General features: G+C 60.5%; 58 protein-coding genes and 1 pseudogene (2 of these 59 only partly in view). 45 read left to right on the forward strand and 14 right to left on the reverse strand.

The features are described from left to right. From OIL77_07405 to hydA, 5 genes are all read left to right on the forward strand, one after another. Positions 1-726, forward strand: the 3' portion of a protein-coding gene (locus tag OIL77_07405; GenBank protein ID HJI45225.1) for a YgeY family selenium metabolism-linked hydrolase. 660 nt of this gene lie to the left of the window's left edge; 726 of the gene's 1,386 nt are visible here — the last part of the coding sequence; its start codon lies beyond the left edge, outside the window; its stop codon occupies positions 724-726. A gap of 201 nt (positions 727-927) precedes the next feature. Continuing rightward, entirely contained in the window at positions 928-2,130 is a 1,203-nt protein-coding gene (gene ygeW / locus OIL77_07410; protein HJI45226.1) for a knotted carbamoyltransferase YgeW, read from the forward strand. A gap of 14 nt (positions 2,131-2,144) precedes the next feature. Next, positions 2,145-3,095: a carbamate kinase gene (gene arcC / locus OIL77_07415; protein ID HJI45227.1), complete on the forward strand. Its 951-nt coding sequence runs from the start codon at positions 2,145-2,147 to the stop codon at positions 3,093-3,095. Between the two features lie 180 nt (positions 3,096-3,275). Further along, the gene (locus OIL77_07420; GenBank protein ID HJI45228.1) at positions 3,276-3,890 is read left to right on the forward strand and encodes a nucleotidyltransferase family protein; all 615 of its coding nucleotides are present in this window, start codon (positions 3,276-3,278) and stop codon (positions 3,888-3,890) included. 8 nt (positions 3,891-3,898) lie between these two features. Then, entirely contained in the window at positions 3,899-5,266 is a 1,368-nt protein-coding gene (gene hydA / locus OIL77_07425) for a dihydropyrimidinase (GenBank protein HJI45229.1), read from the forward strand. A 113-nt stretch (positions 5,267-5,379) separates the two neighbouring features. Here the strand turns inward: hydA and yqeC are convergent, their stop codons facing one another. Next, positions 5,380-6,117, reverse strand: a complete 738-nt coding sequence (yqeC, locus tag OIL77_07430) for a selenium cofactor biosynthesis protein YqeC (GenBank protein HJI45230.1) — start codon at positions 6,115-6,117, stop codon at positions 5,380-5,382. Positions 6,118-6,219: 102 nt separating this feature from the next. Between yqeC and yqeB the strand changes: the two genes are divergently transcribed. The 23 genes from yqeB to OIL77_07545 all read left to right on the forward strand — a co-directional run bounded on the left by yqeB (position 6,220) and on the right by OIL77_07545 (position 20,831). Beyond that, the gene (gene yqeB, locus OIL77_07435) at positions 6,220-7,014 is read left to right on the forward strand and encodes a selenium-dependent molybdenum cofactor biosynthesis protein YqeB (protein HJI45231.1); all 795 of its coding nucleotides are present in this window, start codon (positions 6,220-6,222) and stop codon (positions 7,012-7,014) included. A gap of 9 nt (positions 7,015-7,023) precedes the next feature. Beyond that, complete coding sequence (locus tag OIL77_07440; GenBank protein ID HJI45232.1) at positions 7,024-8,067, forward strand: XdhC family protein; 1,044 nt, start codon at positions 7,024-7,026, stop codon at positions 8,065-8,067. Between the two features lie 311 nt (positions 8,068-8,378). Next, entirely contained in the window at positions 8,379-8,936 is a 558-nt protein-coding gene (gene rplE / locus OIL77_07445; GenBank protein ID HJI45233.1) for a 50S ribosomal protein L5, read from the forward strand. 79 nt (positions 8,937-9,015) lie between these two features. Further along, positions 9,016-9,201: a type Z 30S ribosomal protein S14 gene (locus OIL77_07450; GenBank protein ID HJI45234.1), complete on the forward strand. Its 186-nt coding sequence runs from the start codon at positions 9,016-9,018 to the stop codon at positions 9,199-9,201. 119 nt (positions 9,202-9,320) lie between these two features. After that, positions 9,321-9,719 (forward strand): 30S ribosomal protein S8, encoded by a 399-nt coding sequence (gene rpsH / locus OIL77_07455; protein ID HJI45235.1) that lies wholly within the window; start codon positions 9,321-9,323, stop codon positions 9,717-9,719. 33 nt (positions 9,720-9,752) lie between these two features. Continuing rightward, positions 9,753-10,289, forward strand: coding sequence for a 50S ribosomal protein L6 (gene rplF, locus OIL77_07460; GenBank protein ID HJI45236.1), 537 nt, complete (start codon positions 9,753-9,755; stop codon positions 10,287-10,289). A 75-nt stretch (positions 10,290-10,364) separates the two neighbouring features. Next, a complete protein-coding gene (gene rplR, locus OIL77_07465; protein ID HJI45237.1) occupies positions 10,365-10,733 on the forward strand; it encodes a 50S ribosomal protein L18 in 369 nt (122 codons plus the stop codon). A 14-nt stretch (positions 10,734-10,747) separates the two neighbouring features. Then, on the forward strand, positions 10,748-11,272 hold the full coding sequence (gene rpsE, locus OIL77_07470; protein HJI45238.1) for a 30S ribosomal protein S5: 525 nt from the start codon (positions 10,748-10,750) through the stop codon (positions 11,270-11,272). A gap of 2 nt (positions 11,273-11,274) precedes the next feature. Further along, positions 11,275-11,457, forward strand: coding sequence for a 50S ribosomal protein L30 (gene rpmD, locus OIL77_07475; GenBank protein ID HJI45239.1), 183 nt, complete (start codon positions 11,275-11,277; stop codon positions 11,455-11,457). 3 nt (positions 11,458-11,460) lie between these two features. Beyond that, positions 11,461-11,910: a 50S ribosomal protein L15 gene (rplO, locus tag OIL77_07480; GenBank protein ID HJI45240.1), complete on the forward strand. Its 450-nt coding sequence runs from the start codon at positions 11,461-11,463 to the stop codon at positions 11,908-11,910. Next, complete coding sequence (secY, locus tag OIL77_07485; GenBank protein HJI45241.1) at positions 11,904-13,190, forward strand: preprotein translocase subunit SecY; 1,287 nt, start codon at positions 11,904-11,906, stop codon at positions 13,188-13,190. The genes rplO and secY overlap by 7 nt, the downstream gene beginning before the upstream one ends. 18 nt (positions 13,191-13,208) lie before the next feature. Beyond that, positions 13,209-13,835: an adenylate kinase gene (locus tag OIL77_07490; GenBank protein HJI45242.1), complete on the forward strand. Its 627-nt coding sequence runs from the start codon at positions 13,209-13,211 to the stop codon at positions 13,833-13,835. Further along, complete coding sequence (map, locus tag OIL77_07495; protein ID HJI45243.1) at positions 13,832-14,620, forward strand: type I methionyl aminopeptidase; 789 nt, start codon at positions 13,832-13,834, stop codon at positions 14,618-14,620. Before OIL77_07490 ends, map begins: the two co-directional genes overlap by 4 nt. Positions 14,621-14,763: 143 nt before the next feature. After that, complete coding sequence (gene infA / locus OIL77_07500; GenBank protein ID HJI45244.1) at positions 14,764-14,982, forward strand: translation initiation factor IF-1; 219 nt, start codon at positions 14,764-14,766, stop codon at positions 14,980-14,982. A gap of 150 nt (positions 14,983-15,132) precedes the next feature. Then, on the forward strand, positions 15,133-15,246 hold the full coding sequence (gene rpmJ, locus OIL77_07505; protein HJI45245.1) for a 50S ribosomal protein L36: 114 nt from the start codon (positions 15,133-15,135) through the stop codon (positions 15,244-15,246). 14 nt (positions 15,247-15,260) lie between these two features. Beyond that, positions 15,261-15,635 carry a 30S ribosomal protein S13 gene (rpsM, locus tag OIL77_07510; GenBank protein HJI45246.1) on the forward strand — a complete coding sequence of 125 codons (375 nt, stop codon included), beginning with the start codon at positions 15,261-15,263 and terminating at the stop codon, positions 15,633-15,635. 14 nt (positions 15,636-15,649) lie between these two features. Continuing rightward, complete coding sequence (gene rpsK / locus OIL77_07515; GenBank protein ID HJI45247.1) at positions 15,650-16,054, forward strand: 30S ribosomal protein S11; 405 nt, start codon at positions 15,650-15,652, stop codon at positions 16,052-16,054. A gap of 19 nt (positions 16,055-16,073) precedes the next feature. Beyond that, the gene (rpsD, locus tag OIL77_07520) at positions 16,074-16,670 is read left to right on the forward strand and encodes a 30S ribosomal protein S4 (GenBank protein HJI45248.1); all 597 of its coding nucleotides are present in this window, start codon (positions 16,074-16,076) and stop codon (positions 16,668-16,670) included. Positions 16,671-16,702: 32 nt separating this feature from the next. After that, complete coding sequence (locus OIL77_07525; protein ID HJI45249.1) at positions 16,703-17,644, forward strand: DNA-directed RNA polymerase subunit alpha; 942 nt, start codon at positions 16,703-16,705, stop codon at positions 17,642-17,644. Positions 17,645-17,674: 30 nt separating this feature from the next. Next, positions 17,675-18,142, forward strand: coding sequence for a 50S ribosomal protein L17 (rplQ, locus tag OIL77_07530; GenBank protein ID HJI45250.1), 468 nt, complete (start codon positions 17,675-17,677; stop codon positions 18,140-18,142). Between the two features lie 92 nt (positions 18,143-18,234). Then, positions 18,235-19,059 carry a tRNA pseudouridine(38-40) synthase TruA gene (truA, locus tag OIL77_07535; protein HJI45251.1) on the forward strand — a complete coding sequence of 275 codons (825 nt, stop codon included), beginning with the start codon at positions 18,235-18,237 and terminating at the stop codon, positions 19,057-19,059. A 203-nt stretch (positions 19,060-19,262) separates the two neighbouring features. Continuing rightward, positions 19,263-20,261, forward strand: coding sequence for a glycosyltransferase (locus OIL77_07540; GenBank protein ID HJI45252.1), 999 nt, complete (start codon positions 19,263-19,265; stop codon positions 20,259-20,261). Positions 20,262-20,393: 132 nt separating this feature from the next. After that, complete coding sequence (locus OIL77_07545) at positions 20,394-20,831, forward strand: ArgR family transcriptional regulator (GenBank protein HJI45253.1); 438 nt, start codon at positions 20,394-20,396, stop codon at positions 20,829-20,831. A gap of 215 nt (positions 20,832-21,046) precedes the next feature. Here OIL77_07545 and OIL77_07550 read toward each other — a convergent pair whose 3' ends face one another. Further along, positions 21,047-23,242, reverse strand: coding sequence for a PBP1A family penicillin-binding protein (locus OIL77_07550; GenBank protein ID HJI45254.1), 2,196 nt, complete (start codon positions 23,240-23,242; stop codon positions 21,047-21,049). Between the two features lie 162 nt (positions 23,243-23,404). On the opposite strand from OIL77_07550, the gene OIL77_07555 reads away from it, so the two are divergent. The 4 genes from OIL77_07555 (at position 23,405) to OIL77_07570 (ending at position 29,842) form a co-directional block, all read left to right on the forward strand. Then, entirely contained in the window at positions 23,405-25,363 is a 1,959-nt protein-coding gene (locus OIL77_07555) for a U32 family peptidase (GenBank protein ID HJI45255.1), read from the forward strand. A gap of 96 nt (positions 25,364-25,459) precedes the next feature. Then, positions 25,460-26,671, forward strand: coding sequence for a tyrosine--tRNA ligase (gene tyrS, locus OIL77_07560; GenBank protein ID HJI45256.1), 1,212 nt, complete (start codon positions 25,460-25,462; stop codon positions 26,669-26,671). Between the two features lie 357 nt (positions 26,672-27,028). Further along, complete coding sequence (locus OIL77_07565) at positions 27,029-28,849, forward strand: amidohydrolase family protein (protein HJI45257.1); 1,821 nt, start codon at positions 27,029-27,031, stop codon at positions 28,847-28,849. 198 nt (positions 28,850-29,047) lie between these two features. After that, positions 29,048-29,842 (forward strand): Cof-type HAD-IIB family hydrolase, encoded by a 795-nt coding sequence (locus tag OIL77_07570; protein ID HJI45258.1) that lies wholly within the window; start codon positions 29,048-29,050, stop codon positions 29,840-29,842. A 344-nt stretch (positions 29,843-30,186) separates the two neighbouring features. On the opposite strand, the gene OIL77_07575 is transcribed toward OIL77_07570, so the two are convergent. The 7 genes and pseudogenes from OIL77_07575 to OIL77_07605 all read right to left on the reverse strand — a co-directional run bounded on the left by OIL77_07575 (position 30,187) and on the right by OIL77_07605 (position 35,605). Continuing rightward, entirely contained in the window at positions 30,187-30,570 is a 384-nt protein-coding gene (locus OIL77_07575; protein ID HJI45259.1) for a transposase, read from the reverse strand. A gap of 337 nt (positions 30,571-30,907) precedes the next feature. Next, a pseudogene (locus tag OIL77_07580) lies at positions 30,908-31,228 on the reverse strand (IS110 family transposase). Between the two features lie 289 nt (positions 31,229-31,517). Then, on the reverse strand, positions 31,518-32,360 hold the full coding sequence (locus OIL77_07585) for a Cof-type HAD-IIB family hydrolase (protein HJI45260.1): 843 nt from the start codon (positions 32,358-32,360) through the stop codon (positions 31,518-31,520). Positions 32,361-32,447: 87 nt separating this feature from the next. Continuing rightward, on the reverse strand, positions 32,448-33,866 hold the full coding sequence (locus OIL77_07590; GenBank protein HJI45261.1) for a citrate synthase: 1,419 nt from the start codon (positions 33,864-33,866) through the stop codon (positions 32,448-32,450). Positions 33,867-33,943: 77 nt separating this feature from the next. Further along, complete coding sequence (locus OIL77_07595; GenBank protein ID HJI45262.1) at positions 33,944-34,231, reverse strand: ACT domain-containing protein; 288 nt, start codon at positions 34,229-34,231, stop codon at positions 33,944-33,946. A gap of 396 nt (positions 34,232-34,627) precedes the next feature. Then, positions 34,628-35,335, reverse strand: a complete 708-nt coding sequence (locus OIL77_07600; protein HJI45263.1) for a site-specific integrase — start codon at positions 35,333-35,335, stop codon at positions 34,628-34,630. A gap of 18 nt (positions 35,336-35,353) precedes the next feature. Continuing rightward, positions 35,354-35,605 (reverse strand): helix-turn-helix transcriptional regulator, encoded by a 252-nt coding sequence (locus tag OIL77_07605; protein HJI45264.1) that lies wholly within the window; start codon positions 35,603-35,605, stop codon positions 35,354-35,356. 665 nt (positions 35,606-36,270) lie between these two features. Between OIL77_07605 and OIL77_07610 the strand changes: the two genes are divergently transcribed. From OIL77_07610 to OIL77_07655, 10 genes are all read left to right on the forward strand, one after another. Further along, positions 36,271-38,487, forward strand: coding sequence for a hypothetical protein (locus tag OIL77_07610; GenBank protein HJI45265.1), 2,217 nt, complete (start codon positions 36,271-36,273; stop codon positions 38,485-38,487). Between the two features lie 5 nt (positions 38,488-38,492). Further along, positions 38,493-39,233, forward strand: a complete 741-nt coding sequence (locus tag OIL77_07615) for an ABC transporter ATP-binding protein (protein HJI45266.1) — start codon at positions 38,493-38,495, stop codon at positions 39,231-39,233. A gap of 279 nt (positions 39,234-39,512) precedes the next feature. Beyond that, a complete protein-coding gene (locus OIL77_07620; GenBank protein HJI45267.1) occupies positions 39,513-41,201 on the forward strand; it encodes an ABC transporter ATP-binding protein in 1,689 nt (562 codons plus the stop codon). A gap of 1 nt (position 41,202) precedes the next feature. Then, a complete protein-coding gene (locus OIL77_07625) occupies positions 41,203-41,547 on the forward strand; it encodes a hypothetical protein (GenBank protein HJI45268.1) in 345 nt (114 codons plus the stop codon). 367 nt (positions 41,548-41,914) lie between these two features. Continuing rightward, positions 41,915-42,340 (forward strand): 50S ribosomal protein L31, encoded by a 426-nt coding sequence (gene rpmE / locus OIL77_07630; GenBank protein HJI45269.1) that lies wholly within the window; start codon positions 41,915-41,917, stop codon positions 42,338-42,340. 311 nt (positions 42,341-42,651) lie between these two features. Continuing rightward, complete coding sequence (gene secA / locus OIL77_07635) at positions 42,652-45,459, forward strand: preprotein translocase subunit SecA (GenBank protein HJI45270.1); 2,808 nt, start codon at positions 42,652-42,654, stop codon at positions 45,457-45,459. Then, positions 45,459-46,607 carry a peptide chain release factor 2 gene (gene prfB, locus OIL77_07640; GenBank protein ID HJI45271.1) on the forward strand — a complete coding sequence of 383 codons (1,149 nt, stop codon included), beginning with the start codon at positions 45,459-45,461 and terminating at the stop codon, positions 46,605-46,607. Before secA ends, prfB begins: the two co-directional genes overlap by 1 nt. Positions 46,608-46,774: 167 nt before the next feature. Continuing rightward, entirely contained in the window at positions 46,775-47,665 is an 891-nt protein-coding gene (locus OIL77_07645) for a YitT family protein (protein ID HJI45272.1), read from the forward strand. A 207-nt stretch (positions 47,666-47,872) separates the two neighbouring features. Beyond that, entirely contained in the window at positions 47,873-48,703 is an 831-nt protein-coding gene (locus OIL77_07650) for a transketolase (protein ID HJI45273.1), read from the forward strand. A gap of 1 nt (position 48,704) precedes the next feature. Then, positions 48,705-49,646: a transketolase family protein gene (locus tag OIL77_07655; GenBank protein HJI45274.1), complete on the forward strand. Its 942-nt coding sequence runs from the start codon at positions 48,705-48,707 to the stop codon at positions 49,644-49,646. 252 nt (positions 49,647-49,898) lie between these two features. Here OIL77_07655 and OIL77_07660 read toward each other — a convergent pair whose 3' ends face one another. The 4 genes from OIL77_07660 to OIL77_07675 are packed head-to-tail and all read right to left on the reverse strand — an operon-like array spanning position 49,899 to position 53,494. Then, the gene (locus tag OIL77_07660) at positions 49,899-51,191 is read right to left on the reverse strand and encodes a hypothetical protein (GenBank protein HJI45275.1); all 1,293 of its coding nucleotides are present in this window, start codon (positions 51,189-51,191) and stop codon (positions 49,899-49,901) included. Then, positions 51,184-52,131, reverse strand: a complete 948-nt coding sequence (locus tag OIL77_07665; GenBank protein HJI45276.1) for an ABC transporter ATP-binding protein — start codon at positions 52,129-52,131, stop codon at positions 51,184-51,186. The genes OIL77_07660 and OIL77_07665 overlap by 8 nt, the downstream gene beginning before the upstream one ends. A 48-nt stretch (positions 52,132-52,179) precedes the next feature. Further along, positions 52,180-52,965 carry a hypothetical protein gene (locus tag OIL77_07670; protein HJI45277.1) on the reverse strand — a complete coding sequence of 262 codons (786 nt, stop codon included), beginning with the start codon at positions 52,963-52,965 and terminating at the stop codon, positions 52,180-52,182. Further along, positions 52,958-53,494: a sigma-70 family RNA polymerase sigma factor gene (locus OIL77_07675; protein HJI45278.1), complete on the reverse strand. Its 537-nt coding sequence runs from the start codon at positions 53,492-53,494 to the stop codon at positions 52,958-52,960. Before OIL77_07675 ends, OIL77_07670 begins: the two co-directional genes overlap by 8 nt. A 389-nt stretch (positions 53,495-53,883) precedes the next feature. On the opposite strand from OIL77_07675, the gene OIL77_07680 reads away from it, so the two are divergent. The 3 genes from OIL77_07680 to OIL77_07690 are packed head-to-tail and all read left to right on the forward strand — an operon-like array spanning position 53,884 to position 56,415. After that, entirely contained in the window at positions 53,884-54,198 is a 315-nt protein-coding gene (locus OIL77_07680) for a type II toxin-antitoxin system RelE/ParE family toxin (protein ID HJI45279.1), read from the forward strand. A gap of 22 nt (positions 54,199-54,220) precedes the next feature. Continuing rightward, a complete protein-coding gene (locus OIL77_07685; GenBank protein ID HJI45280.1) occupies positions 54,221-55,285 on the forward strand; it encodes a helix-turn-helix domain-containing protein in 1,065 nt (354 codons plus the stop codon). Between the two features lie 11 nt (positions 55,286-55,296). Next, positions 55,297-56,415 carry a hypothetical protein gene (locus OIL77_07690; protein ID HJI45281.1) on the forward strand — a complete coding sequence of 373 codons (1,119 nt, stop codon included), beginning with the start codon at positions 55,297-55,299 and terminating at the stop codon, positions 56,413-56,415. Here OIL77_07690 and OIL77_07695 read toward each other — a convergent pair. Next, a protein-coding gene (locus OIL77_07695; protein HJI45282.1) for a sce7726 family protein crosses the window boundary here: on the reverse strand, positions 56,409-56,943 show its 3' portion. It continues 287 nt past the right edge of the window; 535 of the gene's 822 nt are visible here — the last part of the coding sequence; its start codon lies off the right edge, out of view — the gene reads right to left on this strand; its stop codon occupies positions 56,409-56,411. The two genes, OIL77_07690 and OIL77_07695, sit on opposite strands and share 7 nt — an antisense overlap.

The raw sequence follows: 56,943 nt of genomic DNA on the forward strand, positions 1-56,943 counted from the left end.
GACGTCCGCGCCCTCAACAACAACGGCTGCGACGAGTCGACCGACATCAAGGGCCTCGTCAAGATGCTCGACCCCAAGTACAACCCCGAGCACTTCGAGGACGCCCGCTTCCTGGGCCGCGGCACCTGCACCGTCAGTCAGATCTTCTACACCAGCCCCAGCCGCTGCGCTGTCGCTGACTCCTGTGCTATCTCCATCGACCGTCGCATGACCGCCGGTGAGACCTGGGAGTCCTGCCTGGACGAGATCCGCAACCTGCCGGCCGCCAAGAAGTACGGCGACGACGTGAAGGTCTCCATGTACATGTACGACCGTCCGTCCTGGACCGGCGAGGTCTACGAGACCGAGGCTTACTTCCCCACGTGGATCAACAAGGAGACCGCTCCGCACGTCAAGGCCCTCGTCGACGCCCACAAGGCCATGTTCGGTGACGGGCGCATCGGCTGCGAGCCCAGCATGGACAAGCGCACCGGTCGTCCGCTGTGCGACAAGTGGACCTTCTCCACGAACTGCGTTTCCATCCAGGGCCGCTATGGCATCCCCTGCGTCGGCTTTGGCCCGGGTGCCGAGTCTCAGGCTCACGCTCCCAACGAGGTCACCTACAAGGACGACCTGGTCACCGCTGCCGCCATGTATGTGGCTGCCCTGAACCTCTACGATCCGAGCCAGGCCGATGGCGATGCCACCGTGTTCCGCGCCGGTCTGACCAACAACAAGATCGACTAGTCCCATTCCTCGATCTTGTTGAGCCGGGGGCCGCTCGTGTCCCCGGCATCCCCTGTTGACTTGGGGCCCGCGGTCGTGATCTCCCATGCTTCCTCAACGGTAGCGGGTCCTCGTCATAGTGCTCGGCATGTTCTAGTCACATGCGCATGCCGGAGCACATCTACTCATTGCGATCGTTTCACCTTTAGAAAGGACATTTACATGGACGCCAAGTTTACCGAGCTCGTCGAGCAGCTGAACGGCCTCGATTTTAAGGGTATGTATGGCAGCGACTTCCTGCACACCTGGGACAAGACCACCGATGAGCTCAAGGCGCTCTACATCGTCGCCGACGCCCTGCGCGAGCTGCGCGAGAACAACGTTTCGTCCAAGATCTTCGATTCGGGCCTGGCCGTCTCCCTGTTCCGCGACAACTCCACCCGTACGCGTTTTTCCTTCTCTAAGGCCGCCAACCTGCTCGGCCTTGAGCTGCAGGACCTGGACGAGAAGAAGTCCCAGATCGCTCACGGCGAGACCGTCCGTGAGACCGCTACCATGATTTCCTTCATGGCCGACGTCATCGGCATCCGCGACGACATGTATATCGGCAAGGGCGACGCCTACATGGCCGAGGTTTCCGAGTCCGTGCAGCAGGCCTACGAGGACGGCGTTCTGGATCACCGTCCCACGCTCATCTCCCTGCAGTCCGACTCCGATCACCCCACGCAGTCCTCTGCCGACATGCTCTACCTCATCAACGAGTTTGGCGGCCTCGAGAACCTCAAGGGCAAGAAGGTCGCCGTCACCTGGGCCTATTCGCCCTCTTACGGCAAGCCGCTGTCTTGCCCGCAGTCGCTGATCAGCCTGCTGCCCCGCTTTGGCATGGACGTCACCCTGGCTCACCCCGAGGGCTACGACCTCATGCCCGAGGTCGTCGAGCGCGCCAAGGGCTATGCCGCCGAGTCCGGCACCACCTTTAAGCAGGTCAACACCATGGCCGAGGCCTTCGAGGGCGCCGACATCGTGATCCCCAAGAGCTGGGCTCCGTTTGCCGCCATGGAGAAGCGCACCAACCTGTACGCCGAGGGCGACGACGCCGGCATCGCAGCGCTCGAGAAGGAGCTGCTTGCCCAGAACGCTACGCATCAGGATTGGTGCTCCACGACCGAGCTCATGGAGAAGACCGCCAACGGCCAGGACACCATCTTTATGCATCCGCTGCCCGCCGACATCTCCGGTGTCTCCTGCGAGCACGGCGAGGTCAACGCCGACGTCTTCGATATGCACCGTGTGGGCATGTACAAGGAGGCCAGCTACAAGCCGTACGCCATCGCTGCCATGATGTTCCTGCAGAAGGTTGCCGATCCCGCTGCCGCCCTCAAGGCCCTCGACGAGCGCAACACCGCCCGTTGGTTCCAGGCCTAAAGCTGGGCTGAGAAATGGCTAAGCGTATCGTTGTCGCCCTGGGCGGAAACGCCCTCGGCGCCAACCTTCCCGAGCAGATGGAGGCCGTCAAGACGACTTCCAAGGCTATCGTCGACCTGATCGAGGAGGGCAACGAGGTCGTCGTCGTGCATGGCAACGGCCCCCAGGTGGGCATGATCGCCAACGCGATGGCCGAGCTCACGCGCTCTAACCCTCAGAAGTACATTCCCTGCCCGCTGTCCGTTTGCGGCGCCATGAGCCAAGGCTACATTGGCTATGACCTGCAAAACGCCCTGCGCGAGGAAATGCTCGACCGCAATATCGACAAGGGTGTCGCCACCGTGCTCACCCAGGTCGAGGTTGCGGCGGACGACCCGGCCTTTGCCGACCCGGTCAAGCCGATCGGTCCGTGGATGAGCGAGGCCGAGGCCAAGGAGCTGGAGGCCGACCGCGGCTACCAGTTCATCCACGACGAGAAGCAGGGCTTCCGTCGCGTGGTTGCCTCGCCCAAGCCCGTGAACATCGTCGAGCTCGACACCATCAAGTCGCTCGTCGAGTCTAACCACGTGGTGATTTCCTGCGGCGGTGGCGGTATTCCCGTCACCAAGTCCCAAGGCAACCACCTTAAGGGCGCTGCCGCCGTCATCGATAAGGACTTTGCGGCCGAGAAGCTCGCCGAGCAGCTCGATGCCGATGCCCTGATTATCCTGACGGCCGTGGAGAAAGTTGCCATTGGCTTTGGCACCGACCACGAGCAGTGGCTCGACACGCTGAGCACGGCTGACGTAAAGCGTCTGTCCGAGGCCAACGAGTTCGGTCGCGGCTCCATGCTGCCCAAGGTCCAGGCCGCCTCGACGTTTGCCGAGAGCAAGCCGGGCCGCACGGCGCTCATCACGCTGCTCGAGAAGGCGCGTGACGGTCTTGCCGGCAAGACCGGTACCACGTTTACCGGCGACGCTGAGTAGGCATATCGCACTGATGTAGAGGAGGGTGTCCTGCGCAGCGGGATGCCCTCCTTTGTGCTATGGAGCGCCAAGGGGCGTTCGCTGGAAAAACGAGCGCATGCCTGTTCCGACGGAGTGTGAGCTTGGTATGGTGGGTATAGCAACTATGGTGTCCAAGGCAGCCAGGGGAGGTTTGCGGAGATGAAACTTGGTTGCGTCATTATGGCTTCGGGCGAGGGCAAGCGGTTTGGCTCCAACAAGATGCTTGCCGATATCTATGGCGAGCCGCTGATTGCCCGGACCATCGATTCGGTTCCCCGGGGCTTTGACGTCGTGGTTTCGACGCGTTGGCCCGAGGTCGCTCAGATTTGCGAGGACAAGCATTGCCCGTGCGTGCTGCACGATGGCGAGCTGCGCAGCGAAAGCGTCCGTGCGGGCCTTTCGTGGGGAGTCGAACGCAACTGGAAAGGTTGCCTCTTTTTGCCGGGCGACCAGCCGCTCGTGAGTTCGGATTCTTTTGAGGCTATGGTTCGTGCATTTGACGAGCGTGGCCGCAAGCATCCGGTGCGTCTTGCGTGCAACGGTGAGCCTTCGAGCCCGGTGCTGTTTCCGGCGGAACTGTTCGATGCACTTATGTGTCTTGAGGGCAAGGACGGCGGCTGTTCGATCCTCAAGAGCCGTATCGACGTGGTGCTGGTCGAGACGCGTGCCTACGAGCTGTGGGACGTCGATACCGCCAAGGGACAGCAACGCATAACGGAGCATATCGCTGCCTGCTCGTATTTTGATCGCGTGGCCAACTGTATTAATCAATAAGGAGCAACATGATCATCATCAAAAACGGCGCGCTCGTGACGCCACAGGGACTTCGCCGCGCCGATCTTGCCATGGAGGGCGATAAGATCGTGCGGATCGCCGCGGCGATTGAGCCGGCCGAGGGCGATACCGTCGAGGATGCCGCGGGCTGCTGGGTGTTTCCCGGCTTTATCGACGGCCACACGCACATGCAGTGCTGGACCGGCATGGATTGGACAGCCGATAGCTTTGAGACCGGCACGCGCGCGGCCGCCTGCGGCGGCACGACGACCATCGTGGACTACGCGACGGCCGATCGCGGCGTGACTATGCCCGATGCCTTGGGCGAGTGGCATCGCCGCGCCGACGGAACCTGCACGGCCAACTACGCCTTTCATATGGCACTCGCCGAGTGGAACGAGCGCAACCGCGCCGACCTTTCGGCCATGCGCGAGGCGGGCGTATCGTCGTTCAAGACCTACTTTGCCTACGATCATCTGCGCCTGGACGATGCCGAGACGCTCGAGGTGCTCGAGGAGCTCAAGTATATTGGCGGCATACTGTGCGTGCATTGCGAGAACGGCACGCTGGTGAATGAGCTGCAGAAGCGCGTGTTTGAGCAGGGTATCCACGGGCCCGAGGGCCATGCGCTCAGCCGTCCGGATGTGTGCGAGGCCGAGGCAGTGAGCCGTCTGCTATATCTGGCGCACCTGGCCGGCGACGCACCGGTCAACGTGGTGCACCTTTCGACCAAGCTGGGGCTCGAGGCCATCCGTGCCGCCAAGGCGCGCGGGCAGAAGAATATCTATGTCGAGACCTGCCCTCAGTATCTGATGCTCGACGATACTTGCTACTTGGAGCAGGGTGAGGACGGCTTTGCGGGTGCCAAATATGTGATGAGCCCGCCGCTGCGTCATGCCGGCGACCGTGCCGCGCTGCGCGAGGCGCTTGTGGCCGGCGAGATCGATACGATTGCGACCGATCATTGCAGCTTTAACCTGCACGGGCAAAAGGACCGCGGGCGCGACGACTTCCGCGCGATTCCCAACGGCGGGCCCGGTGTGGAGCATCGTCCCGTCGCGATTGCCACGAGCTTTGAGGGACAGCTGGGTCCCGAGGATTTGTGCCGCTTGATGAGCGAGAACCCGGCGCGCGTCTTTGGCATGTATCCGCGCAAGGGCTGTCTTGCCGAGGGTGCCGATGCCGACGTGTGCGTGTGGGATCCCAAGGCGCGCTGGACAATCAGTGCCGCGACGCAGCATCAGGCCGTGGACTACACGCCGCTCGAGGGCTTTGAGGCGCACGGCCGCGCCAGGGCTGTGTTTGTGAACGGCGTGCTGGCCGCGCGCGACGGCGAGCCCACCGGAGCCCAACCCGGCCGCTACGTCCCCCGCTAGCAGGAAGGCCGCCAGGGTAGCTAATTTGGGACGGGGCTCTTTTAGCTACCCTTGCCTGCCTGATGATTTTTCTCTCAACATGGGGTAGCTAAAAGAGCCCCGTCCCAAATTAGCTACCCCTTGAGGCTGGTGGCGACGATGGGGCGGCTGAGGGCAGTCTCAAAGCGGCCTGCCACGGCCGGGTCGGCAAGCGTGTCGACTTGGTTGAGCATGATGCGGGCATTGTTGAGGTTCAGCATCCGCAGCTCGGCATTGAGCACCATGGCGACGTGCTCTGGGGTGGCAGCGTCGGTGGGCTCGCAGCCGCAGCGCTCGCAGAAGAGCTCGGGGCGGTGGACAACCTCGGCGACGGGCTTGCCCAGCCCCGAGGCGCCGACGACCCAGACAACGTTTGCCGTGGCGGCGGGAATTACCGGCTCCCAGGCGGCATGCGCCTTGAGCGGGAGTCGCTTGCTGCCATCTGCCTCGGCCAACACATAGTCAAAGCGCTGCGCCAGCTCGTTGAGCGGCTCGGCGGGGGCGGAGAGCTTGCCTGTCTCCGGGTCCAAAACACCCGCCTGGCAGATACTTCCGCGGCTCATGCCAGCGCATGCCTCGCAGGTGCAGCCGGGAACATGCAGGGCCCCCGGCTTCCAAGGCACGGCGTCCAGGCGACGGCTCGACCCGTCCCATGGCACACCGGCGACGGGAAACATGTGCGTGGTGGTACAGAGAAGCACCCTGCCGCCGGCGCGCATGAGCTCGAGACCCAGCGTCTTCAGCAATGTTGACTTGCCGCCACTGCCGATAATTGCGGTAATGCCTGGCTCGATCTTGAGCGCGGAGGCAAGGTTTCCACTCGTCGTTTCCATCTGTTCACCGCCGTATAATACTGTGATAATAAATAATCATCAGAGTAGCGGTCGAACCGCTTTTGCTCTGCTCAAACCGTAGCACAGGGAGGTGCCCCGGGAATGCTCGTTTATATTCGCGGTGCCGGCGATATCGCCACGGGCGTCGCCGCTCGCTTGGTGCGCGCCGGCGTGTCGGTCGTTATGGCCGATATCGCGGTTCCCACGTGCATCCGCCGCACAATCAGTTTTTGCGAGGCCATTCGCCTGGGCGAGGTCGAGGTCGAAGGCATTCGCGCTCGCTTGGCACAGACGCCGGCAGAGGCGCTTGCGATTACCGAGGCTGGAGACGTCGCCGTTGTGGTGGACCCCCAGGCCAAGATGCTCGGCGAGCTGAAACCCGCGGCTGTGGTCGACGCGATTTTGGCCAAGCGCAACCTGGGCACCACGCGCGACATGGCGCCTGCCGTCATCGCCGTGGGGCCGGGCTTTACCGCGCCGGTCGATTGCGACGCCGTGGTCGAGACCATGCGCGGGCATTTTCTGGGCCGCGTCATCACCCAGGGTTCGCCCCAGCCCAACACGGGCGTGCCAGGCATTATCGCCGGCTATGGCAAAGAGCGCGTTATTCACAGCCCCGCTGCCGGCGTGTTTCGGTCCGACCGCGCAATCGGCGACATCGTGAGTGCCGGAAACGTGATTGGCTACGCGGGAGATATGCCCATGCGCACGCAGATCGATGGCTGTCTGCGCGGGCTTTTGGCGAACGGCGTGCAGGCGACCGAGGGCTTTAAATGCGCCGATGTCGATCCGCGCGGCGATGCCAGCTATATCAACTACATTTCGGACAAAGCGACGTCGGTCGGCGGCGGCGTGCTCGAGGCACTCGCTATGCTCACCGATGTCTTTAGAGGATAGAAGGCGGCAATGGAAAAGCTCGATGTTGTGAATGCGGCGCTTGCCGCCCTGCGTGCTGGCGAGACGTGCGAACTCGTGGTCGTGGCCGGTACGGCGGGGTCGTCACCGCGCGGTGTGGGCGCATGGATGACTGTCTTTGCCGACGGCAGCCAGGCGGGCACCATCGGCGGCGGCAAGATTGAGCTCTTTGCGCTGGATGAGGCGCGCGAGCTCCTGAGCGCGGGACGGTCGCGTCTGGTCCGCTACACCATGGGCGGCGAGAACTCCGATACCGGCATGATCTGCGGCGGAGCCATCTGCCTGTGCTACCTGCATCTGGATGCGACCCAGGCACCGTTGTTCCAGGAAATTGCCGACGTCTTGGCCTATCGGCGCATCGGTGACTTCGTCATCGACTTTGAGCCGTTTATCGCGAGCGCGCTCGAGGGCGATGTGGCCGAGTACCATGGCGAGGAGTCGCGCCGTACCATTGTGGGCTGCCCCGGGCTTTCGCTGGTGGAGGAGGGGAGTAAGGTCACCTACACCAACGCCGCCTCCGAGATTCCCCCAGCGCATATCGAGACGCTCTGCCCCGAGGGCCTGACCTATATCTTTGGCTGCGGCCACGTGGGCGCCGCGACGGCGCGGGTGCTCACGGCGGCGGGCTTTGCCGTTGTAGCGTGCGACGACCGCCCCGGCACGTTGACACCCGAATGGGTGCCCGGTGTCTACGACCGTCGTCTGGTCGACTACAAGAAACTGAGCGAGCTGTGCCCCATCGGTCCGCGCGATCTGGTGGTGGTCGCCACAGCAGGTCACAAGTCCGATATCGACGTGGTGATTCAGGCCATGCGCGCCAAACCCGCCTATCTGGGCTGCTTGGGCTCGCGCCGTAAGACGGCCTTTGTACGCGCCCGTCTGGAGCAGGAGGGCTTTACGCAGGAGCAAATCGGCGAGCTGCACCTGCCGATCGGAGTCGCCATCGAGGCCGAGGACCCCGAGGAGATCGCCATCTCCATCGCCGCCGAGATGATCCACCTGCGTCGCACCAAGCTCGTCCCCCGCAAGCGCTAATCGCATCCCCACCAATAAGTTGCGGTGAAATACGGATTGTTTAAGCCTGTTAGGTTGCCAAACAGTCCCTATTTCACCGCAACTGCTTTTTGGGACCCATTTGTGCGGGGGAGTTGTGGAGTTGTGCAGGCAGACGAGGTTTTTCTGGAAATACGCACCCAATGCGCGTATAGTACCGATTGTTTTGTCGGCTCCTGCTGCGTCGAGTCCAAACCGCGAAATGCCATGAGCGGCGCGGATGCAGCCAGGAGGCACGAGGACAACCCATCGTGGCCACGCCCCGTGCTTAAAACCCCAAGAAGGAGTGAACAATGGCAGAAGAGAAGTATGTGCCGCGTCTGAAGACCAAGTACAACAACGAGGTCAAGCAGCAGCTTCAGGACAAGTTCCAGTACGAGAACGTCATGATGATCCCCAAGTTTGAGAAGATCGTCGTGAACATGGGTGTCGGCGAGGCCGCTACCGATTCCAAGGCCATCGACGGTGCCGTGCGCGACCTGCGCGCTATCACCGGCCAGCAGCCGATGATCACCCGTGCCCGCAAGTCCATCGCTACCTTCCGCCTGCGCGCTGGTATGCCGATCGGCTGCAAGGTTACCCTGCGTGGCGACCGTATGTGGGAGTTCTTCGATCGTCTGACCTCCGTCGCGATCCCCCGTATCCGCGACTTCCGCGGCATCTCCGCCAAGAGCTTCGACGGCCGTGGTAACTTCTCCATGGGCGTCACCGAGCAGCTCATCTTCCCCGAGATCGACTTCGACTCCGTCGATCACCAGCGTGGTATGGACATCACCTTCGTGACCACCGCCAACACCGATGAGGAGGCCAAGGCCCTTCTGGACGCCTTCGGTTTCCCGTTCAAGAAATAGGTTCACCTGCCCTAAAAGCGCCGTTTCCACAAGGGGACGGCGCTTGGGGCGAACAATACTCTATGTGAGGAGGATATAAGTGGCTAAGACATCGATGATCGTCAAGTGCAATCGCAAGCAGAAGTTCTCTACTCGTGAGTACACGCGCTGCCAGCGCTGCGGCCGTCCGCACTCTGTGTACCGCAAGTTCGGCCTGTGCCGTGTCTGCTTCCGTGAGCTTGCACTCAAGGGCGAGCTTCCCGGCGTTAAGAAGGCCAGCTGGTAAGTCACTACCAGCGTTTCAAGCATCCGTTTGGAACAGGGAAAACGCGCTAGTTAGGCTTTGCCGTTAAGGGCGGCGAAGAACCAAGAGCACGTGTTCATCAAGAACGAAGGAGAATCTGTATGAACCTTACAGACCCGATCGCAGATATGCTTACGCGCATCCGTAACGCTAACTCTGTGAACAAGGCCACGGTCTCTATGCCGAGCAGCAAGAAGCTCGTCGAGATCGCTCGTGTTCTGCACGAGGAGGGCTACATCGAGGGCTACGATGTCGAGGACACCGTTCCCCAGAAGACTCTGCACATCACGCTTAAGTATGGTCCCAAGAAGGCTAAGGTCATCAACGGCATCCGCCGCATTTCCAAGCCGGGCCTGCGTAAGTACACCGGCGTTGCCGACATGCCCCGCGTCCGCGGTGGCCTTGGTACCGCCATTATTTCCACCAGCCATGGCGTCATGACCGACCGCGATGCTCGCAAGCACAACGTCGGCGGCGAGATCATCGCTTACGTCTGGTAATTCGCTCGGTAGGTAGAAGGAAAGGAGATCACCGTGTCTCGTATCGGTAATAAGCCTGTCCAGATTCCCGCCGGAGTCGAAGTGGCAGTCAACGGCAACAACGTTGTCGTCAAGGGCCCCAAGGGCCAGCTCGAGCTCGATGTCTTTGAGAAGCTCGCTATCAACGTCGAGGACAACGTCCTCACCGTTTCCCGTCCCGACGACGAGCGTGAGACCCGTGCCCGCCACGGCCTCACCCGCGCCCTCATCCACAACATGGTTGTTGGCGTTTCCGAGGGCTTCGAGAAGAAGCTCGAGCTCGCCGGCGTCGGTTACCGCGTGCAGCAGAAGGGTAAGAACCTCGAGTTCTCCCTGGGCTTCTCGCACCCCGTGATCGTCGAGGCTCCCGAGGGCATCACCTTCGAGGTTCCCGACAACACCCACGTGAACGTCAAGGGTATCAACAAGCAGCAGGTCGGTCAGATCGCCGCTGAGATCCGCGGCCATCGTCCTCCCGAGCCTTACAAGGGCAAGGGTATCCACTATGTTGGCGAGCACATCCGCCGCAAGCTGGGTAAGGCCGCCAAGTAGTCGTAACCGACTCACTCGCATAAGACCAGCACCCCGTTAGGTGCTGGCAAGATCAACCTTTTTAGGAGTTTACGTATGAACAAGCATAAGGCGAAGCTGGAAGGCCTCAAGCGTCGTCAGCGTCGTGTTCGCGGCAAGGTCTCGGGTACCGCCGAGCGTCCGCGTCTTCGCGTGACCCGTACTAACGCCAACATCTATGCCCAGATCATCGACGACAGCAAGGGCTCCAGCCTGACGCTCGTCTCCGCCTCGACCCTCGAGGCCGAGTTCAAGGGCACCCACACCTCGAACAAGGAGGCTGCGGAGAAGGTCGGTCAGCTCGTTGGCAAGCGCGCCATCGAGGCCGGCATCACCAAGGTCGCCTTCGATCGTGGTGGCCGTATCTACCATGGCCGCGTCAAGGCCCTCGCCGACGGTGCTCGTGCCGCCGGTCTCGAGTTCTAGGAGGTATGTAGCACATGGCTCGTAATCAGAAGCAGCAGCGCGAGGCCTCCGAGTTCGAGGAGCGCGTCGTTTACATCAACCGCGTGTCGAAGACCGTCAAGGGTGGTCGTCGCATGAGCCTCGTCGCTCTCGTCGTCGTTGGCGACGGCAAGGGCAACGTCGGCGTTGGCATGGGCAAGTCCGCTGAGGTGCCCCTGGCCATCTCCAAGGCGTCTCTCGATGCCAAGAAGAACATGTTCCACGTGCCGGTGACCGAGCAGGGCACCATCCCGCACGAGGTTCTCGGCCACTTTGGTGCCGGCCGCATCATCATCAAGCCCGCTGTCGAGGGTACCGGTGTTATCGCCGGCGGCGCTGTGCGTCCCCTCTTCGAGCTTGCTGGCATCAAGAACGTCCTGTCCAAGTCCCTCGGTACCGACAACGGCCTCAACATCATCAAGGCTGCCGTCGAGGGCCTCAAGGAGCTCTCCAGCCCTGAGGACGTCGCGGCTCGCCGTGGCCTGACGGTCTCCGAGATGTTCGTCGGTAAGGAGAACTAAGCATGGCTGACACCATCAAGATCAAGCAGGTCCGCAGCACCAATGGTTGCAAGCAGGACCAGGTCCGTACTGTCCGTGCCCTCGGTCTCCACAGGATCCGCGAGGTTCGCGAGATTGCTGACAACGAGTCCGTCCGCGGCATGATCTTCAAGGTCAAGCACCTTGTCGAGATTGTAGAGGAGTAGCAAATGCAGCTTCACGATCTTACTCCCGCGCCCGGTTCCTCCAAGAACCGCAAGCGCGTCGGCCGTGGCAATTCTTCGGGTCACGGCACCACTTCTGGCCGCGGCCAGAAGGGCCAGGGTTCCCGCTCTGGCGGCACCAAGGGTGCCGGCTTCGAGGGTGGCCAGACTCCGCTGGCTATGCGCCTGCCCAAGCTTCCGGGCTTCCGCAACCCCCGTCGTATCGAGTACACCGCCGTCAACGTCGAGCGTCTCGAGCGTAAGTTCGAGGACGGCGCTGTGATCGACGGTGCCGCTCTTAAGGCCGCTCGCATCACCAAGAGCGAGTTCGAGCCCGTCAAGGTGCTCGGCAATGGTGAGCTCACCAAGAAGTTCACGGTCAAGGTCGACAAGGTCAGCGCTTCTGCGCAGGCCAAGATCGAGGCCGCCGGCGGAAAGGTCGAGCTGCCGTGCTAAATGGTCTTAAGAATGCTTTCCGCATCAAAGAACTGCGCGAAAAGATTCTTTTTACCATAGCTATGCTCGTCGTGTACCGCATTGGTGCGCACGTTCCTGTGCCCGGCATTCCCTTCCAGGGGATGCTGGGCCTTTTCTCGACCGGGAGCAACTCGGTCGCCGCAGGTGCTATGGCCCTCCTGAATCTTTTCTCTGGTGGCGCGTTGAGCTATGTCTCGGTGTTCTCTTTGGGCATCATGCCGTACATCACGAGCTCGATTATCCTCCAGATGCTCCAGGCCGTCGTGCCTTCCCTGCATGAGCTTGCCCGCGAGGGCGAGGTCGGTCAGACCAAGATTACGCAGTATTCGCGTTATCTCACCTTGGCTCTGGCTATCCTCAACTCCGTGGGTTACCTCTTCCTCTTTAAGAGCTTCGGCATTAGCTTCAACGGTGCCGGTGCTCCCGAGATCATCTTTGACCTTATGATCGTCGGTACGCTCACCGCGGGCGCCATGCTGATCATGTGGATTGGTGAGCTCATCACCCAGCGCGGTATCGGCAATGGCATGTCGCTGATCATCTTCGCGAACATCATGGCCGGTCTTCCGCAGGCGATTTTCTCCAGCACCGAGGGTAATGCCGGTGGCATCATCACCATGGTGATCATCTGCGCCATCATCCTGCTGGTTATCCCGCTGATCGTTTTCCTTGAGCGCGGCCAGCGCCGCATCCCGGTCTCCTACGCCAAGCGCGTCGTGGGCCGTCGCATGATGGGTGGCCAGACCACCTACCTGCCCATCAAGGTCAACACCGCGGGCGTCGTGCCGATCATCTTCGCTTCGGCGCTGCTGTACTTCCCGGCCCAGATTGCCGTGTTCTTCCCCGGCATCGGCTGGATTCAGGCAGTTGCCTCCGCGCTTTCGACCGGTTGGCTCAACTGGGTGCTTAACGTTGTCCTCATCGTGTTCTTCGCGTACTTCTACACCTCCATGGTGTTCAACCCCGATGACACGGCCGACAACCTTAAGAAGCAGGGCGGCTTTATTCCGGGCGTCCGTCCGGGTAGGGCTACCGCGGCCTACATCAAGAACGCGCTCAACAAGATCACGCTTCCCAGCGCTGTCTTCTTGGCGCTCATCGCCATCGTGCCTTCGATCATTTTCTCCTTTACGGGTAACCAGCTGATCCAGGCATTTGGCGGCACGTCCATCCTCATCATGGTCGGCGTCGTGCTCGACACGGTCGATAAGCTCGAAGGCCAGATCAAGATGTATGATTACGATGGATTCTTTAAATAGGCTAGAGGAGGATTGCTCATGAACCTCGTATTGCTCGGAGCTCCGGGTGCCGGTAAGGGCACCGTCGCACAGGAGCTCGTCGCCGAGTTCGGCGTCGCTCACATTTCCACGGGCGACCTGCTGCGTGCTGCCGTCAAGGGTGGCACTGAGCTTGGTATTCAGGCTAAGAAGTACATGGACGCCGGCGAGCTCGTTCCCGACCAGCTCGTTATCGACCTTGTCAAGGAGCGCCTTGCCGCCGATGACGCCCAGCAGGGCTTCATCCTCGATGGCTTCCCGCGCAACACCGCCCAGGCTGTGACGCTCGATTCCGAGCTCTCCGCCATGGGTCGCGAGATCGACTGCGCCCTTCTGGTCGACGTGGCCCCCGAGGTCATCATCGACCGTCTGTCTTCGCGTCGCACCTGCCGCGCCTGTGGTTACACCGGCACCGCTGCCGATGCTACCTGCCCCAAGTGTGATGGCGAGATGTATCAGCGCGATGACGACAAGCCCGAGACCATCAAGAACCGTCTCGACGTCTACGAGAAGTCCACGAGTCCGCTCGTCGACTACTATCGTGGCCAGGGTCTGCTCAAGTCGGTCAACGGTGACCAGGCTCGCGAGACCGTGTACGGGGATGTCAAAGAGGCTCTCGGTCTATGATCAAGATTAAGTCTGCAACGCAAATCGAGCAGATGAAGAAGGCAGGAGCGCTATCTAAGATGGCGCTCCGCCACGTTGGAGCCATGGTTCGCCCTGGTGTTTCGACCTTTGAGCTTGATCAGCTTGCGGAGCAGATTATCCGCATGCATGGTGGCACCCCGGCCTTTAAGGGTTACGGCGGGTTCCCCGGTACCATTTGTGCATCGATCAACGATGCCGTGGTGCACGGTATTCCCAATCCCGACATGATCCTGCGCGATGGCGATATCATCTCCATCGATACGGGAGCCGTTGTTGACGGTTGGGTCGGCGATAACGCTTGGACGTTTTTCGTCGGTACCCCCACGCCCGAGGCCAAGGCTTTGTGTGAGGTCACGCGCGATTGCCTTAAGGCTGCTATCGAGCAGGCTGTTCCCGGTAACCATATCGGGGACGTCGGTTATGCTGTTCAGTCCCTCGCCGAGTCTCACGGTTACGGCGTGCTTCGTGATTATGTGGGTCATGGCATTGGCCGCGTGATGCACGAGGACCCCAACGTTCCTAACTATGGAAAGAAGGGGAGGGGCGTTCGCCTCCAGGCCGGCATGGTCATTGCCATCGAGCCGATGGTTACGATGGGTTCCAACCATGTGAGCACGGGCTCCGACGGTTGGATCGTCACGACCAACGACCACCTGCCCGCCGCGCACTACGAGAACACCGTCGCCATTACCAATGACGGTCCGGTGATTCTCACCACGGATGCGCAAGGTGCCTGGTGTTCCTTGCAGGGCGGTGAAATGTAGGGCTTGCGTCAAATGCACGCCTTAACATTTCAAATGTAACAAGTTTCGCTTAGTTGTGGAGCCATTACGAAGATATTACGATACGTGCATGCGTATTGTAGAATACTCAATCGCTGTCGTTTTCTAGAGAAAGATGATTGCTTGTGAAGAAGGAAGACGCAATTGAGCTCGAGGGTACGGTAAAGGAACCGTTGCCCAATGCCATGTTTAAGGTTGAGCTCGAGAACGGTCATTCGGTTCTGTGCAACATTTCTGGCAAGATCCGAATGAATTACATCCGTATTCTCCCCGGTGACAGGGTTGTCGTGGAGCTTTCCCCGTACGACCTGACCCGCGGCCGCATCACCTATCGCTACAAATAGCGGCACGCATACACGCACTCCATTTCCGGCTGCAGGCTTAGCTCAACCTACGGTCGGATTGTGTGTGAAGACCAGCCATAGTTTTAAACGCCTGCGGCTGGGCGAGTAGATAGTAGGGAAGTAGTTTGAGCGCTACCGAAAGGAAGAACGATGAAGGTACGTCCTTCGGTCAAGAAGATGTGCGATAAGTGCAAAATCATTAGGCGCCATGGCAAGGTCCTCGTCATTTGCGAGAACCCCCGTCATAAGCAGCGTCAGGGTTAAGAGAGGAGACTACGTTGGCCCGTATTAATGGTGTCGACCTCCCGCGTGAGAAGCGCGTTGAGATCGGTCTGACCTACATTTACGGCATCGGCCGCACCACTGCGACGAAGATTTGCGTCGAGTGCAATGTTAACGTGGATACGCGCGTTAAGGACCTCACCGAGGATGAGGTTAACGCCATCCGCGATTATATCGATAAGAACCAGATCATGGTTGAGGGCGACCTCCGCCGTGAGCGCAACCAGAACGTCAAGCGCCTTATGGACATCGGCTGCAACCGCGGCCTTCGTCACCGCAAGGGCCTCCCGGTCCGCGGCCAGCGCACCCACACTAACGCTCGTACCCGCAAGGGCCCGAAGCGTCAGATCGGTGCTAAGAAGAAGAAATAAGGAGCGCTAGATAGATGGCTACTGCTAAGAAGAACGTTCGCGCTGCCCGTCTGAAGCGCGCGGACCGTAAGAACATTTCCGTGGGCCAGGCTCACATTCGTTCTACGTTCAACAACACGATCGTTTCGATCACCGATCCCCAGGGCAACGTCATTTCCTGGAAGTCGGCTGGCCAGGTGGGCTTTAAGGGCTCCCGTAAGTCCACGCCGTTCGCTGCCCAGATGGCTGCCGAGGCTGCTGCCAAGCAGGCCATGGAGCACGGTATGAAGAAGGTTTCCGTCTTCGTCAAGGGCCCCGGCTCCGGTCGTGAGACCGCCATCCGCTCCCTCCAGGCTGCTGGCCTCGAGGTCTCGAGCATCCAGGACAAGACCCCCATTCCGCACAACGGCTGCCGCCCCAAGAAGCGTCGCCGCGTGTAACTGAAAGGATCGTATCAATATGGCAATCGACAGGACTCCTGTTCTTAAGCGCTGCCGTCAGCTCGGGATCGATCCCGCTGAGCTCGGTTACAGCAGCAAGAAGGAATCTATCCGTCAGCCCAAGCGCCGTCGCAAGGAATCTGAGTACGGCATGCAGCTGCGCGAGAAGCAGAAGGTCAAGTTCATCTATGGCGTTCTGGAGAAGCAGTTCCACGGCTACTTCAACAAGGCCCGCAAGATGAACGGCGTCACCGGTGAGAACCTCATGATCATCCTTGAGTCTCGCCTCGACAACGTCGTCTTCCGTCTTGGCTTCGCCCGCACCCGCAAAGAGGCTCGTCAGTCCGTCCGTCACGGTCACTTCACCGTGAACGGCAAGCGCGTGGACATCCCGTCCTACCGCGTCAAGGCCGGCGACGTCGTCGCTGTCGGCGAGAAGTTCCGTGACCTCCTCCCCATCAAGGAGGCCCTGATTTCCTCCGAGCGCTTTGAGGTCCCTGGCTGGCTCGAGGTCGATATCGAGAAGCTGTCTGGTAACGTGCTCGCTCTGCCGACGCGTGAGCAGATCAGCGGTGATATCAACGAGCAGCTCATCGTCGAGCTCTACTCTAAGTAGTCCATCCGGGCTGCTGAGGCTGGAGGTAATACATGTCAGAATTCATTAGGCCTCAGGTTCAGGTCGAAGAGATCAACGAGACGTCTGCTCGTGTCTCCGTCGAGCCGCTCGAGCGTGGTTACGGCGATACGCTGGGTAACTCCCTTCGTCGCGTTCTTCTGTCCTCGCTCGAGGGTGCCGCCGTCGAGGCTATTCAGATCGATGGTGCGCAGCACGAGTTCATGACCATCCCTAACATGGTCGAGGATGTCACCGACATCGTCCTGAATGTCAAGGGTCTTGTCTTCAGGGCTCTCGGCACGACCGACGAGGCGACCGCCACCATCTCGGTTGACGGCCCCTGCGAGGTCACCGGTGCGGACTTCTTTATTCCGTCCGAGTTTGAGCTGGTCAACCCCGAGCAGCACATTGCTACGCTCACCGAGGGTGGCCATCTCACCATGAGCATGCGCATCGGCTATGGCCGCGGCTATGTTTCTGGCGAGGCCAACAAGCGCGACAACGATCCCATCGGTGTGATCCACGTCGACTCGCTGTACTCGCCGGTTTCCCGTTGCGCCAAGCTCGTTGAGGCTTGCCGTGTCGGTCAGCACACCGACTACGACCGCCTTGTCCTCGAGATCGAGACCAACGGCTCCATCGCCCCGCGCGACGCCGTGGTCCAGGCTGCCAATATCATCAACCAGCATATGGCCGCCTTTATGAACCTTACCGAGACCCCCGAGGTCGAGGAGGAGGCTTCGATCTTCGCTCCCGAGGTCACCAACGACAACGCTGAGCTGGACAAGCAGATCGAGGATCTGGACCTTTCCGTCCGTTCCTACAACTGCCTTAAGCGCGCCAGCATTCACTCGGTCCGTCAGCTCGTTGAGTTCTCGGAGAACGATCTGCTCAACATCCGTAACTTCGGTGTTAAGTCGATCGAGGAAGTGAAGGACAAGCTTGAGTCCATGGGCCTGAGCCTGAAGGCTTAATGCTTCGCATATTTGAGGAGAAACTAGACCATGCGTCACAACGTTAAGAAGGGCCTGAAGCTCGGCACCGATGCGAGCCACACCAAGGCCATGAAGAAGAGCCTTGCTAAGGCCCTCTTCGAGAACGACCGCATCAAGACCACCGAGACCCGCGCTAAGGCGCTGCGTTCGGTCGTCGACCCGATCATCACTTGGGCCAAGAAGGGCGACCTGCACTCTCGTCGTCTGGCTATCGCCAAGCTCGGCGATAAGCAGCTCGTTGCCGAGATCTTCGACAAGGCTGCCCAGGGCATGTGGCAGGACCGCAACGGCGGTTACACCCGCATCATGAAGCTCGGCAACCGCAAGGGCGACAACGCTCCCATCGTTATCATGGAGCTCGTCACCGAGCCTTGCACGCCTAAGGCCAAGAAGGCTGCTCCGGCCCCCAAGAAGGCCGCTGCTCCCAAGAAGGTCGAGGCCGTCGAGGAGGCTCCTGCTGAGGAGACCGCTGAGTAGACAATCCGTCTGCATAGGCTATATTCGAGGGGTACGTTCGCGTACCCCTCTTTTTTTGTCGCGATACCGTTACTTGTTTGTTGGGAGCGCCCATGACTGCCCCGTCTGATTTCAATTCGATTTCCGAGCTTGACGCCACGCTCGTATTTCGTGTGGCCTATGATGGCTCGTCGTATAGCGGATTTGCCGAGCAGCCGGGACAGACGACGGTTGCGGGTGAGCTGCGTCGAGCCATCGAGACGCTGCTTCGCCGCCCGATCGATTTGACGTGCGCGGGGCGTACCGATGCCGGTGTGCACGCGGTGGCGCAGTACATCAGCGTGCCCGTAACGGACGCTGAGCTCGCCCTTACGCGCCGTAGGTGGCTGCGGGCTATGGATGCCCTGCTGCCTAAAGATATCGCCATAAACGAGGTCTACAGGGCCCGTAAGGGCTTTTCTGCACGCTTTGACGCGCGTTCCCGTACGTATACGTACCGTATTGCCGATCGCGATGCGCGCCCCGTGCTGTCCCGTGGTGCCGTGTGGTGGCATCGCTATCCCTTGGACGTCGAGGCCATGTCTGCGGCCTGTCCCGCGCTTTTGGGTGAGCAGGACTTTAAGAGCTTTTGCAAGGTCGCCTCTGCCGTGGGCAAGCCTACGCACCGCTGCGTGATGCGGGCCGAGTTTGGCCATGAGGTTGCGTTTGGCGAGGACATCCTGACGTTTACCATCGAGGGCAATGCGTTTCTGCATTCGATGGTCCGTACGATCGTTGGCACGCTTGTCGAGATTGGCATGCATCGCCGTAAACCCGAGTGGATGCGCGAGGTCATCGATGCTTGCGATCGTACCGCTGCGGGCCCCACGGCTCCTGCCTGCGGCCTTACGTTTATGGGCGTGGATTACGATCCCGCCGAGCTTGTCGTGCTCGACTAGGGGAGGGCTTGACGCGCCGTTCGTCGGCATCTGTCATCTGTGGGCTGCGCGTGTGCAACATCTGTTCTTGGCGTGCAGTGCAACCGGTGTCTCATTGCTTTTATTTATGGGGTGTACCATGAACCACGGTTTGATTCATTGCTGTCGAGAGGACGGATAACTTGGTTCGACGTGGCTCGCATCCGCGACTTTCGGTGATCCTTGTGGTAGAAGGTTCGCCCAGCTATGCGATGCGTGCGCTCGAGAGTATCCAGAACCAAGACCTCTACGATTTGCAGATTGTCGTTGTCTGCCGCGATGCTGCGCCCGGTGTGCGCCATTCGCTTCAGGTTGCTGCCGACAGGGACATCCATATTGATTTGATTGACGTCGAGGACGCGAAGCGCGGTGCTTGCCTTCGTGCCGGTTTTGCTGCCTCGCGTGGCTCTCAAATCATCGCTATGAACGCCGATGAGTGGTTTGCTCCGCAGTCCCTTTCCAAGATGGTCGATATCGCGTGCGATACTACGGCAGACATAGTGCTCCCCACGGTGTCGCTCGACCGCTATGATGCACATCGAGAGCGCCATTCGCGCGTCTTGGATGCTGCTCATATTTCCATTGATAGCAAATCCTCGATGGTGACCGGGCTGCCCCAGTTGATTTTAGGCGGCCTTGTCGTTCAGACCTCTGGCGTGATGTACAGCCGCTCGCTGTTTGAGGCATGCCTGTCGCGCGGCAAGGCGTACCGTACGGTTGAGTTTATGGCTTATGCGCTCTCGCAGGCACGATTCGTGTCCGGCTGCGGCGACGCTTGTTTTCATGCGGTGGCACCTAAGCTTACAGATGCCTTTGATCCCACCATGTATGCCAGGATATCCGATGACACTCGAGCGCTCGACGAGCTTGCGGACTCACTCTCGGAAGCAGATAGCGGTGGTCGGCTCAAGCTGGCAAGCCAAAAGTTCTACTTTGCCGGACTGGTCGCCTGCATCGAGAATTTGTGTCTGAGCCCGCATGGGGTGTCGTCAATCGAGCGTTCCGCCCGCATGCGTGATATGCTCGAGGCGCCTCGAACCCGTCAGATGGTCGCCGCGCTCAAGGACAACCATCGGGGACTTGGTCTGTTGTTTGGGCCGATCGCCAGCGCCAAGCCCGCGCGCTGCGTGATGTGTACGCATCTGGCAGCTTTTCTTAACCGGACGGGCGCAAAAACCGCCTAAACGGCTCATTTCGAAACAAATTTGCATAGAATTGTTTCGAAATGCGTTCTTATTCACTAAAACCTTCAAATAGCGCTAAACTATTCAATCACTAAGTGATTGTCTCCACCATCTTTTGGAGTGAGGTTTTGTATGGCCAAAAAACGCAATGGGCGCCAGGATGCCATTAGAGATATTGTTCGCAATAAGGACGTACGCACGCAGCGCGTTTTGGTAGACGAGCTTCGCGCCATGGGTTTCGATTGCACGCAGGCGACCGTTTCGCGCGATATCGCGGACATGGGACTGCGTAAGCTCCCCGAGGGCATCTATGTCCTTGCCGAGGACCTGCATCTGCAGCGCATGGTATCCGAGTTGGTTACCGGCGTACTGCGCACCGATAATCTGGTTATGATCAAGGCACAGCCCGGTACGGCTTCTGGTATTGCCGCAGCTGTCGATGCTGCGGAGCTGCCCGACGTGCTCGGCTCGCTTGCCGGCAACGACACGATCTTGGTCATTGCGCAGACGGCCGAGGACGGCGAGCGCCTTGAGGCGCTCATCAACAAGCTGAGTAACTCTCGCAAGTAGGGGAGTAGTGGCGCTGCTACTGCGCCGATTGTTGCTATAGGTAATTGCCGAGGGCGTTGACGAAGGTCAGCGCCCTTTTTGCATGCCGGCGCCTGTTGCCCTATCGGTCTTGCAGCCGGGGCCGTCGTTGCATCTTGTGGCATCTGCCGAAATAAAGAAGCGCCCGAGCAGCGTACGTGCTGCTCGGGCGCCTTGGTGTCAGTCGTTCTTTGCGCTTACTGGCCCGTAGAGGGGTCGGGCGTGGGCGTAGGATCGGGGGTAGGCGTAGGATCGGGTGTGGGCGTCGGCGTGCTACCGTCGCCGCCCGTGCCACCGTCGCCACCTGTCGCACCGCTATCACCGGTGGTGTTGCCGCCCGGGGTTTCAGTGGTCGTGGTTGTCGTTGTCGTTGTGGTGGTTGTGGTCTCTTCCTTTTCCTCTTCTTTTTCCTTGTCTTTGTCCTCTTCGTTTTCCTTTTTATTGTTTGTGCCGTAGAACTTCCAGACGTTATTGTTCTTGTACGTGGGGGCCGTTCCGGTCGCGAACTCCTCACGCTCGGTTCCGGCCAAAACAGTGTTCATGAACTTCTTAAAGACGGGCAGGTTGGTGCTGTCGCCCAGCAGGTCCGTGCCGTACTTTTGGATGGGAATCTCGCCTGCGGAATAACCGGTCCACAGGGCGCATGCCAGTTGCGGCGTGTAGCCGCAGAACCACAGGTTGGTGGTGTTGTCGGTGGTACCCGTCTTGCCGGCATAGGGCTGGTTGACGCTCAGCGCGCCGGCGGCACCCGTGCCGCTGCCCTGCATGACACCGGATAGAACGTCGGTAACCGCGGCAGCCTCGCCTTCGGTGAGCACCTGCGTGGGATTGTCGGTGTGCTGGTACAGAACCGAGCCGGTACGCGAGTCGATCTCGGTGATGGCGATCGGCTGGCGATAATAGCCGCCGTTGGCAAAAGTGGCGTAGGCCGATGCCATCTCGAGCGGCGAGATGGACCCGGTGCCGAGCGTCATGACGGGAACGTCCTCGATATTGTCCTTGGCGGGATCGATGCCGAGCTTTTTGACGAGCGACATGATCTTGTTGTTGCCGATGGCTTCTGCCACCTGAATGTAGCCGGTGTTGGATGAGTATGCCGTTGCCTGCTTAAGCGTGATGTTGCCATAGCTCTGGTTGGCATAGTTTTGCACCTTGGTCGTGGTGCCCTTGGCTGTAAGAGGCGAGTTGCAGTTGAGGGTGACGTTGGGGTTCATGCCGTTTTGGATGGCAGTTGCCAGCGTAAAGGCCTTAAACGTGGAGCCCACGGGGCGCTTTGCCGTAGCGTGGTTCACATGATTCTCGTCGGCGTTGTAGTCGTAGCCGCCCACCATGCACTTGATGTAGCCGGTCTTGGGGTCAACGACGACCATGCCCATGTCCAGGCCGTCGAGCGAAAGCGTGTCGAGCTGCGCGCGCACGGCCTCCTCGGCCACCTGCTGCATGGTGGGGTCGATGGTGGTCTTGACGGTCAGACCGCCCTTAAAGAGCACGTCGGTGGAGAACTCCTGCTCAAGCAGCTGCTTAACGTAGGAGACAAAGTAGGGTTGAGAGTACACATCGACGCCACTGCCCGAAATCTCGGTCACGTTAAGCGTGATGGGCTCAGCCTGTGCGGCATCGTGCTCTTCCTGCGTGATGTGGCCCAGACGCAGCATGTTGTCCAGAACCTTGTTGCGGCGGGACAGCGCCAGGTCGGGATTGACCGTGGGGTCGTACTGCGAGGGCGAGTTGGGAAGGCCGATGAGCAGCGCGGCCTCGCTCAGGGTGAGGTCGGCGGCGGTCTTGGACAGATAGGTCTCGGCTGCGGCCTCGATGCCATATGCTCCATGGCCGTAGTAGATGGTGTTGAGGTACATCATGAGGATCTCGTCCTTGGAGTACATATCCTCCATCTTGATGGCGATATAGGCCTCGCGCACCTTACGCTCGATGGTCGAGTCGAATTGTTCCTCCTGCAGGATGGTGTTGCGCACCAGCTGCTGGGTGATAGTCGAGGCGCCTTCGTGCCCGCCGCCGAGGGTTGCCACCGCAGCACGCGCGATACCCCACAGGTCGATACCGCCGTGCTCGTAGAAGCGCTCGTCCTCGACGTCAACGGTGCCCTGCAGCACGTAGGGGGAGACCTCGTCCTTGGTGATGGACTTGCGGTTTTGCGTGTAGAAGCTCGCGATCTTGTTGCCGTTGCAGTCGACGATCTCGGTGGGCTCGCTCACCAGATACGCGTTGGCGTCGGTGTAGTCGGGCAGATCGGACAGCCAGCGGTTGACGTTGCCGACCATGCCGATGCCAAACGCGACGCCCGCGATAAGCAAAAAGCCCAAAAACGAGAGCAGGATTATGGGCAGAGCATGCGTCTTTGAGCGGCTGCGTCCCTGTCGTTGGCGAGGACCCATATATTGACCTCCAGGTATGTCGTGCCGGACGGTGGATGTGCCGTCGGGGCAGGATGGACATAAGTTATTACACGATAAACCAAACGGGACGCGCGAGGCCTCGTGTATGCTGGAAGACGGCATTTTTCAGAGTGAATGCATACCTTGGTAAGGAGTTTGTCGATGGCGATTCGGACGATGGGGCCGAGCGGACAATACGAGACTGGATTGGATGCTGCCGGCACGGCGCTGCCCGAGCTGCTGGCGCCGGCGGGCGGGCTCGACCAGATGCTTGCGGCCATCCCCGCGGGTGCCGATGCCATCTATGCGGGGTTGGGCGGCTTTAACGCCCGTGTGAGTGCGCACGGTTTTACCGACGACGAGTTTGCGCGCGGTTGTGCTGTGGCGCATGTCCATGGCGTGCGTGTGTACGTGACGCTCAACGTGTTCGTGTTTGACGATGAGTTGTCTGACGCGGTGGCGTTGGGAGCCCATGCACTGGAGCTGGGCGCCGATGCTCTGATTGTCGCCGATGCCGGGTTGGCCTGCGCGCTGAGCGCGGCGATTCCCGGGGTCGAGATTCACCTATCTACGCAGGCGGGCGTTCATAGCGAAGGCGCTGTGAGGCTGGCGGCCGACGAGTTGGGGGTCGAGCGCGTGACGACGGCACGCGAGCTGACGGTCGACGAGATTGCGGCGCTATGTGTCACGGGCGTGCCCATCGAGGTATTCTGCCACGGCGCTATTTGCATTGGATACTCGGGTGCGTGCGGGTTCTCGGCCCTTCGACGTGGCCGCTCTGCGATGCGCGGTGATTGCACACAGCCGTGCCGTCTGGCGTACGACCTGGTGGACGAGGCGGGACAGAGCGTTGTCGACGTCGAGGGAGATCGCCTGCTGTGTTCGCGCGACTATCTGGGTATTGCGCATCTGCCCGAGCTTGTAGATGCCGGCGTGGCGTCGCTCAAGATCGAGGGGCGCATGAAGAACCCCGATTACGTATTCAACGTGGTGCGGGTGTGGCGCCGGGCACTCGATATGCTGTGCGACGGCGCGTGGGACCCCGGTGCCGTGGAAGAGCTTGAGCGCGAGCTGGGAAGGTCGTTTAACCGTGGGTTTACCGATGCGTATCTGCTGGGTCGTTCGGGTGCCGAGCTCATGAGCTTTGAGCGCGCGATCAACCAGGGCGTGCGCGTGGGCCACTTGGTGGCGGTGGGTCACGAAGAGGTGACCGTTGAGCTCGACGCCGCCGTGGCGGCGGGTGACACGCTCGAGATTCGGTTCTATCCGGGTGCCGATGCGCGTCCCGATGTGCCCAAGCGCTGGCCGCAGGTGCCCTGCCCGGTGGATGCCGCAGCGGGGGAGCGCGTCGTCGTGCATTGCAAGCGTAAGGTGGACGCGGGCTGCGAGGTGTACCTGATTCGCAGCGCCGGCGTGTTGGATCAGACGGCGGCGGTGTTGGAGCGCATGCGGGCCGAGGCGGATGCGATTGCGCCCGTTGCGCGTGCCGTTGAGGTGCTGCCCTTTGAGGACGTTGCGGTGGATGGCGGTGCGTCGACGGAGTTGGTGGAGTGCGCGGTTTCCACTCGCATGGTTTTTGCTTGGCAGCTGATGGATGCCGACCCGCACGGAGAACTCGATTTGTCCGACGCCATTGTGGTGCTTGACGAGGTGTGCCGCACGGGTGACGCTGACAGGACCCGCTCACTGATGCAGCGTGCCGGGCGCGTCGTCTGCCGCAACCTGGGGCAGGTGGCGATGGCTCGCGAGCTGGGCGTGACGTTTGACGTGGCGGCGCCGGTGTTCTGCGCGAATCGGGCAACGTTTGCTTGGCTGCGCGGGCTCGGTGCAGGGCGGGTGTACTTGCCGGCCGAGTTGCTCAACAATGATAGAGGGCGTATTGCCGAGCTGGCTGCTGAACCCGGCGTCCTTGGCCCCATCGACGCCGACCGTCCCGAGCTTATGGTGTGCGAGCACTGCCTGCTGACCGCCGAGGGCGTCTGCGCCACCGATGCGACGGGACAGGTCCGTTGCCGCGACTGCTTGCGTCGTCGGCAGGTACGCTATCTGGTCGAGCGTGACGGTACACGTCTGCCAGTTGCCATTGACGCATGCGGCAGGACGAGGATTTTCCTATCGTAGGTGCCGCGTCGCGTCAGTTTGTTATCATATGAGAGTTTATGGACTTCCAGCACCGCCGTATCCGGCGAGGGTGCTATAGCAAAAGGAGGATACCCAATGCTGTCTGTTGACGAGCAAATGCGTATCATCACCTCGGGCGCTGCCAAGATCGTCCCCGAGGCCGACCTTCGCAAGAAGCTTGAGAAGGGCGAGCCCCTCAACATCAAGCTCGGCGTCGATCCCACCAGCCCCGACCTGCACCTGGGCCATGCCGTGCCCCTGCGCAAGATGCGCCAGTTTCAGGACCTGGGTCACAACGTCACCCTCATCATCGGCAACGGCACCGCGCTGATCGGCGACCCGTCGGGCAAGAACTCCACCCGCCCGCAGCTTTCGCAGGAGCAGATCGAGGCTAACGCCGAGACCTACGTGAGCCAGGCCATGAAGATCCTGGATCCCGAGAAGACCACCATCGTGCACAACGGCGACTGGATCCTGTCGATGGATCTGGCCGGCCTGCTGCAGGTGTGCTCCAAGTTCACCGTCGCCCGCATCCTCGAGCGCGACGACTTTACCAAGCGCTACCAGTCCCAGACGCCGATCGCCCTGCACGAGTTCCTGTACCCCGTGATGCAGGCCTTCGACTCCGTGCAGATCAAGGCCGATGTGGAGATGGGCGGCACCGACCAGCTCTTCAACCTGCTCGCCGGCCGCGAGCTCATGGAGAAGATGGGCATGGAGCCGCAGATCGCGCTCACCATGCCGCTGCTCGAGGGCACTGACGGCGTGCGCAAGATGTCCAAGTCCTATGGCAACTACATCGGCCTGACCGACGCGCCCAAGGATATGTTCGGCAAGACCATGTCCATCCCCGACGAGATGATCGGCAAGTACTATCGTCTGGCCAGCTCGCTCACCCCGGCCGAGGTCGACAAGATCGACGCCGCCCTGGCCGATGGTTCTGCCGACCCCTACGAGCTCAAGCGCGCTCTGGGCCGCGACCTGTGCGACACCTACCACGGCGCCGGCGCCGGCGACGAGGCTCAGGCCGAGTTCGACCGCGTATTCAAGGAGGGCCAGCTCGCCGACTTCCCCGAGAAGCATGTCGAGCTGACCGTCAACGACGAGGGCCAGATCTACCTCGCCGGCTTGCTCAAGGACCTGGGTCTTTCGGCGAGCGCCGGCCAGGCTCGTCGCGATATCGACGGCGGCGGCGTCAAAATCAACGGCAAGGCCGTGGCTCCCAAGAGCTATAACATCGATCCCAGCGCCCTCAAGCTGGGCGACACCCTCTCCGTGGGCAAGCGCAAGGGCTTCAAGCTTGTTTAGTTACGCGGTTTTACCAAACCGCGTAACAGCTCGACGCTGCGCGGGCCCCAGAGCGACAACTTGTCATTCAAAGAGGACGGCATGACCAGAAGGTCTATGCCGTCCTCTTTTCATGTCAATTTGTTCGCTCTGGAGCCCGCTCGCTGTCCGTCCTCCACCTACGGCGTTGCCCTGGGTGGCACTTAGGGCCATTTCTTTTTAGTGCAATGGGGTCAGGTTACTTTGCGTCAAGTTGGAAGTGCCGTTAAGCGGAAGGGGTGTTAGCGGGGCCTTCTTTTGGGCATACAATGGCTATTGGCTTGCTGCGGTGAAGGTTTGTCCGCTCCGCAGCTTTTTTCTACGGTTAAAGGAGTATGTATGTCCGTTGAGGTCATGAGGTCTGTGATCGATGCTGCCGAGGGGCGCGTGCCCGTCGACACGCTGTTTACCAATGCGCAGATCGTCGACGTGTATGGCCAGCGTGTGGCGCCCGGCAGCGTTGCCGTCAAGGACGGTGTGATCGTCGGCGTGCTCTACGATGGTCGCGACGATGCTGCTGGCACCTACGAGGCAACTGAGGTCATCGACTGCCAGGGTCGCTATCTCGCTCCCGGTTTTATTGACGGGCATCTGCATATCGAGTCTTCGAACATCCGTCCCGCCGAGTATGCTCGCATGGCCGCGACGCGCGGTACTACCACCGCCATTGCCGACAGCCACGAGATTGCCAATGTTGCCGGTCTCGACGGCTTGCGCTTTATGATCGAGGATGGCCGCCGCGCGCCCATCTCCATCAAGTACATGATGCCTTCGTGCGTGCCCGCGCTGCCCGACGAGCAGGCCGGTGCCGTGATTACCGCCGCCGATATGCAGGAGTTTTTTGCCGAGCATCCGGGCGATGTCTTTGGCCTGGGCGAAATGATGAACCTGCCGGGCGTCTTTATGGCTGACTCCGAGACCTGTGCTCGCATCGATGCTGCCAACCAGACGCCGTCCAAGCAGGTCGACGGCCATGCGCCGCTCGTTGCCGGTAAGGACCTCAACGCCTATGCCGCAGCGGGCATTATCGCCGACCACGAGTCGACGATTCCCGAGGAGGCGCTCGACAAGCTGTCCCGCGGCATGTATGTGATGCTGCGTGAGGGCACGTGCAGCCACGACCTGGCCAACCTGTCTCCGATGCTGTTGGAGAATCCTTCCCGTGCCCGCCGCTGCTGCTTTGCGACCGACGACCGCGCTCCCTCCGATGCGCTTTCGACCGGTATGATCGACAACGCCTGTCGCGTGGCGATTGAGGCCGGTATCGACCCCGTGGTCGCTATCTCCATGGCGTCCCTCTCCACGGCCGAGGCGTTTGGCCTGGACCACGGTTGCCGCGACCCGCACGAACTGCGTGGCGCCATCGCCCCGGGCAAGCGTGCCGACCTGCTGGTGCTCAATGACCTGACGTTTGCCACGGCTCCGCATCGCGTATATGCCGCCGGTGCTCTGGTGGCGCAGGACGGCACCTTTGTGGGCGAGATCGCACCCGAGATGGCCGAGGTCGCGGCCCTTGCCGACGAGCTGCGCGCTTCCGTTAAGCTGCCGAAGCTATCGCTCGACGTGTTCGACTATGCCTTTAAGCCGGGCGAGGCTGTGATTGACGTGGTGCCGGGTAAGGCCATCACGGGTATGGTCCGTCCCGAGACTGACGAGGACTTGCGTCGCATTATGCTGATTGAGCGCCATGGCCGCGGCGTGTCGCTGCAGGCCGAGGGCGTCGATGGCGATGGCCCCGCTGGCCTGAGCCTGGTCGGCAAGCACATCGGTCGAGGCTGGGTGCGCGGTTTCACTATCACGGGCGGCGCCATTGCCTCCACGATCGGCCACGACTCGCACAACGTGTGCGTGGTGGGCGACAACGCCGCCGATATGATGGCCGCTGTTGAGGCCGTGGGCCAGGGTGGTCACGTGCTAGTGCGCAACGGCGAGGTCGTGGCGCGCATTCCGCTGGCGCTCGGTGGCCTGATGAGCGAAGGCACGGCCGAGGACGTTGCCGCGCAGCACGACGACTTTATGGTCAAGGCACGTGCCATGGGTATTGAGCCGCCGCTCGATCCCATCATGGGCATCATCTTCCTGCCCCTGCCGGTCATCCCGACGCTCCGCATCCGCCCCGAGGGCATGTTCGACGTCACGACCTTCACCTACGCGGACTAGTCATCGGGGACGTTCTTAAACGACTGGTCGTTGGGGTGACGTGTCGCCTGGCGCCGCGACCGTAGGACCTCTGGCATGTGTGAGCTATTTGCCAGGTCCTTGTAACGTTTACGCCCGCGGAGTCTTATTTGAGCTCCCTTTGGGTACGGTGATTTTGGATATACGTCCGATTCCATCAAGCCCGAAGGGAGCTTTTCTATGTTTAAACTGATTGCATCCGATATGGACGGCACACTGCTTGACGAAAACGGCCAGGTGCCTCCCGAGACCTACGAACTGATTCTGGCGCTACACGAGCATGGCGTGCATTTCGCCGCATCGTCAGGTCGTCGCTACGATCGCCTGTGCGAGTTCTTTGCGCCCGTTCGCGACAAGATGGACTTTGTCGCCGCTAACGGCGCCCAGGTCTACGCCGACGGTAAGATGGTAGACCGTGAGGTGTATTCCCACCTGGCGATTCGAAGGCTCGCCCAAGCCGTCAGGACGTTCCCCAATCTGCATCTTGCGCTCTTTGACCGAACCAAGTCCTTCCTGCTCGATGACGAGTGCAAGTTCGTGCGTGAGGTCGATAAGGACCTTCCCAATGCCGAGCGTATTTGGGAGCTGCCCGATCCCAGCGTAAATATCATCAAGGCGAGCATCTTTTGCGACGACGGTGCCGTTATGGACAGCGCCTACGTGCTACAGCGCGAGCTCGGTCAGCTCTTTACCTTTGCGCCTTCGGGCAACGCGTGGATCGACGCCATGCAGCCCGGCGTGTCGAAGGCCTCGGGCATCGCGCAGCTTGCGGAGCATTACGGCATTGGGCGCGACGAGGTCATGGCGTTTGGCGACTCGATGAACGACTATGAGATCATTCGCTTTGTCGGCACGGGCTGCGCGATGGAAAACGCGCGCCCCGCGCTCAAGGCCGTTGCCGATCGCGTGGTGGGTCGTAACCGCGACCACGCCGTCCAACAGGAGCTCCGTCGCGTGCTGGAGAGCCTCGCCTAATCCGGCAGTTGGGGACGTTCCTTTTAATATGAGCAGGACATTGTCAAGAGGCAAAATCGGGCCTGGCCCCAACGATATGGGGTCAGGCCCTCTCCCTATATCAACCCGTCCGCGGCGACCTCGGCGTGTCTTCCCGACGCTCGTCTTTGCAGTTTAATATCCGCCCGTGGCGATCTCTCGCTGGGCAATCCGTTGCTACGGCTGAGGCTTCTTCGTCGAACCGACAGTCTGTGCACGCGTGTGGCGCCCTGGGCGCTCGCAGAAAAGGGACCTGAGGTTCGCCTCAACGGCTTCGGATCGAACCGCTTCCGGGGTGACTGGCTTATGTGCGGGGGACCGCCCCCCTACGCCTCCTCGGCCATGAGGCCGACCGCCCACACCCAGCAGGCGAGCTCGCGCGCCGTGGCCACGTTCGCCTTGTTGCCGTGGACCCCGCGCGCGAGCAGCGCCTCCCGCCTCTCGGCCAGCCTCCGCACGCCCTTGGCGGCATGCCTGCGGGCGACCCGGTCCGGGGCCTGGCCCTTGGCGAGGTCCTTCGGCCGCCCCGAGCACGTCAGGTAGTGCCACGCGGCCTCGACCAGCGCCTTCCTCAGGTGCTTGTTGCCCGCCTTGGTGATCGCGCCCCTGCGGTCGCTCTCCCCGCTGGAGTGCTCGGAGGGCGTCAAGCCGACCCATGCGGCGAACGACCGGGCATTCCTGAACCTCGAGAACTCGCCGGCCTCGAACACGAGGTCGGCGGCCGTCGCGGTGTCGACGCCCTTGAGGCAGCGCAGGGAGTCGACCCTCTTCCTCCACCTGGGCTTGCGGGTCTCGGCCTCGACGAGCCCCTCGAGCCGCGCCTTGTCCTCCGCCGCCCGCCTGACCGCGTCGACGTAGTAGGCGAGCGCCTCGTTGTCGGCCCCCTCCGCGAACCTTATCGACTCGATCCAAGGACCAGTGCGCCCGGGTCCAGTTGCCCTTCCTGCGGCCGGTGGGCGTCCTCTCGTCGAAGACGAGCCCGTGCCTGAGCAGGAACTTGGAGAGCCGCTGCTTCGAGCGCGAGAGGTCGTCCCTCGCGTCCTCGAGCGCCCTAGTCAGGTCGCGGGCGGCCTCGCACTCGTCGTCGGGGACCCACACCTCGACCACGTTGCCGACCGACAGCATGCGGGCGAGGAACTCGGCGTCGTTGCGGTCGTTCTTCCTGCGCCTGTCCGCGCTGGGCTTGATCATCTTCGAGACGGCGCCGACCACGCAGTCGACCCCAAGGCCGGAGAGCCTCTTCTGCAGGTCGAATCCCGTGACCCCGGACTCGTACACGCACCTGGCCTTAGGGTCCACGGAGCGGACCCACCCCGCGACGGCGCCGGCGTCGTAGCCGAAGGTCGCGCAGCGCACCTCCCCGGTCATGACGTCGAGGGAGACGGCCTTTATCGAACGGGCGTGGACGTCGAGGCCGACGAAGGTGGTAGTATCGAGCATGGGAGCCCCTTCCATGAATGCGGCGTGGCCGCCGCGGCTGAATTAGACACTCACCATTGTCGGCCTAATCCGCGGTCTTTCATGCAGCAGGGGCTCTCAATGTTTTTATGTCCTGCTCATATCGTCTCTGCCGGCAGCCGGGGACAGTCCTTGCGGTTTTCCGTGGGTAGCTAAAATGGCCCCGTCCCAAATTAGCTACCCTGCCGGGTTGCTGCTGCTAGGCGAGGGCAGCCATGATGGCGTGGGCGACGCCATCATGGTCGTTGTCGAACTCGGTGATGGCGTCAGCGGCCTCGCGGTCCTCGGGCTCGGCGTTGATCATGGCCATGCCGTGGCCCGCCGCCTGCAGCATGGGGATGTCGTTGATGTTGTCGCCAAAGGCCCAGGCGTCGGCGAGACGCTCGCCCAGGTGCTCGCATAGCCAAGTGAGGGCCGTTCCCTTGGTAGCGCCCTCGCCCATGACCTCGATATTCATGGCGTACGAACGCGTGACCTCAATGCCTCCGAGCGTGTCGAGCTCTGCTGCGATGGCGTCGCGATCGGCCGGGTCGTGCCAGTACATGGCGATGCGTTCGAGCGTCTCGACCTCGTCGATCTTGCTGTCGATATCCATGTCGATCGGTGTTCGTGTGCGCTTGAGCGAAGCCGCGATGTGGGGGTCGCCGCCACAGAACTCATCCAGACGCCCGTATAACGAGCGGGGGAGGAAGCACTGCCCATCCGCGAAGATATCGAAGGTCACATCGTGGCCGGCGGCAATGCGATGGATGCGGTGGGCAATACCACGGTCGAGCGGACGGCTCAAGATGCACGTGGCGCGCGAGGCGTCGGTGGGCGTATCCTCGTCGAGCTGCCAGACGCTGGCGCCGTTGGCGCAGACCGCGTAGTGTACGGCGGGGTGGGCGAGGATGGGCTCAAAGATGCCTGACAGCGGGCGCCCCGTGCAGGGCACAAACTCAATCCCACGTCGAGCGAGTTCGTCGAGCATTGCCCAGGTGGCGTCGCTCATCTGCTTATCACTCGTCAGCAGCGTTCCGTCCATATCGGAAAACACAATCATTTGATGCAGCCCTTTCTACTGGCATAAAAAGCGTGGCCGAAGGCGGCGATGCCCTGGCCACGCTCGAGTTCTATAACGGTCCGCGTCCTAGCGGTCGGCGAGTGGCTTGTACTCCAGCGGCTCGATCACCGGGCGGTAGGCGGGGCGGATGATGCGGTGCGCACAGAAGAGCTCTTCCATGCGGTGCGCCGACCAGCCGGCCATGCGGGCGACGGCGAATAGCGGCGTAAAGAGCGTCTCGGGCACGCCGAGCATCTTGTAGATAAAGCCCGTGTACAGGTCGATGTTGGCGCAGATGGGCTTGGTCATGCCGTGGTCGCGCATGACCTGGGGTGCCAGGCGCTCGATACGCTCGATGAGTGCGAACTCTTCGCCCAAGTCCTTCTTGGCTGCCAGTGAGCGCGCGTAACGGCGGCAGACCTCGGCGCGCGGGTCGCTCAGCGTGTAGACGGCGTGGCCCATGCCGTAGATGAGGCCCGTGCCGTCGAAGGCCTGCTTGTCGAGGATCTTGCCCAGGTAGGCCGCGACCTCGTCCTCGTCCTCCCAGTTGGAGACATGCGCGCGGATGTCCTCGTGCATAGACACGACCTTGGCATTGGCGCCGCCGTGGCGCGGGCCCTTGAGCGAGCCGATAGCCGCGGCGTAGGCGGAATACGGGTCGGTGGCCGAAGACGACAGCACGCGGCAAGCGAAGGTGGAGTTGTTGCCGCCGCCGTGCTCGGCATGCAGCATGAGCATCACGTCGAGCAGCATCGCCTCATCGCGGGTGAACGCCATGCCGCCGCGCAGGACCTGTAGGATGGTCTCGGCGGTGGAGAGGCCGGGCGTGGGGTGCGGCACGTGAACCTCGGAGCCGCGAAGCTTGGCGACCGAGGCCAAGTGTGCGAAGGCGGCGATGCGCGGGAGACGTGCGAGCATGGAAATGGCGACGTCGATTTCGTGCTCGGGCGTGATCACGTCTGGTTCGGCATCGAAGGCGTAGAGCAGCAGCACGGCGCGCTGGAGCACGTTCATGATGCTCGCCGACACCGTGGTCATCGGGAATTCCTTGACGTACTCGTCGCTCAGATGTCTAAAGGCGCCCAGGCGCTCGCAAAAGCCGTCGAGCTCTTCCTTGTTGGGCAGCGAACCCGTGATAAGCAGATAGGCGACTTCCTCGTAGCCGTAGCGATTCTCGGCCTGGGCATTGTTGACCAGATCCTCGATGCTGTAGCCGCGAAGCGTGAGCTTGCCCTGATCGGGCACGACCTTTCCGTCGACCTTGTTGTAGCCGTGCACATCCGAGATGCGAGTGAGGCCCGCGACCACGCCCGAGCCGTCGGCATTGCGCAGGCCGCGCTTGACATTGTGCTCAACAAACAGGCCCTCGTCATAAGGGTCGGTCGGCAGGCCGTGGTAGAGGCTTTCGCTCTCAGGCGAAATCTGGCGGCTTGCTTCGTAATCCAGAACCAGGCGGCTCAAGTGGTCATCGAAGCGGTAATAGATTTTCTTGGCGTCGTAGGCCATGCGCGCTCCTCTCCGGGCCGCATCGGGGTGACTTGCATGGGCATGCGCGCGTCAGGCTATCCCCAGCGGCTTGCTCGCTACAGGCGGTACATAAAGTTGAAGACGTCCTCGCGCTGGATGGACACGTTGACGCCCGAAAGCTCGCCGGCCTCGGCCAGCGCCTTCTGCAGCTCGGCGAAGTCGAGCTTGGACTCGGCGGTATCGGCCAGCATGGTCATGGTGAAGATGTCCTCGATAATGGACTGCGTGATGTCGCGGATGTCGACGTTGGCCTCGCCTAGGACACGGGTGACGCCGGCGACGATGCCGGGGCGGTTCTTGCCAAGGACGGTGATGACGATACGGGAGGACGAGATCTCGGCCATGGGAAACCCTTTCGCGTGATTGCGGCGCGCGCGGGGCGCTCCGCTACGGTACAGTGTTCATCATTGTACCTGTCTGGCGCAAAAAAGGCGCGCTCGCTGCGGCGTTACATGCCTGCAACATGAGCGTAAGGGGGAAGGCCGTACGGGGAAGAGCCGTCTGGCGCGTGTCCGGCTCGTGTTGGGTTGATTTCCGATCTCAGCCGAACACATTGAGCGGACAGGCCGTTCCCGCAGTCAGCCGAACGCCTCCGACGGCTGATTCCGAACTGGAAGCGGAGGGCATCCCCGCCCTTCGGTAGGGGATACCGCTCCGCGGCGCATGCCGCGGGCGGCGCCCCTATCGGACCACCGTGACCTCAGTTGGGATGGGCCCAGCACTGCCGCGTACTCGGTGAGCTAGAGCCAACTGTTCGTCTTCACGTCGCGTATGGCGATATTTCGGTCGTCCGGCTCGGTGATGCCATAGCCGAACGCCTGGAGCGTCTCGATGGACTCCTGGATCCTCTGTTGGAACATGGGACCCGGATCGACCCTCGGCCCGAGGTGCCCGCGCCAAAGGCACGGCGTGGCGCGCAGCATGTTATGGATTTTGGAGATGGGCTCGATGTCGGCGTAGACGTTGAGCGTCGCCATGGCGTCCTTGTGGCCGAGGATCGATTGGAGCGCCTTGATATCGCCGCCTTGGCGGATCCACTGCGTTGCGAACGTGTGGCGAAGGCCGTGGAACGTGATCAGCTCGTCGTTGGTGCCCATGAGGCCGTTGGTCTCCGAGAACGTCTTGAACGCCCTGCGGATATAGCTTGTCGTCGCGAAGGTCGCGCCCGGCTCCGACAGGATGTAGCAGTCCCCGATCTCGACCGCCCCGGTAAGGCCGCGCAAGCGCAGCTTTCCGCAGTCGATCTCGTGGGTCTCCTTCAGGAAGGGGAGTAGGCCGACCGGGTCGATGGGGATACCCCTGGCGTCATGGGTCTTGGTGTCCTTGATGAACGAACCCATTCCCTTCGCGTGCGCCACCGAGTGTCTGATCGAGATCAGGCCCGTCTCGAAATCCACATCGCACCACCGAAGGCCGCAGACCTCGCCGATTCGCATCCCCGTGTGCAGGGCGAGTACGACCGCCCTCTAATCCTCGGCGGACCAATCGAGTCCAAACTCCTTTCGGGCATCCTCTTCGCTCATGACTTCGAGAAGGTCTCCGGGTTGGCAACGAAGGGCGAGGCATAGCTGCTCGAGTGTGTTGAAGCGAATGCCGCGAATATGCCCTTTTTTAATACGGGACAGGTTCACGGGCGTGGTTCCAATCCTTTCGGCAAGTTCGTTCGAGGAAATCTTTCGCTCGGCCATGATCTTGTCGAGGCGAACAATTACGGGCATGGCGTTTCCTTACGCAATCTCGTCGGAGTCGAGGTACAGCTCTCGGGCGTACAAGAAGAGCTGGGAAAGCATGAACAGGACGATGCCGAGAACCAGAGAGGTCCAATCGAATGATGAAGCGATCTCTTGGGCGCCGACGGCCCCCCGCCGCCAAACATCGAAACGGAGGTTTTGAGTGAGCCGGCGTAGAGGCTGGTGGCAGCTTGAACAACGAAGAGAATGCCGAGCACCTTCAAGCATGTCGCAGACCCTTTCTTGAAGGGGTCTCCGCTCTTGATCGTCCACACGAGAACGGCGCTGAGGATGGTCGTAGCGATACCGATGACGGCAGGGACCAATGTCGAGATCGCAAGGGCTGGATACGCGGGGGAGTCTGCAATTACAGGGTTGTTGAGCACTTCGATTGCTGGCTTTAAGGAGAACGCCACTTGTGCGATGGCGGTGGCGCAAAGGGTCGCAGAGGCTATCGCACATGCGATGCGGAAGGAATGAAGCCGGGGAGTGCGATTGTCGGAACTCATAATAACCTCCGAAGAATTTAAAAAACTCAGGTTACTTTTTAACAGTTTATGTTAAATTGACTTTGCCGGCAAGTAATCACAGCATGCTGCAACTGAAACCCCGCGCATCGGGCTGAATCGTGTTGAAATGAGCTGGTGATACGTATGCTCAAAATCTCGAAGGCGATCTTTAGGTCGCTTCTCTCCTCCAGGTCGCTCTGTGTTGTCGTTGTTGCGTTGATGGTTCTTTGTGCTCTGCCCGTCTTCAGGAGCGCGGCTGGCATCGACGGACGGGTCGAATACCTCGAGTCGGGAATAACCCGTGTTGAGCAGGAATTGTCAGCATCCTATGCGGATGCGCTTGTGAATGCGGGGGAGGACGGTGTCTACACCTCTTCATCAAGCATGCCCGCGCTTCTGTACCCTCTTGCCGCGGGACGTCTTATCTTGGCACCGCTCTCTCCCCTACTTCCGTTTCTGCAGATATCGGATGGAGAGTACACCTATTATGACGGATCGAAGGAGTACTTGCTATGGGTCGCAACGGCCGTTGCCGTCTCGTTCCTTGCCGCGCGTCTTAACAAACGTGAAAAGCTCATCATCCAGGCACCGATGGGCGAGCTGGGTAGACTTGTTGCATCGAGCGTATGGGCGAGTGTTTTTGCAATGCTTGCCGTCCTCGCCATCAATCTTCCAGGGATAATCGCCGCGCTTGTGAAGAATGGCCCGGGCTCGCCGTTCTATCCGATAGGCTACATTCAATATGCGACTCCGGTTATCAAACCGGCTTGGCTGGTGTTCGCGCAGACGGCCATCTTGCAATTCTTGGTGGCGGCGTTCATCTCGCTCGTCGTTCACCTTGCCGTGAAGATTGCCAATAACCCTACGCTTGGAATCGTGTTCGTATGTGCCCTGATGGGGGCGACGATGGTTCCCGGGTATTACGGAAGATCCATCGCTTTACGTGAGTTCGCCCTGTTGAATCCCCTTACGTATGCGAACACTGAGTTGACCGTCGGCGCCTATAGCCCGTACCCGACAACGCAGATAGTGAATCTGCCTGGACTTTGCTTCGAGCGTGGCGCGATTACCCTCGTATGCGCAATCGGGATCGAGGTGCTGGCAATTAGCCTGCTTTGCGTTGCTGGAAAGAGCGGCTGCGCGCGCCCGATGTCCCCGATTTGTCTTGAGAGAGGTTCCTTCACCGCATCGAGAACGACAGCCCGTTCGAGCGCTTGTGCCTCCGCCGTTGCATACGTAAGAACGATGGGGAAGCTGCTCCTGCATTCTCCTGCCCTCGCCGTATGCGCGATTGCAATGTCGACGGCGATGCTGGCCCCGGCTCTGGTCGAGGTGTTTCCTGACGCTGGTGACGTTTCCGCTGTTCGGTATAGGGATGGGGAGCTCCGTTCAATAGATCGGTATCTAGAGCAGGACGCTGCGAATATGGACGTCGAGGGCAAAGCGGCCCTGGAAGGCATGCGAGATGCTCTTTCGGGTTTCGTGTACGCGCCCACGCCTGCGGAGGGGTTTCGAAGCCTTGCGACGTACGAGCGCGCTCGAGGCGAGCTGGGCGCGGCAGATGCGACCCTCCTGCAATCGATCGGAATCGAGCCGGAGACTCCTTCTCGTGTGGAGGCGCGCGCCCTTCTGCTCGAGTCGATCGCGAGCTTGCCGGACCCCAAGGTTTACGAGTTAAGTACGAAGATGCCCCCATTAATCCTCCTTTCCTATCTCCAGGCAGCGCTTCCTTCCTTGTTTTGGCTGTTGCCCGTGGTTGTCACATCGCTTGCGTGCACCCACCTGCGGTGCCGTTCCCTTCTGGTTTTCCAAGTCCCCGCAACAGCGCATGTGCGTTTTCTGACGGCTGTTGCGCTGTCTCTCCTGCTTGGCTTGGCGCTGCTTTTGGTGTCGATGGTTCCCGCTGCGGTTGTGTCCTTGATTAAGAACGGTGCGGGTGGTTCGGAGTATCCCGTCGCTCTCATTCGGGCGGGAGCTTCGACAACGTCCATGGTGGGGGAGGCGGTGTTGTGCAGTATTCCGTTGCTGGTCATGGCATACGGCGTGATTTCCGTCGTCGCTGCGTTGACAGCAGCGATTAGCCGCAACCCCGTTGTCACCGGAATGGTTTGCGCGGTTCTCTTGGTGTTGGGTTCGTTGAGCGCTCATGTTGAAAGCGTGGGCATGGGCGTCGCGCTGCTGGCTCCATTCGCCTCGTTTGATCCCGCTTCCCAGGTGGGGACGATTGGGTTCCTTGGGCGAGGGACGAACGCGATGCCTTTTGGAGAGGTCGTCGGCGCATCGGGCGCTCTGCTGGTGGTCTTGGGCGCCGTATCTCCGTTGATGGTGCGCCTGAGTGTTCCAAAGATCGAAAGGGGATGATCTCGATGATTGACCTTCAAACGCTGACGATCTCTTATGGAAAGAAGGTGCTCGTAGATTCGGTGAACGCTGAGTTTGCCCCGGGTACGGTCTACGGTCTCGTCGCTCCGAACGGGCATGGAAAGACGACGTTGCTGCGTGCGATGGCAGGTTTGCCGGGTCCTCGCGTGGACGGGAGCATCGTTCTGGATGAGGTGCAGGGTACGGGTGCGAGAGAGGTCCGTTCTATGATCTTCTATGCACCTGGTGAGGGGACGCTGCTGTATCCCGGATTGCGTGCGGAAGATCACCTCAAGATGGTTTGCGATATGTGGCCGCATGCTCGCGATATCGAAGAGATAGTGGAACAAACGCAGATAGGCGAGTTCGCGAAGATGAGGATCCGCACTCTGAGCCAGGGCATGAAGCAGCAGCTTACCCTGGCGATTGCGTATGCGACGGGCGCGCGGTACCTTCTATTAGATGAGCCCATGAACGCGCTCGACCCCAGCAGGGTGGACTTGCATTCCGAGATTCTCAGGAAGCTGGCCGATTCTGGTACGTGCATCATCATGTCATCCCACATCTTGGATTCGGTCGATAGGCTGTGCGATGAGATTCTGTTTTTGAAGGATGGGAGGCTCATTAGAAGCATTCCGCAAGATGATGCTGCGCCGAAGTCTCCTGGATCCCATTTCGCAAAGCCTGCCGGACGCGCCGAGGGTGCGCTAAGCACGTATCGGCGACTCTACGAAAAGGGCGGGTAGAAATGCAAGTTAAAAATCTATGTGGCCAATGTGATACCGTTGAACCCGCATATCGACACCGCTCAGCCATTCGCCTCGCCCCCGTCGCACGTATCTTCATCCGGTCTGTTACTTTTAATCTAACAATTCTTTGAGGAACGTAGGTGCTTCTAAATGTACTGTCGACTTCTTCTCAAACTAATCCTAAGAGACAGGGCCGTATGGATTTGTACGCTCGTTCTCGCTGCAGCCTTTTCCGTCCCCATTGCGTTCAATTCACCCATCTACGGGCCCTTCTTTATGAAGCAGGGCATGCAGAGCTTTGTCGACGCATTCAATACGCGCGCGCCCCAGGCCGGCGGCACAGACCTATCGCCAGAGCAGCAAGATGACGCGGAGCTTGCAAGATACGCGAACGCCGCCCTCGCCGCCCAAACCGACGCCGCCTTTCTCGATTCTGCCGAGAGCTACTACGCGCTCATGGGCGAAGGCTTCCAATCCGGGTCCATCGTGGGAGACCGAGAGACCAATGACGCAGACCTCGCGTATTGCCGTGCCCTGAGCAGCTCCGGCATCACGGATATCCCGGCCTCCGCAAGCGACCTGCCATTCCTTTCCTTCCTGCCTTACGCCATTGCCACGGCGCCGTCTTTCCTTCCCTTCATCCCCTTCCTTCTCTCGTCGATACTCGTGCTCGGCGCCACAAGGCCCGGGACCCTGGCGGCGAAGGCGCCCGCGCCCAAATTCCGGCGCCTTATCCAGACCGTGTTTTCGATAATCGGCGCGGGGACCGCGATGCTCCTCGCCGGCCTCGCACCCGGGGGCATTTACGCCTTGGCCCTAAACGGATTCGGGCAAATTGGGTACCCGAGCGCCTTCTTCCATGACGGCGCGCTTGCCACCACGACCGCGGGAGACGTCTTCACGGACCTGCTTCTCGCGCTGCTTGCGGGCGGAACCTTGATATCCGTTTGCTCCGCCGTCCTATCGACCGCAACGAGGCGCGTCCTCGCGGGCCCCCTTGCCTCCGCGCTGCTTGTCGCGGCCCCGGCATTCCCGTTACTGTCCGATTCGGCGCTGGAGCATAACGCCGTGCTCGGGCTCCTGCCGCTGGCCGTGTTCTCGCCTATCGAGGCAACGGGTTACGTGGGATGCTTCCCGACAGAATTCATTGGCTCCGGTTCAGGCAGCGCATCGATGCTTGCCGTGGCCCTGGCATACGTCGCGGTCTTTTTTGCGGTCGGCGCCGTTGCGGCACGTTCCCCCAAACAGCCTGGACCCGCGAAAAAGCACCATGGGCTCGAGCTTCTGGACGCGAGCGTGGGATACGGAAGCACGACGATACTTTCAATCGGGTCGCTTTTCCTGAGCCCGGGAACGGCGGCTGGCCTCGTTGCCCCCAACGGCTCGGGGAAAACCACCCTTCTTGAAGCGCTGTCGGGCCAATTTCCCACCCGCATCCGCTCGGGAAGCCTGGCGGCAGACGGAATCTGCCAACGTCGATCAGCCGAATTCGCAGAACTCGTCTACCTGAGCTCTTCGGGCGGCGCGGATCTCTATCCCACGCTATCGGCCATCGAGCACCTCTCTTTCGTTAGGGAGGCGTGGAAATCGGCCGCCGACATCGACTCGCTCTGCGACTCCCTCGGAATCTCCCCATATCTCGACAAGCCGACCCGTAAACTCTCGACAGGAATGAAGCAGCAGGTAAAGCTTGCCATGGCGATAGCGACCGATTGCCCGTACCTCATCCTCGATGAACCGCTGAACGGCCTCGATCCGGGAAAACGGAAAACCTCCTGCGACGCGATGCGCAGCGAGGTGGCGCGGGGACGCAGCGTGCTCATTTCAAGCCATCTGCTCGACGACCTGGCAGACCTCACCAACTCGTTCTACTTCATCGAGGCCGGCACGCTCGTGGAAAAGATCAAGTCGTCCTCGCAGACGCTCAAGCAGGAATACCTCGATACATACGAAGGAGGTGAATGACATGAAACTATTTGAACAGCTGAAGTCCAATGCGTCGCGCATGGCTGTCTACGCCATCCTCGTGGCAACGGCTTTATGCGGAATCGCGGCACCCGTCTATGCGCTCAACGGGGAGAAAGGCGATGTCGAACCCGCGTACATGGCTTCGACGGTTAAGGACCGGTACAAAGCCTTCTCTGGAGACACGTTTTACGTAGCAGAGTACGACACGACCTACCGTCAGCTTCGCTACAACAAGGGCTACGACTATCTAGGCGCAGAGGCAATCAGCTATACGTCGGGTTGGTACCGCTCCAACTATGGACACATAACCCAGTTCAAGTGTAACTACCGTGTGTACAACTAAAGCAACCGGCCGGGACGAGGGGTGACGCAAAAGCGTCGCCCCTCGTTTTTAACCATGTCAACTGAACCTAGTTCAGTTTGGTTGATTTCCGATCTCAGCCGAACACATTGAGCGGAAAGGCCGTTCCCGCAGTCAGTCGAACGTCCCCGGGGCCCTTCTCAGGCCCCGGGGACGGCATTTTCCCAGTTGAAGGAACGGTGGAGATGTGTTTCGATGGGTCAGATTCGTGTCGTTCCGAAAAGACCGTGAACCTTTTGTGGGACACGCGGCGCCGTGGTACCATAGCCGAGTTTGTTGTCTTGGTCGGAAACCAAGACGCCTTATGCGCTGATCGGTAACCAGCGCCTGACCAATAAGGAGTCCTACCATGAAGCAGGGTATCCATCCCCAGTATGTCGAGTGCACGGTGACGTGCTCCTGCGGCAACACCTTCAAGACGCACGCTACCGTGTCAGAGATGAAGGTTGAGCTTTGCAACGAGTGCCACCCGTTCTACACCGGCCAGCAGAAGTTCGTCGACACCGGTGGACGCGTCCAGCGCTTCGCCGACAAGTTCGGTGGCGCCGCTGCCGCCCAGCTTAAGAAGGCCGAGGAGGCCAAGGCTGCCAAGGCTGCCAAGGCTGCTGAGGCCGAGGCCGCTCGCAAGGCCGCCGCTGAGGCTAAGGCTGCCGAGAAGGCCAAGCGTGCTGCTAAGTTTGCCGAGGAGGCTGCCAAGCAGGCCGCCGAGGCTCCCGCAGAGGCTCCCGTCGAGGAGGCCGCTGCCGAGGCCGAGACCACCGAGGCTGCTGAGTAAATAGCTCGCCGCGGAATCACTCGCATTCATGGCATGAGGGCCGTGCATCCATTTGGGTGCGCGGCCCTTTTCTTTTATTGGTGCAAGCTAACCTGTCCCCGTGGCACCAAATGGCAGAGAGACGGCGTTTGCTCAGATAAAACCTGCCAAAATAAACCAGTCCCTTTTTGGCAGGTCGGTCGGGTCGTAGTTATTACGTGGCGGTCGAGGTCGACCGTATAGGCCGCGCCTTGTTTGGCTAAAGTACAATCATCTGTGTTTAACTCGCCCGCAGCTGCACGGCGTGGGCGATGGCCAAAAAGGAAAACCACATGGGATTCATGTCAAAGCTGCTGTCCTTTGGATCCGATAAGGACCTTAAGCGCTACTACAAGATCGTCGACCAGATCAACGGTCTTGAGCCCCAGTTTGAGAAGATGACCGAGGAGGAGCTCCGCGGCCAGACCGATAAGTTCCGCGAGCGTTACGCCAACGGCGAGTCGCTCGACGACATGCTCCCCGAGGCCTTTGCCACCGTGCGTGAGGCTTCCAAGCGCACCATGGGTATGCGCCACTTTGACGTGCAGCTCATTGGCGCCATGGCACTGCACGAGGGCCACATCGCCGAGATGAAGACTGGCGAAGGTAAGACCCTCGTCTCCACGTTGGCCGGCTATCTCAACGCTATTGCTGGCAAGGGCGTGCACGTCGTTACTGTCAATGATTACCTTGCCAAGCGTGACTCCGAGTGGATGGGCCGCATCTATAAGTACCTGGGTATGACCGTCGGTCTGCTCCAGAACAACATGCCGCTCGAGCTCAAGCGCCCGGCCTACCAGGCAGACGTCACTTACGGCACCAACTCCGAGTTCGGTTTCGACTACCTGCGCGACAACATGGTCACCCGTCCCGAGCAGCGCGTGCAGCGCGGTCACAACTACGCCATCGTCGACGAGGTCGACTCCATCCTGATCGATGAGGCCAGGACGCCGCTCATTATCTCGGGCGCCGGCACTAAGTCCGCCAGCACCTACAAGGACTTCGCGCGCGCCGTGCGCGGCCTGGAGCGCGGTGAGGACGTGTCGCACGACATGCTCACCGCCACCGAGGACGTTGAACCCACGGGCGACTACGTCATGGACGAGGCCAAGCACACCATCGCCGCCACCGAGCGCGGTCTTAAGAAGATCGAGCGCCGCCTGGGTATCGATGACATCTATGCCGATCTCTCCGGCCAGCTGGTCAACCACCTGCAGCAGGCGCTGAAGGCCCAGTACATGTTCCACCGTGATAAGCAGTACGTGGTCACCAACGGCGAGGTCAAGATCGTCGACGAGTTCACCGGCCGCATTATGGAAGGCCGCCGTTACTCCGAGGGCCTGCACCAGGCCATTGAGGCCAAAGAGGGCGTGCTCGTACGCGAGGAGAACCAGACCCTGGCCACCATCACCCTGCAGAACTACTTCCGTCTGTATGACAAGCTCTCCGGCATGACCGGCACGGCACTTACCGAGGATGCTGAGTTCCGCGAGATCTACAAGCTGCCCGTCGAGGTCATCCCCTCCAACAAGCCCGTGCAGCGCGTGGACCACGAGGACCTGGTGTACCGCACCATTCAGGCTAAATACAACGCCGTTGCCGACGACGTTGAGCGTCGTCACGCCAAGGGCCAACCGGTCCTGGTGGGCACCGTCTCCATCGAGAGCTCCGAGAAGCTGTCCGCCGCCCTTACCAAGCGCGGCATCGCGCACGAGGTCCTCAACGCTAAGCACCACGAGCGCGAGGCTCATATCGTTGCCCAGGCCGGACGCTACGGCGCCGTGACCATCGCTACTAACATGGCCGGTCGTGGTACCGACATCCTGCTGGGCGGCAACCCCGACGAGCTGGTGCGCGAGCGCCTTGAGTACGAGGGCCTGACCATGGAGGACGTGACGCCCGAGCAGCTCGAGCAGTTTAACGCCGAGGCCAAGGAGACCTGCAAGGCCGAGCGCGAGCGCGTGCTTGCCGCCGGCGGCCTGACCGTCATCGGCACCGAGCGCCATGAATCCCGTCGTATCGACAACCAGCTGCGCGGCCGTTCCGGCCGTCAGGGCGATCCGGGCGAGACTCAGTTCTACCTGTCGCTCGAGGACGACCTCATGCGCCTGTTCGGCGGCGACAAGATGGACCGCGTCTCCAAGATGATGGTCACGGCCGACATGGGCGACGACATGCCCATCCAGCACAAGATCATTTCCAAGGCCGTCGAGAGCGCCCAGCACAAGGTCGAGAGCATCAACTTCTCCATGCGTAAGAGCGTCCTCGAGTACGATGACGTCATGAACAAGCAGCGCCAGGTCATCTACGCCGAGCGTAACAAGATTCTGGATGGCAAGGACCTGACCGACCACATCACCGAGGTCATGCACGACACTGTGTACCGCTGCGTGCAGGAGTTCTGCACCAAGGACAGCCACGATGGCGAGCGCGATCTCGAGGGCCTGCGCAAGTGGGTCGTGGAGCTCACCGGCCACATCGATACGCCGAAGTTCCCCGACGAGGATTATGAGGCCCTGGCTGCCGATGTCCTGGCTTACGTAGAGAAGTGCTACAACATGAAGGCCGAGCGCTTGGGCGAGGACCTGATGCGCGAGCTCAACACCCAGGTCATGCTGCGCGTCATCGATACCCGCTGGATGAACTACCTGCAGGAGATGGACTACCTTAAGACCGGCATCGGCCTGCGCGGCTTTGGCCAGCGCGACCCGCTGGTTGAGTACAAGACCGAGGCCTACGGCGCGTTCCAGATACTCGTCGATACCATGTATGAGGATTACCTGCGCACGGTTCTGCGCATCGAGATCAAGGCTGCCCCGCGTGCCGTGGAGCACAAGGAGGAGCCCGCGCTCGAGGGCGCGCGCTTCTCCGGTCCTGCCGAGGTCGATGGTGATAACGGCGACTCGGTGCTGCGCAAGCAGGCGCAGGTGCAGGCCCGCACGGCTGTCCAGGGTGGTCCGGCTGCCGTCAACAACGGTGGCAAGGTGACCACTTATCGCAAGTCCGAGAGCGACGATCCGTACGTCAACGTGGGCCGCAACGACCCGTGCCCCTGCGGTAGCGGCAAGAAGTTTAAGTACTGCCACGGCAGGAATCGTTAATGGCTGAGGCTTTAGAGATAACGCCCGCCGAGCTGGACGCGTTCGCGGACCGGCTCGGCGAGGTCGAGTCGTATCTCCACCTGGACGAGAAGCGTACCCGTGTGACCGAGCTCGAGGCCAAAAGTGTTGCCCCTGGCTTTTGGGATGACGCCGACGCCGCCCGTGCCACCATGGAGGAGATCGCGCGTACCAAGGAAGATATCGCTGCCGTGGACACCGCGCGCGGCGAGCTTTCCGATGCCCGCGCCGCGCTGGAGCTTGCCGAGGAGATGGGGGATGACCCCGACGCCGTCGCCCTTCGCGAGGAGGCTACAGCCACGGCTGAGCGCCTGGCCCGTGCCATCGATGAGCTTGAGCTTTCGAGCTGGTTTACCGGTGAGTTCGATCACGGCGATGCCATTGTGACCATCAAGCCCGGACAGGGTGGTCTGGAGGCCCAGGACTGGACCTTCATGCTCTTTAAGATGTACATGAAGTACTGCCAGCGTCGCGGCTGGAAGGTCACCATCAACGACTGTCCCGCAGCCGAGGTCATCGGCATCGACCGCGCGACCTTTACTGTCGAGGGCAAGGACGCATTTGGCATGCTGCGCGCCGAGGCCGGCGTCCACCGCTTGGTTCGCATCAGCCCCACCGACGACAAGAAGCGCCGCCAGACCACGTTTGCCGGCGTCGAGGTCATCCCCGTGCTACCCGATGATATCGACATCGAGATCAGTCCCGATGACATCCGCGTGGACGTGTACCACGCGAGCGGCCCGGGCGGCCAGGGCGTCAACACCACCGACTCCGCCGTGCGCGTGACGCATTTCCCCAGCGGCATTGTGGTCACCTGCCAAAACGAGCGCAGCCAGATCCAGAACAAGGCCGCGTGCATGCAGATCCTCAAGGCTCGCCTGTACGAGATTGAGCTCGAGAAGCGTGCCGAGGCGCTCGATGAGATTCGCGGACCCAAGACCACGATCGGTTTTGGCAACCAGATTCGCAGCTACGTGCTCTACCCGTACCAGATGGTCAAGGATTTGCGCTCGGGCGTGGAGACCAGCAATGTCGAGGCTGTTCTTGACGATGGCGACCTGGACCCGTTTGTTATTGGCTACCATCGCTGGGCCACCGGCAACGCTGACGCGGAGACCCCGTCTGCATAAACCGCCCGGTTTATGTGGAAATGGATTAAAACCCTCCCAGCAGGGTGGTTTTGTATCCAGAGCAAACCCTGCGCAGGGGTGGTTTTTGTCCGGCGAATCGGTAGAATCGAATACAAGAAGAAGTTCAAAGCGCATCCGATGGGGTACGCTTTTTTGAGGGAGGCAGCATGGCATATCGTCTGGACATCAAGCGCATTCTTTCGCTGAACTTCTTTCATGACTTGCCCAAGATTATGCTGGGCTGCGCGCTGGCAGCTATCGCGACGGACCTGTTTTTGATTCCCAACGGTCTTGCTGCCGGCGGCGTTACGGGCCTCGCCACGATTATCCAGGCGGTCGGTGCGTCTCATGGCATATCGCTTCCCGTCGGTATCCAGACGATCGTGATGAACGCCTTGCTGTTGTTGGTCGTTATGCGCGAGGGCGGCATGTTCTACGTGGTGCAGACCGCGACGGGCTTTGTGCTGCTGGGCTTTTTTACCGATCTGTTCGCCCCGTTTGTAGCACCTCTGGCGGATGCGGACCTGATGCTTCCTGCCATGTGGGGCGGCATTATTACGGGCATCGGTTACGGCATGGTGTTGCGCGCCGGCGCCAACACCGGCGGCTCGGACACGATTGGCCAAATCATCTCGCGTAACACCTCGCTGCCGGTGGGCTCGACCGTCATGGCGATCGATGTTGCCGTATGCGCGCTGTCGGCTCCGGTCTTTTCAATCGAAAACGCACTATATGCAGGCCTTTCGATGGTCATTAGCGGCTACGTGATCGATGCCGTGGTCGATGGTGGCAACAAGCGTCGTATGGTACTCATCATCTCGGACAAGTTCCCTGATATTGCTGCCGATATCATGTATGGCCTGGGTCGTGGTTGTACCAAGTTTAAGGCGACTGGCATGTATTCGGGTGCCGAGAAGCCGGTGATTATGGTCATCGTGAGCCGTCGAGAGCTCAATACCCTCAAGACGATCGTGCGCGAGCGCGATCCTCACGCCATTGTGACGGTCGCTGACGTTACGGAAGCCTTCGGCGAGGGATTCAAGGACATTAGCGCGTAGGGGCGACCGCGTTCCATCCAAAAGACGTTCACATTGATAAACCGTTTCATCAGCGGTTCTGCCTGCTAAATTGTTCAAATAATGATAAAAACTCTGGTAAAGCCATCAGTTTCCAGCATAATGAATGACGTACGTGCATTGCGGCTGTGTTGGGATTACCTTCGGTGCCGTGCGCATTTTGTCTAATGAGGATGAAAGGAAGGCACAATGAGCGACGAAGAGCTCAAAAAGGTTGCCAACGAGGTAAGGAAGGGCATCGTCACCGGCGTGCACGCTGCCAAGTCCGGCCATCCGGGCGGTTCGCTCGGCGCTGCCGACATCATGACCTATCTGTACTTTGAGGAAATGAACGTCGACCCGGCCGATCCCCGCAAGGCCGATCGCGACCGTTTTGTGCTCTCCAAGGGCCATTGCGCTCCGGGCCTGTACGCCGTGCTCGCCGAGCGCGGGTTCTTCCCCAAAGAGGATCTCGAGACGCTGCGCCATATCGGCAGCCACCTGCAGGGTCACCCCAACATGAACGACACCCCGGGTGTCGACATGTCCACTGGCTCGCTCGGCCAGGGCATCTCCGCCGCCGTGGGTATGGCCGTTGCCGCCAAGCACTGGGGCGACGACTATCGCACCTACGCCCTGTTGGGCGATGGCGAGAGCGAGGAGGGCCAGGTCTGGGAGGCCGCCATGTTTGCCGGCAACCAGCAGCTCGACAACCTCTGCGTGATCGTTGACCACAACGGCCTGCAGATCGATGGCCCCGTCGAGGAGGTCAACGATCCCATGCCGCTGGCAGACAAGTTCCGCGCCTTCAAGTTCCACGTGGTGGAGCTGGCTGACGGCAACGATTTCGACCAGATCCGCGCCGCCTTCGCCGAGGCTCGTGCCACCAAGGGCCAGCCGACCGCGATTATCGCCGAGACCACGAAGGGCAAGGGCGTGTCTTTCATGGAGAACCAGGTGGGCTGGCACGGCAAGGCCCCCAACGATGAACAGTTTGAGCAGGCCATGGCAGAGCTCACGGCCGCCGGAGAGGAGCTCTAGGATGGCAGACGTCAAGAAAATCGCCACGCGCGTAAGCTACGGCGAGGCCCTCGTCGAGCTCGCCAACGAGCACGACGACTTTGTGGTCCTCGATGCCGACCTGGCTGCCGCCACGCAGACCGGCAAGTTTAAGGCCGCCTGCCCCGATCGTTTCTTTGATGTGGGCATTGCCGAGAGCAACCTGATGGGTGTCGCCGCCGGTATCGCAACCACCGGTCGCGTTGCCTTCGCGAGCACCTTTGCCATGTTTGCCGCCGGCCGCGCCTTTGAGCAGGTCCGCAACTCTATCGGCTACCCGCACCTCAACGTTAAGATCGGTGCCACGCACGCCGGTATCTCGGTGGGCGAGGATGGCGCCACGCACCAGTGCTGCGAGGATATCGCCCTTATGCGCGTCATCCCCGGCATGACCGTTATCGTTCCTGCCGACGACATCGAGGCCCGTGCCGTGACGCGCGCCGCCTACGAGTGCGACGGTCCGGTGTACATGCGCTTTGCCCGTCTGGCCTCGCCGGTTATCAACGACCCCGAGACCTACAAGTTCGAGTTGGGTAAGGGCATTGTCATGCGCGAGGGCGCCGATGTGACCATCATCGCCTGCGGCCTGATGGTCGGCGAGGCTCTCGAGGCCGCCGAGCAGCTCGCTGCCGAGGGTATCGACGCCGAGGTCATCAACATGCACACCATCAAGCCCATCGATGCCGACCTGATCGTCAAGAGCGCCACCAAGACCGGCCACGTCGTGACCGTCGAGGAGCACTCTGTGATCGGTGGCCTGGGCAGCGCCGTTGCCGACGTCCTGTGCGAGCAGTGCCCGACGCCGCTCAAGAAGATCGGCGTCAACGACACTTTCGGTGAGTCTGGCCCGGGTGCCGAGCTCCTGCACAAGTACGGCCTGGACGCCGCCAACATCGTGGCGACCACCAAGGAGTTCTTGGCGTAAGGCGGTCTGCTTTGGCCTTAACTTGAGAGCCGCTTCCGCATTGGGCAATGAACAAGCCGGGGCGCCTTCCATATGGAGGGCACTCCGGCTTTGTGTTTGGAGACGGCAGGGAAAGAAGCTAGAGAGGTTTTACGGTCGGGGCCAGGGCGCAGTTGCGCAACATTCAGCCCTAAACCCTAACAGCCAGAGGCGAATCGGAGAGGATTTCGCCCTGAAATGCGATGGTATGCATCCACTCGAAGGCTCGCTGATTCACGCATCCTTGGCGGCAACGGCCCTCCTTGACATCATCAGGCAACCTGATGGCGTTTGAACGTCCTTATCGCGAGAGCAATGCCCGTCGCGAAAAGCAGGAGGTAGAAAGCGGCGAGGAACACGGGCAGCTCGACCACGACAGGGCCTATGGCATACGAGACCATGCCGAAGAGGTTGAGGGGGGTTCAGTGCGTCGTAGGGGAACAGGTAGATGACGCGGTTCGCGATGCTGCTCGTCATCGTCGGCACGAAGATCGGAATCAAGATGAGAGCGACGCCGACTGCGAGGATTCCCATGGGGCTGTCTATCTTGGCTGACAGTGCGAGCACTATCCCAAGGAGGGCGAGGGTTGCGAGATACCCGACGAGGCAGCATATGAGGGCGGCGGCTGACAGGCTTATGCCGTAGGTGCATGTGATGTTGTAGATCTGGATGGGTAGACCTGCGCCGTCGGCTCCGTAGAAGACGAGCGTTATTGCCAGGAAGACGAGTGTGAAGACCCAGTATATGGCGCTTGCCGCGATCATAGAGGCCGCCGCCTTCGCGCGCCCGAGCCTTGATTTGCCGAACTTGGTGGACAGCAGGATGGCGTCGGTTTTGGCCCGGTACTCCCCGTTGAACACCGATGCGCACGTTATCACGACTGCGAGCATCGCGAATATGAGGAACTGGGCGAGGTTGAGGAAGTCCTCCCATCCTCCTGCGTATCCGTACTCGATGGGCGTTTGCATGCCTTGCGCCCTCTCGCTCCAGAACGCCCTCTCATCGTCGTTGTACGAGAGGGCCCCGTTCGCGTCGAGCCCGGAGGCTATCTTCGAGCGGACTCGCCCGTAGAGGTCGACGGTGCCAGTCGTGTCGATAGCGGCTGCCGCGGACACGGGCATCTGGTAGCCTTGCATCCAAGGGCTTGTCAGCAGCGCCATGAGGGCGCCGTTCTTCGCGCTGAACTCCCAGTACTCGTTCGCCTTCTCCCCGTAGGGCTTCCTGTCCGTCCTGTACTCTTCCTTGACCTCGCCGTCCGGACCGACGAACTCCTTGAACTCGCGGAGCGCCTCGGTGGCCTCCTCGTCGGTGATGGGGCCTGCGAGCGCTTCCGTGTTTGCCTTTATCTGGGCGATGGCGGCAGTGCCTTCGAATTCGGTGCCCATCTCCTTGGGGTCGAGGGCGTACTGGGACGTTATGTTGAAGAAGGCTATGACCGCGACCAGCGCCAGGACGGCCGCTATGGAAACCTGCGAGACGCGCCTTGAGAGCATCTTCTTGAGCTCGTATCTGATGAGGCTACCCACGGCGCGCTCCTTTCCTGCGTGCGATTGCGTCCCGTCCCGCTTCCGCTTTCGTCCGCGAAACCGGCAGGCCCCCGGACTGCTCCTGGAAGAGGTAGAGGTAGACGTCCTCCAGCGTCGGCTCCACGGCGCGCGCGCTCGGATGCGGGCGCTGCTGCGCCACCACGCGAACAATGGCAGAGCCGTCCTGGGCGTAGTGGATGTTGCCCACCGTGAGCGATGCCGACATGGCGTCTGCCTCCCTCGGGGCGACAGTGCACTCCCAGACGCATCCCCTGATGTCCCCTGTGATCTCGTCGACCGTGCCCGTCGTGATGATGCCGCCAGCGCGCATCACGAGGATCTCGTCGGCGATGTACTCCACATCAGAGACGATGTGCGTGGAAAGGATGACGATCTTGTCTTGGGCGAGAGAGGATATGAGGTTGCGGAAGCGGACGCGCTCCTTGGGGTCGAGCCCTGCGGTGGGCTCGTCGAGCACGAGGACAGACGGGTCGTTGAGCACCGCCTGGGCGATGCCGAGCCGCTGCTTCATGCCGCCGGAGAAGGTCTTGACCTTCCGCTTTGCGGCCTCTGCGAGACCGACAACTCCCAGGAGTTCGCGCGTACGCACTTTCGCCTGCTGCGCGGTGAGCCCCTTGAGCGATGCCAGGTACATCATGAAATCGCAGGCCGTGAAGTCCGGGTAGTAGCCGAAGTCCTGGGGCAGGTACCCGAGGCGCGCCCGATAGCCGTCGCCAAGCTGGTCTATGGGGGTGCCCCCGAACAACACGCTTCCCGATGTCGGCCTCATGACGTCGCATATCATGCGCATGAGCGTGGTCTTGCCTGCGCCGTTGGCCCCGAGTAGGCCGTAGACGCCGGGCGTGAAGCTGAAGCTCACGCGGTCGACGGCGATATGGCTGCCGAACTGCTTGGTGAGCCTGTCAAGCCTGAGTTCCATGTTCGTTCCTTGTCCTTCGTTCGATGTTGCAGGCATGCAGGAGGAGAGCTAGAGTGCCGCCTTTGACGGGCGTGGCGAGAGGCCGCCTGAGACGCAGCGTATGAGCCTTGACGCCTCCAGGGCGGTGAGCGCCATGGAGGCCATGAGCGCCGTGACCCATACGGCGAGAGACGCTCCCTCGTACCAGAGGGGGAACGCCGTGCTCAGCAGCCAGAGCGCTGCGAGTACGGACATCGCAGGGGCGACGCTGGCGACGAGCGAGTTGCCCGGCAGACGGCGCGCCGCATAGAAGCAGGCGGCACACGAGCAGAAGAACGGCGTGCATGCGTACAGCAGTACGCGAAGCGCGTCGATCCCCGCGAGCGTTGGCACTGCCGCAACGGAGAGCGTAATCCAAAGCACGTCGGCAAGGCCGAAAAGCAAAAGCCTGCTCGCCAACACTTGCACGCAGCTGAACCGGCACGAGTACTCCATCTCGCAGACGCGGGTCTCGAAGCTCTTGAATACCGATGGTGCCGCTATGGCAACCGAGAGGGCCGATGCCGCCATGACGACGACGGGACTTCCCGAGCGCGGGCCGATCACGCCGACGAGAACGAGCATGCATGCCAGAAGCGCGATCTGGAGCATCCATGCCCAGGGACGCACGAACCGGACCTGGTTCGCGACGAACCGCCAGAGCGGGATGTAATCCGCCTCCCTCGCGCCTCCGCAGGCGCGAGCCGCCTCTGCTTCCACGAGCAGCAAGGTGCGCTTGCGCGCCGAGGCATCGGGGGATGCCGCGTCGGCGGCGTAGTAGCTCCTCAGCGCATCCTTTAGCTTCGAGTCATCCATTGCCTTCTCCCATCAGTTCCTTGAGCCTGCCGAGCGCGCGCCGCTCGATTCGATAGAGAGCGAACCTCGACTTCCCCGTCACGGCGGAGATATCGGACATAGGCAGGTCCTGGCCGTAGCGAAGCTCGATGACCTCGCGCTCCTCTTCCGTAAGGCGGGCGAGGGCACCCGCCATGGTCAGCCGTCCGTCCATGTCTGCATGCCGCACGTCAGGAATTGTCTGCACATCGTCCTCGTCCAAGGCACCAACCGGTCTCTGACCTCGGTAGAAGTCGGCACAGACATTGCGCGCGCAGGCGTAGAGATACGCAAGGGGCTTTCCATGCTCGGCGTATAGCGCATCGCTCCGCACGAGCCGAAGGAACACCTCCTGCGTCACGTCTTGGGCATCCTCTTTCGAGGGGAGCCTTCGCGCGCAGTAGCGGTATACCTTGTCGTAGTGCTCCTCTGCGAAGCGCCCTACCAAAGAGTCGTTCTCGCGGCCTGGCGCGTCCGCCCTGCCGTTGCTGCCGTATGGAAAGCTATGCATTCTCTTCCCTCACCTCCTATAGGGCATAACGTGGTTTGGCGCCGGGATGTGCGCGGAATTTTGATATTTACGTCCCATTTTGTATCCATGCGGCAGCCCTGTGAGTGGCGGGCATTTCACTGAATTCCAGCATGTCAGGGATGATGGCTGGGATATTAATGGGGTTAGGGTGCATCCAGAGCTTATTGCATCGGGCGGCTTGAGCGTTTTCGGAGAAGAGATTGGGCGGTTTATGCGAGAGTATTTAAGAGGTGGCACCGCTCATTAGAAAACCCTAACGTCAGACGAGTATCAGTCTGAGTGGTCTAGGTACAGAATTAAATTGATCTTAAAAGTCAATATTGACCTCATAGGTCAATTGCAATATCCTTCTATCAAAGGAGGTGGCGATGGATATCGAATATGCAAGCAAGTCGCTGGAGAAGAGCCTTAAGGATCAGAGGGCGATAACGAGGAACTACGGCAAGATAGCCAAGAACCTCATTCATCGTCTTTCCGATCTGCGGGTTGCGAATGACCTTTCGCAGATTACCCATCTGCCGCCGCCGCGCAGGCACAAGCTGACCGGCAACTTTGAGGGCTGTTGGGGAATCGACCTCAGCAAGAACATGAGACTGGTCATCCGTCCCGTCGGGGAGTTTGACCCGGATGACCTTACGACGATCACCAGCGTCTGCATCGTGGATATTCAGGACTACCACTGAGCTAGGAGAGGAGAAGATAGCTATGAGTGATTTCATCGTCGCGCCCGGCGAGATCATCAAGGAATACCTTGATGCGCGTGGTTTGACCCAAAAGGAAGTTTCGAAGCGTACCGGCGTGAGCGAGCGCCACCTCTCCCAGCTTCTGAACGGGAAGACCAGGCTTACCGAGGACATGGCGCTGAAGCTTGAGAAGGTCATGCCCGACGTTCCCGCGAGTTTTTGGCTTAACTATGAGGTCAAGTATCAGGAGTACCTTGCCCGCGAACGCGAGGAGGCGCATCTGGAGGAGCTTGACCTTAAGGAGATCGCCAAGAGGTTTCATTTCAAGGAGGCTTTTGGACGTGTGGGCGGCATGTCCCTCGTTGAGCAGGCTATCGCGATGCTGAAGATACTCGGCATTACGGACTTTGACCGCTATGGGAATGCCGTTCCCGACGGAATCGAGTTCATGCAAGATGGTGGCGATTCCGAAGCCGTTGTGGTTTGGCTGGGGCTCTGCAAAGAAGAGATTGAGGAGCAGAACGACACTGAGAACTCTCCCGAATACTCCAAGAAGGATTTTGTCGATGCCATCTCCTATTTGAAGGACGTGGCCTCTAACACCGATTTCATGGCTTCGCTGAAGAGCTGCCGCATGCTGCTCAACTCGGTTGGCGTTTACTTGGTTTATAGGCCGGCTATCGCCAACGCCAAGGTACGAGGCGCCCTAACGTATTATCTCGGGCATCCGACTATTTACATCAGCGGACGCTACAAGACCCATGGCGATGCATGGTTTGCGATTGCTCATGAGATTGGGCATCTCCTCGACGGGCTTGGACAGAAGGGTACAGACATTTCTATTGATGACCCAAAGTTCAAGAGTTCTGACGAGGACGACGCGCGTGCCAATGTGTATGCGAGAAAGTTTTTTGTAGACGAGGACAGCTATCAGTCGTTCGCATCTACTGGAGATTTTTCCAGCGCCGCCGTAAAGAGCTTTGCCGCTTCTCAGGGAACGCCTCCGGGGATCGTCGTCGCCTTCCTGCAGCATGACGGCTTTGTGCCATTTGCTGAACTGAACGATTTGAAGGATCGCTTTAACTAGGGGGCGGAGCCGTGTACGTAATCGCCATCAAAAATCGGCAAAGCGAGTTCGCAGCGATGAAGATTCTTCAGGAAAAGAGCCTGTTACGCGACGACATGATTCCCCTTGTAGAGGTCATTCAAGAGAAGTTTACCTACGACAATAAGATTGACCCGTTTACAGGCGAAACCGTTCGCGAGGAGAAAGTCTGCAAGGGCGGGAAAATAATCCACCGAGCAGTAAAGGACTTGTCCTCTCCGCATGACGTTACGCTTGAGAAGATTGCCCGATTATTCCCCAATCGCCCTGTATTGGTCGACTACTTCAGGTGCGATCTCAGTAGATACCGTTATAAGCCTGACAAGATTCCCCTCGTCATTCAACTCAACAGAGACCTCGGGCTATACAAGACCAAGGTCCTCGGAATTGCTGCGTACCCAAACTTGATTCCCATCATCACTGTTAAGCGTGGCATTGACGCGCTGAAACCCGATGAGGTTTTGGCGCTTGCGGGTCAATTGAGGGTGGATAATCCGGCACAGCGAATTGCGATTCGCATCGACGACCTTGAGGGCTATGAAAGTGCGGTCAAACAAGTTCTGCGGGCGGACGATTTCCTTCTGTATGATTTCAACGAGCAGCCGATTCGCTCGAAGCCAATAGAGTGTATGCAGCTTCGGCGCCTTAATCTTCCCGCCCATCTTATCGCGCTTTGCTCTCCAAGGGCGAGAAACTCCACTGGCAAGGATTTCCCCAACGGAGACTATGCCAACATCATCAACAATAGCCACCTCGACACCTTTGCAAACTATGGTTTCCAAGGTGTCGGCGATTACGGCGGACTCCGCGACAACCTTCCATACGGAGGAACGAACAAGGGGCGAGCCCTTGCCGTTCTCTATGATGGCTCGAGGAACGAATTCAAAACCTTCGTGAACGACGACTATGATCGCGGGCCAAACGGCTACCAGGACATCATCCCAGCCATCTTGGCCGACGCCACGCTTAACCCCAAAGGGAACTGCCTTGCCCTTGGCATTGTTGCTGAAAAATACGCTCGAGGCACGCAAAGCACCTTTGCCGAGTGGATTAAGTACACGCTTATCCGCTATATACAGCAGCTAACAGAATCTTCGAGGGTGTTTCAGTAAACAATCCCCGGCTCTAACCTGTTGCGGTAGAACCACTCATAATCGATACCCAAGATTCGCGGCTTGACTTTGCAGAAGTGCTCCCAGTAGGCACCGTAGCGTTGCTTGAGATAGGCCTTGAACAGCCGGTTGATTTTGGCCTGGCTGTTCTCGGCAAGACACTCCTGGACGATGGCGGGCTTTGACATGCCCCCGCCGTCGATGCCGAAGGTCTCGCAGAGGGCGCGCTTGGGCATGACCGCGAGCTGCTTTTCGGAGTCCAGGTTGGTGCTTTTGATGGCTTTGCGCTGTGCCTTGAAGTGATAGGAGCCGTCCCTTGCGTCCTGGCTGTAGGAGTAAATCCCACAGGCCTCGGGGACGTAGCTTGGCAGTTCTTGCCAACGCTTGTCGGACGTCACGACGTAGACGGTCTCGAACACGTCGAAGTAGTCGCTCAACTGGCCCTCGAGACGATCGAACGTGTCGAGGTCGGTCTTGATCTCGTAGGCGGCGCTGTGGCCGTTGACCTTACACATGTCCACGCGGCTG

The sequence above is a fragment of the Coriobacteriaceae bacterium genome (assembly GCA_025993015.1).
Taxonomy (GTDB): Bacteria; Actinomycetota; Coriobacteriia; order Coriobacteriales; family Coriobacteriaceae; genus Collinsella.

Bases quoted from the DNA above. Each gene is read 5' to 3' on its own strand.
- OIL77_07685 (HJI45280.1), top strand. From the start codon at position 54,221: ATGAGTGATTTCATCGTCGCGCCCGGCGAGATCATCAAGGAATACCTT.
- OIL77_07545 (HJI45253.1), top strand. From the start codon at position 20,394: ATGGCCAAAAAACGCAATGGGCGCCAGGATGCCATTAGAGATATTGTT.
- prfB (HJI45271.1), top strand. From the start codon at position 45,459: ATGGCTGAGGCTTTAGAGATAACGCCCGCCGAGCTGGACGCGTTCGCG.
- OIL77_07670 (HJI45277.1), bottom strand. From the start codon at position 52,965: ATGGATGACTCGAAGCTAAAGGATGCGCTGAGGAGCTACTACGCCGCC.
- rplR (HJI45237.1), top strand. From the start codon at position 10,365: ATGAACAAGCATAAGGCGAAGCTGGAAGGCCTCAAGCGTCGTCAGCGT.
- OIL77_07605 (HJI45264.1), bottom strand. From the start codon at position 35,605: ATGCCCGTAATTGTTCGCCTCGACAAGATCATGGCCGAGCGAAAGATT.
- rpsD (HJI45248.1), top strand. From the start codon at position 16,074: ATGGCAATCGACAGGACTCCTGTTCTTAAGCGCTGCCGTCAGCTCGGG.
- rpmJ (HJI45245.1), top strand. From the start codon at position 15,133: ATGAAGGTACGTCCTTCGGTCAAGAAGATGTGCGATAAGTGCAAAATC.
- OIL77_07645 (HJI45272.1), top strand. From the start codon at position 46,775: ATGGCATATCGTCTGGACATCAAGCGCATTCTTTCGCTGAACTTCTTT.
- rpmD (HJI45239.1), top strand. From the start codon at position 11,275: ATGGCTGACACCATCAAGATCAAGCAGGTCCGCAGCACCAATGGTTGC.
- OIL77_07585 (HJI45260.1), bottom strand. From the start codon at position 32,360: ATGATTGTGTTTTCCGATATGGACGGAACGCTGCTGACGAGTGATAAG.
- rplO (HJI45240.1), top strand. From the start codon at position 11,461: ATGCAGCTTCACGATCTTACTCCCGCGCCCGGTTCCTCCAAGAACCGC.
- OIL77_07595 (HJI45262.1), bottom strand. From the start codon at position 34,231: ATGGCCGAGATCTCGTCCTCCCGTATCGTCATCACCGTCCTTGGCAAG.
- OIL77_07590 (HJI45261.1), bottom strand. From the start codon at position 33,866: ATGGCCTACGACGCCAAGAAAATCTATTACCGCTTCGATGACCACTTG.
- arcC (HJI45227.1), top strand. From the start codon at position 2,145: ATGGCTAAGCGTATCGTTGTCGCCCTGGGCGGAAACGCCCTCGGCGCC.
- map (HJI45243.1), top strand. From the start codon at position 13,832: ATGATCAAGATTAAGTCTGCAACGCAAATCGAGCAGATGAAGAAGGCA.
- yqeC (HJI45230.1), bottom strand. From the start codon at position 6,117: ATGGAAACGACGAGTGGAAACCTTGCCTCCGCGCTCAAGATCGAGCCA.
- hydA (HJI45229.1), top strand. From the start codon at position 3,899: ATGATCATCATCAAAAACGGCGCGCTCGTGACGCCACAGGGACTTCGC.
- OIL77_07550 (HJI45254.1), bottom strand. From the start codon at position 23,242: ATGGGTCCTCGCCAACGACAGGGACGCAGCCGCTCAAAGACGCATGCT.
- OIL77_07665 (HJI45276.1), bottom strand. From the start codon at position 52,131: ATGGAACTCAGGCTTGACAGGCTCACCAAGCAGTTCGGCAGCCATATC.
- OIL77_07675 (HJI45278.1), bottom strand. From the start codon at position 53,494: ATGCATAGCTTTCCATACGGCAGCAACGGCAGGGCGGACGCGCCAGGC.
- rpsE (HJI45238.1), top strand. From the start codon at position 10,748: ATGGCTCGTAATCAGAAGCAGCAGCGCGAGGCCTCCGAGTTCGAGGAG.
- ygeW (HJI45226.1), top strand. From the start codon at position 928: ATGGACGCCAAGTTTACCGAGCTCGTCGAGCAGCTGAACGGCCTCGAT.
- OIL77_07625 (HJI45268.1), top strand. From the start codon at position 41,203: ATGAAACTATTTGAACAGCTGAAGTCCAATGCGTCGCGCATGGCTGTC.
- OIL77_07650 (HJI45273.1), top strand. From the start codon at position 47,873: ATGAGCGACGAAGAGCTCAAAAAGGTTGCCAACGAGGTAAGGAAGGGC.
- rpmE (HJI45269.1), top strand. From the start codon at position 41,915: ATGAAGCAGGGTATCCATCCCCAGTATGTCGAGTGCACGGTGACGTGC.
- rpsH (HJI45235.1), top strand. From the start codon at position 9,321: ATGAACCTTACAGACCCGATCGCAGATATGCTTACGCGCATCCGTAAC.
- OIL77_07525 (HJI45249.1), top strand. From the start codon at position 16,703: ATGTCAGAATTCATTAGGCCTCAGGTTCAGGTCGAAGAGATCAACGAG.
- OIL77_07615 (HJI45266.1), top strand. From the start codon at position 38,493: ATGATTGACCTTCAAACGCTGACGATCTCTTATGGAAAGAAGGTGCTC.
- yqeB (HJI45231.1), top strand. From the start codon at position 6,220: ATGCTCGTTTATATTCGCGGTGCCGGCGATATCGCCACGGGCGTCGCC.
- OIL77_07440 (HJI45232.1), top strand. From the start codon at position 7,024: ATGGAAAAGCTCGATGTTGTGAATGCGGCGCTTGCCGCCCTGCGTGCT.
- OIL77_07555 (HJI45255.1), top strand. From the start codon at position 23,405: ATGGCGATTCGGACGATGGGGCCGAGCGGACAATACGAGACTGGATTG.
- rpsK (HJI45247.1), top strand. From the start codon at position 15,650: ATGGCTACTGCTAAGAAGAACGTTCGCGCTGCCCGTCTGAAGCGCGCG.
- OIL77_07655 (HJI45274.1), top strand. From the start codon at position 48,705: ATGGCAGACGTCAAGAAAATCGCCACGCGCGTAAGCTACGGCGAGGCC.
- OIL77_07570 (HJI45258.1), top strand. From the start codon at position 29,048: ATGTTTAAACTGATTGCATCCGATATGGACGGCACACTGCTTGACGAA.
- OIL77_07610 (HJI45265.1), top strand. From the start codon at position 36,271: ATGCTCAAAATCTCGAAGGCGATCTTTAGGTCGCTTCTCTCCTCCAGG.
- OIL77_07680 (HJI45279.1), top strand. From the start codon at position 53,884: ATGGATATCGAATATGCAAGCAAGTCGCTGGAGAAGAGCCTTAAGGAT.
- rplQ (HJI45250.1), top strand. From the start codon at position 17,675: ATGCGTCACAACGTTAAGAAGGGCCTGAAGCTCGGCACCGATGCGAGC.
- rplE (HJI45233.1), top strand. From the start codon at position 8,379: ATGGCAGAAGAGAAGTATGTGCCGCGTCTGAAGACCAAGTACAACAAC.
- OIL77_07490 (HJI45242.1), top strand. From the start codon at position 13,209: ATGAACCTCGTATTGCTCGGAGCTCCGGGTGCCGGTAAGGGCACCGTC.
- OIL77_07620 (HJI45267.1), top strand. From the start codon at position 39,513: ATGAAGCAGGGCATGCAGAGCTTTGTCGACGCATTCAATACGCGCGCG.
- OIL77_07565 (HJI45257.1), top strand. From the start codon at position 27,029: ATGTCCGTTGAGGTCATGAGGTCTGTGATCGATGCTGCCGAGGGGCGC.
- truA (HJI45251.1), top strand. From the start codon at position 18,235: ATGACTGCCCCGTCTGATTTCAATTCGATTTCCGAGCTTGACGCCACG.
- tyrS (HJI45256.1), top strand. From the start codon at position 25,460: ATGCTGTCTGTTGACGAGCAAATGCGTATCATCACCTCGGGCGCTGCC.
- secA (HJI45270.1), top strand. From the start codon at position 42,652: ATGGGATTCATGTCAAAGCTGCTGTCCTTTGGATCCGATAAGGACCTT.
- OIL77_07420 (HJI45228.1), top strand. From the start codon at position 3,276: ATGAAACTTGGTTGCGTCATTATGGCTTCGGGCGAGGGCAAGCGGTTT.